Here is a 46,749-nt window from a genome sequence, read left to right on the forward strand (position 1 = left end):
GCTGGATGAGCATGAGCTTGATAATGACGACGACCTGGTGGAACATACGAGAGCGGTGATGGATGCCATGGATATCTGGGCGGGGATAAAGGATCTTCCCGGGATTGATAACGCTGCGCAGCTGTGGCATGTGCACCCGGTCTATTTTCTGCAGCACCTCAGGAAGATGGGGCTGTGGGAGATGAATCCGTATGCGGGGCATACCATATCCTGTTCCCCGCGGATCGAGGTGAATATTCGTGATAACCCCGGCTTTGCACCGAGGGTGAGGGAGAGGAGTCCATACACATGGGAGCGATCAGGGGGAGAGGAGTATTACGCGGGGATATCGACGCTGTTTAATGATCCGTATACCCCGACCTGGACCCATGATGGCGTGGACTTTGTGGCATCCAGGGAAACTCCGGTAATATCCTTTATCCACGGGAGGGTGGTTGAGAGGGGAGACCAGGGGAATGACCACTATGGGAAGTTTCTGATAATAAAAGATGAATTACAGCGGGAAGGAGAGAATCATATCTTTTATCTGCTGGGGCATCTGTCATCCTTTGAAGGAAGCACGATTGGCAGTGTTGTCGGACCGGGACAGGTTGTGGCGCTTGTGGGCAATACGGGCCACTGTATGACGGGAAATCCACCCCATGATCTGTCGGCCCGGGAGCGGAGAGATGGACGGGGGGCACACCTGCATGTGGGGTTTTTTAAGGCAGTAGAGCCTCAAGACATTTATCTCACCGAAATAAATGATTTTGATTATGAAAAATATCCAACCCTATGCTTTAATCCCTTCAACCATACCGAAGGGTATATCCCAAGGGATCAGCTATGAGAAAATACCTATTTATTCTTTTTCTGACGGCATCTGCCCTTAGCTCTTTATCCTCAAGAGACTGGGATATTCAGTATGAATGTATCCGGGAGACCTACGCTTATGATGATACCGTTGGGAACGACGTAGTGTTTTCATTGCCCAAGGGTTCGATCCTTAATTCAAATGGAAGATGGTCTGGATATCCTGCACGTTTCTGTTTTTTTCAAGAGGGAAAAGAGTATTGGGTCCCTGCAATTGACATTAAGCCGGTAGAATCAGATACGTTACCGGAAATATTTACCGAGGATTTGGGATCACATTGGATTACCAGTTATGTGTTATCAGCATTATATGTATCAAAACCACGGGAGTTTCTGTATCAATACGAACCCTATTGGCGAGACGATTATAATGCCCAGGGGCAATTTGATTGGTGGAATAGTTGGAACCCTAATATTTTAGACTCTTATAATTCGCTCCTTAAATTTTATTCTGTTACCTTTGGTTTTACTAAATTACTTGTGACCAGAATTACTAAAGCTGACAACTCAATGTATACTATCGATGCAATTGTTACTGATGTGGACGTACCATCAAGACAAAAATCTAATCCTATTTTCTCAGAGCTGGAAAACCAGGAAGTAAAGCTAATCCTCGAATTCGATGGTGATTACCTTGATATCTATTTAAACGATACATCAACTCATTTTGCTCAGTTGGTTCGAATTGACAAAGATCTTGAGGATGCAATCATTCAAAAGATGAAACTGGAGCCAGTGGATCTCTCCGGCCTCCACTGGCCCACCCGGGCAGACGGTTCCATGCATTATCCCAAAATACCGGCTGACCTCACTGATTTCTCACCGACCCATACCACCACAGCCAACCTTCGCCTCAGAATACAGCCCGATACCTCAGCTGGCTTTTTTACCACATTGCCTGAAGGAACAAAAGTGCAGGTAACAGAAGAAGGGGAAACTGAAACCATAGACGGTATCACCGCCCCCTGGCTCGAGGTGATAAGCGAATCAGGTTATAAGGGATGGTGCTTTGGCGGATATCTTGCAGAGATGGCAACCGAAAAGCCGGAGGATTCCCGGCAGGAACCGGTTACAAGTGAAGATGAGGCATCATCAAATTCGACAATGAACCAGCTGCAACCATCCTGGCTGCTCTCTGTAGTTGGTGCCGGTGTACTGCTGGTAATTGTCGCGGTTATCGTGGTCATTTTGAGAAAGAGAAAGTAATGCAGGAGGATGTAGTTCTTTCCCGCGGCAGGGATTGGAGCGGAAACCCTGGAGCCCCGCGGGGACGAGGAGGGCGATCGGGAGTGAGCCCGTGCCCGAGTCCCGGAAACGCGGGGCGAAGCGTTGGAGCGCAAAGCCCGGCCCCGCGCAGCGGGGAGCCGCCCCGAAAAAAAACGAAGCGGCTTATCTACTGTTTCGAATCCTGGTGGTCGAATGACCGCAACTCCTTTTTCAGAAGTCAATTGAGAACACTATTATGGAAGAAAGCAGGCACCGGCTTTAGGTTTCCCCCATAATGGCTGGAAGGTCGGACTGGACATCTGCAATCGGTTTTATGTCGAAGTTTTCCACCAGTATGTTTGCGACATTCGGGCTTAGAAAGGCGGGAAGCGTCGGCCCCAGGCGTATGCCTTTGAAACCGAGGTAAAGCAGTCCGAGTAAAACGGCTACGGCCTTCTGTTCGTACCAGGCAAGATCAAAGCTGATGGGAAGCTGGTTGAGGTCCTCCAGCCCGAAGACTTCTTTCAGCTTCAGTGCGATGATTGCAAGGCTGTAAGAGTCGTTGCACTGGCCTGCGTCCAGGACCCGGGGGATGCCGCCGATATCTCCAAGATTCAGTTTCAGGTAGCGGTATTTTGCACAGCCGGCCGTGAGGATAACGGCGTTGTCGGGAAGGGCCTCGGCCAGTTCGGTAAAGTATGATCTGCCCTTTTGCCGTCCGTCGCAGCCAGCCATGACCACAAAGCGGCCTATGGCCCCGCTTTTGACTGCGTCGACGATCTTATCGGCCAGCGCAAGGGTTTGGGCATGGGCAAAGCCGCCGGTGATGCTTCCTGTTTCCAGTTCTGTTGGAGGGGGACAGCTTCGGGCCTGTTCTATGATGGAGGAGAAGTCTTTCCTCCCTCCATTTTCTCTGTCGGGGATGTGGCGGACGCCCGGGTAGCCTGCCATCCCTGTTGTGTAGATGCGATCTTTATAGCTTTCTTTGACCGGGACGATGCAGTTTGTGGTCATCAGAATAGGGCCGTTGAAGGATTCGAATTCCTTATTTTGATGCCACCAGCTGCCGCCGTAGTTGCCTGCAAAGTGTGCGTATGCCCGAAAGGCTGGATAGTAGTGTGCGGGCAGCATTTCACTGTGGGTATAGATGTCGACGCCGCTGCCTTCGCTTTGCTGCAACAGCTCTTCCAGGTCTTTCAGGTCGTGGCCGGATATGAGGATACCGGGATTGTTCCGTACCCCGATATCGACCTGGGTGATCTCCGGATTTCCATAGGCCGAGGTATTTGCTTTGTCCAGAAGTTCCATCGCCTTGACCGCTGTTTTACCGGTTGCCATGACAAGGTCGATAAGCTTTTCCGGGTTCCGTTCTGCGGCGAGATCTGCAAGTAGGGAGATAATCGTGTGATAGTGTTCTGTATCTTCCACTCCGAGAACAGCCGCGTGGTCGGTATAGGCCGCGATTCCCTTGAGGCCGTAGATTGCCAGTTCCCGGAGGGACCGTACATCCTCATTCTCTTCTTCGAGGATACCGGATCCGGGATGGGGCATATCGGCAGCATAACGCGCACAAGCTGGGGCCTTTGTAAACGTGGCATCGTCAAGGCCTTTCTGTAATTTCTCCAGCCTTCCGCAGCTTTCTTCGAGCAGGACAGATATCCTGTTGTCGTCGAAATTGGCGTTGGTGATGGTGGCAAAAAGCGAGCGTACCGTAAAGAGTCCGAGATCGGGCTGAAGCTTTTCCCATTGGCCGAGTTTTTTCGCACACCATGCGCAGCCTTTTAGCGAATAGATGAGAAGGTCCTGAAGATCGGCCGTCGATCCCTGCTTTCCGCAAACGCCGCGAACCGTACATCCCTTGTTCCCTGCGGTTTCCTGGCATTGAAAACAAAACATACTACACCTCCGTTTGGGTTTTGGTATGGTATTAAGTCTTATGGATCCGAAAAAAAAGTGCAGTACCATATGGTACGGATCTCTGTGGTCGGCTATAGTGTTGTGATGGAAGCGTGGATGCGATCGACCCTTAAGCGGTGTCCGCTCTTTCGCGGACTTTCGGACGACCGCTTTGATCAAATCTCCGGATTGCTCTCTGTCGGTGTGCGCTCTTTCCATGCCGGTTCTCAGGTGGCCTTTCGAGGAGATGCCTATGAAGATCTATTGATTATTCTCTCGGGTTATCTCAACGGTGAGTTCCGTGACTATTCGGGAAAGGTCCTGAAGGTCGAAACGCTCCATGCGCCTGATACCGTAGCGTCGGCGGTGCTTTTTGCTCCCGAGAACGTCCTGCCGGTGGATCTTGTTGCGGTCAGCGATGTGGATCTTATATCGCTTTCCCGCAGAGTGGTCCTTACCCTGTTCCATGAGGAGGAACAGATCCTTCTGAATTATCTTTCCGACAACGGCCAGAAACTGACCCTTCTTGCCGAGAAGCTGCGATTCATTCAGTTTTCAACCATAAAGGAAAAGATTGCAAACTATCTTCTCGATCTGTCGAAGCGCCAGGATACGGAGACTCCCGAGCTTCGGATTACGAAAGAGAAGCTTGCCGAGGTGTTCGGTGTAACCAGGCCCTCTCTTTCCCGGGGATTCCAGCAGCTTTGTGATGCCGGTGTTATCTGCCAGGAAGGAAGCCATATCCGCCTTTTACAAAGGCGTGAGCTTGAATTTCTTGTACACAAAGAGGAAAAGCAACGATGAACAACAGTGAAAACAACCATCCCCTGCGAAGAACCCGGGCAGAAGTGGACCTCGATCTTCTTTCGAAAAATATTCGTACCCTCTGGAACCGTTCCGGTTGTGAGGGCTATCTTCTCCTTTTGAAAGCCAACGCCTATGGCCACGGCTCCATCGCCTGCGCGAAGATGGCGGAAGAACTTGGTGTCACCTTCGGCGGTGTGGCCGCCTATCAGGAGGTGCGTTTCCTGAGAAGTGCGGGGGTCCGGCTTCCTCTTTTATTGCTTGAAGATCTTTTCGATGATGAAATCGCTCCGGCCTTTGATGCAGGGGTGAGCTTTTCCGTTTCTTCCCTTGCATATGCCGAAAAGGTGGCGAGGGTTGCAGAAAAGGCGGGAAAGGTCGGAAAGATCCACCTCAATGTGGATACGGGCATGGGACGGCTCGGCTGTTTTCCCGATGAGTTGATGAAGGTTGCCGAGTACGTACATCATAGCCGGTGGCTCGCTCTGGAGGGGCTTTTTTCCCACTTTCCCTCCTCTGATGAGGGGGACCTTACCGTTCCGACGGCACAGATAGAGCTGTTTTCGCGTCTCGACAGAGAACTTGAGGGCGCAGGTATCAGGCCGAAATGGCGACACTTTGCCAACAGCGGTGCTGTTATCGATTTCCCCGCGGCATCCTCCTTTGATATGATCCGGCCCGGTGTCTCGTCCTTCGGCATCTATCCCAGCAAAGAAGTTGCCCACGATGTGGGGCTGTTTCGGGTCTTGTCGCTCAAAAGTGCGATCTTGTCCATACGGACCTTCCCGAAGGGAGCGAAGATCGGCTACGGTTCGACCTTTGTCACCGAACGGGAAAGCCGTATCGCCGTTGTTCCCATCGGTTATGGTGACGGCTACGTCAGGGCTTTTTCGAACAATAGCGATGTTCTTGTTCATGGGCGTCGGGTTCCCGTGGTCGGTCGAATTTCCATGGATATGATTACCGTTGATCTTACGGAGCTTCCTGAATCGGTCGGTACTGGGGATGAAGCAGTCTTGGTGGGAGCGCAGGCCTGGGAGGATAGAAGCGGTGAGATCGATGCCGAAGACCTTGCTGCGCGGATCGGGACAATCAGCTACGAGGTGACTTGTCTCCTCACCGCCAGGGTGCCTCGCGTCTTTTTCAGGGGAGGCAAGGCCGTGGCGGTGCAGGAGATGTCGGAACACTTTTACCGGGAGTACTAAGCCTCTATCCCGTTCAGCCTCTCGAATACTTTATACAGCCCCTGGGTTCCCAGTTCATCGTAACCGCATGCCGAGGCCGCAAGGTAGAATTGATGGGCGAGGCTCAGCCCCGGGAGGGAGAGCTTCATCCTTTTCGCCTCTTGAAGGGCAATTCCCAGATCTTTGATAAAGTGCTTGATGAAAAAACCGGGATCAAAATTACCCTTTGCGATGCGTCGGCCGAGGTTGTTGATCGACCATGATCCTGCGGCTCCCTTGCCGATAACGTCGATGACCTCGTTCATATCCATGCCCGCACGCCAGGCGTAGAGCAGGGACTCGACGGTACCGATCATCGTGGTGGCGATGAGTATCTGATTGCTCATTTTGGTATGCTGCCCTTTTCCAGGGCCGCCCATACGGGCGATGTTTTCTCCCAGCACCTCAAAGTAGGGGAGGAGCTTTTCAAAGGCTTCCTTTTCGCCCCCGACCATGATGGCGAGCTTACCGTCCCTGGCCCCGATATCGCCACCGGAAACGGGGGCATCCAGCACTGCTATCCCGCGTTTCTTCCCTTCGTCGGCAAGCCGCTCGGCGAGCGATGGCTCTGATGTGGTCATGTCCACTGCAATGCTGCCTTGCTTCGCGTCGGCAAAGATACCCTTTTCTCCAAGGTAGACCTCCTCAACATCGGCCGGATAACCGACGATGGAGAAGGTGATTTCCGATTCGGCGGCAACGGCGGCAGGGGTTTCGGCCCAATGTGCGCCTGCTTCCAGGAGTTCCCTGGCTCGCTCTTTTGTACGGTTATAAACGGTGAGGCTGTGCCCCGCCTCTATCAGGTTGGCACACATATTCTTACCCATTACTCCGGTGCCGATCCATCCAAGTTTTGCCATGTACTCCTCCTTCTTTTCCCTCTATCTACCATACGCCCCGCGGCCTCCATATTCAAGGGGGTATCGTACCAGGAGACATTGCGGGTGAGGAACATGATGAGGGCAAGGGCGATAAAGAGGCCTATGGAACCGAGGAGGAGAGCATAGTCCTCCGATGTCAGGACCACCATGAGATATACATAGGCGATGACGATAATCCCGCCAAGGGTGATCCCTGATTTTTTGCTGCCGAGCACCGCCGATGCATAGGCGGCAATAAGAAGAGAGCCACCCGAAGCCGCAAGCATATATGCCGTGAAAAAGGGGATATGTTCGGAGAGGCTCAAAAGGAGAAGATAAAAGACGATATCCGCACAACCGGTAAGAAGATACTGCACGGGATGAACGGCTTCCCCCTTTACTGCTTCAAACACGAAAAAGGCAGCGAAGGGCACAATGAGAAAGAGCCAGGCATATTTTACCGATCGTTCGTTCTTGGGATACGGATCATCCGGGTTGAGAAATTTGACGCCGAAGCCCTCAACGTCTATCTCTTCCGAGCGCAGATCGGAGATGAAGCCAAAGTGCGGCAGGTTTCTGCTTAGGTGGCTGATGCTCCACAAGGCGGAGAATCCCGGTTCAGCATCCCCTCCGTCGTGTCGGATCGGCAAGGCTGATCCGAAAAAACTGGGATTCTCCCAGTCCGAATGCATAGCCACCTCGGTTTGCCGGGCAACGGGGAGGATGCTGATGCTCTGGCCTCCTCCCATGCGAAGCCTGAAACGGTAGGGCATGGAACCCTTCAGAGCTTTGGCTGTGAGCCCTACCGGGGACGTAATCCTGTTTCCCCGGAGAACGATATCGGTACCCATCGGCTCCAATGTCAGTGTGGAATCTCCGAACATGGCTTCATCGATTGCCCTGATACCGCCAAGCTCTCCCAGGCTCAGGCCGATGCGGATTCCTTCCTCGTCGATGGTGTAACCGGAAAGTCGTTCGCTCAGCTCCTCCAGTCGAAAGCTTCCTTCCAGCACGATCGATGCATTGTATACCGGAACAGAGAAAATACCCCGGCTGCGTCTCTCTGTTTCCGCATCGATATCCACATTCAGGCTGTCAGGGAAAAAGAGGGCGGTGCGCTCGATCTTCTGCTGAATAGGTTTTCCTTCTACGCTCCGTATCTCTTCGAACCGGTAGACGGGGATCAGGAGATACGGCCCGCTTATGGTGCTCCTTCCTCCCCAGGAATCGATCACTTCCTCCGTTGCTTCCCGGCTGCGGGATTCACGTTCCCTGACGATTTGCCGGACCATTCTCAAGGGAATGGCAAAAAGTATGAGGAGAATAAGAATGACAATCAACTTTACTCCGTATTTTCCAGCTTTCATCTTTTCATACTCCTTTCGTATAGTGTTGTACTTGGAAGGATTTTCGGGGATGAGCGTGGCAAAAATAGGGCGTGAATGTGGCAATAGTGTGGCAAACTCCCTTTTCCTCGAAGCTTGAGTTGACCTTGAGGCGGCAATCTGCCTTAATAATCAGCGATGAACGAGGCAAAACGGATTGCCATTGTCGATGATGAAGAGGCTCTTACCGCCACGCTTGCCTTTGCTTTCCGCAGGGAAGGCTTTGAGATCGAGCTTTTTCACGACGGGGCGACGGCCTGGCAACATTTTTCACGGAGACTTCCCCATCTTATTGTCCTTGATATCATGATGCCGAAGATGGATGGCCTTGCATTGTGTAAGCTGCTGCGAGGTGAAGGAATGCAGGTGCCCATCATTTTCCTTTCTTCACGGGATGATGAAATCGACCGGCTTCTCGGCTTCGAGTCGGGGGGCGACGACTACCTGTCAAAGCCCTTTTCGGTCAGGGAATTACTTGCCAGGGTGCGGGCCGTGCTTCGCCGAAGTTCCGGAGTGCAGGAGGGAGGCGTTCCTTCCGTAGTCGATATGGGGGACCTGCAGATTGATACATCATCCGCCCGCTGTTTTTTCGGCGATCATAGTGTCCCCCTCACCCTGACGGAACTTCGAATACTGCTCTCGTTGCTGGAACTGCCCGGGGGGATCAAGAGTAGGGAACAGCTGATGGCTGCCGCCTTTCCCGAGGACCTCTATGCGAACGAGCGGGCCGTCGATAGTCATATCAAACGGATACGAAAAAAGATGACGGCCCTCGGCCTTCCCTACGATCCGCTGGAAACGGTCTACGGCATGGGCTACCGTTTTACCTCGACGGGGAGTCGCCGGTGAGGCGAATTTCCTTCCGCCTGCTGATATTCAACCTCCTTCTTTTATTTCTTCCCCTCGGAAGCATGCTTTACCTGAAGACCTACGAGAGGCAACTTCTTGAAAACCAGGAACGGGCGATGGTACAGGAGGGGCGGATACTTGCATCGGCACTGGCCGATAGAGCCATACAGGATGAGGGCCTGCGCATCCTCACCAATCTCGCAGGGAGAATGGAATCGAGGATCAGGATTGTGGACCAAGATGGCACACTGCTTGCCGACTCTGCTGTCGATTCCCCTGTTCTCCAGGATGAAAAGATGCAAGCGGCCGGTCGTGGCTACGAAAAACAGGAATCGGGAAGGCAGGCTTTCTTGTATCGCCTTGTGGTGCCTCCCGTCAACAGATTCCGGGAGTTGTGTGCGCGCCTTCTGTTTCCTCCGTCGCCACGCTTCGAATCTGCAGAGTATTACAGCGGGAAAGACGTACTCGACGGGCCTGAGGTGCGTTCGGCCCTTTCCGGCAGGTACGGAGCAAGTACCCGAATCTCCTCTGGCGGTCAACGTTCGGTTACCCTCTATTCAGCCATTCCCGTCTACGCTTCCTCCGGTAACGTGAGCGGTGCGGTCGTTGTCAGCCGTTCTACCTATCGAATTCTCGAGGATCTCTACCGCATCCGTCTCGACATCATCGTCATATCACTCTATTCCTTTGTCGCCGCGATCGCCATCAGCCTTATCCTCTCCTTTACCATTACCAGACCGCTCAGAAGGCTCAAGGATCGTGCGGAAGAGCTTCTTTCTGTACGAAACGATCTTGTCTCTGCGTTTCGGGATGGGTTTCCTGCCCTTAGGCGGCGTGATGAGATAGGCGACCTGGGGCGGGCCCTGGCCGAGCTGTGGGAACGTCTGGAAAAACGCATAGGGGACATCGACGAATTTACCTCCGATACCCTCCACGAATTGAAAAATCCCCTCTCTGCCATACGGAGTGCTGCGGAAGTGGCCTCCTCAGAGGCCGATCGGGAAGGTACGAGTGAACTTTCTGTTTTTTTCCGGACCATCCTTACCTCCGTGGCCAGAATCGACCGGCTTTTGGGAGAACTCAGGGAGATCGGCAGGATCGATGCGGGTATAGACGACCCTTCTGCCGAGGCGCTGGATGTGGAATCCCTGGTCAAGCGCCTGAAAGAGATGTATCGCTGTCATAAAAGGATTATTTCCGAAGAGATCGAGCTTCGTATCGACAATCGCCTTAGCGGTCGTTCCATTCTGATCAATCCCGAACGGATGCTTCAGCTGGTCGGGAATCTTCTTGATAATGCCCTTGACTTTGCCTCTTCCCGGGTTGATCTTTCGCTATTTCCCCTTGGCGAGAGGGATGTCGGCATCAGGGTTGAGGATGATGGTCCGGGGATCGATCCGGCCGATGCTCCCCATCTCTTTTCCCGCTTCTTCTCCGTCCGGGAACGTCGGGGCGAGCATTCCGGCCTCGGACTCTCCATTTGCCGTGCCATTGCCGAAAGATGTGGGGGAGGTGTTGTGCTGGAAGAAAATCCGGAGGAACATAAGAAGAAAGGAGCCTCTTTCCTTGTCGTGCTTCCCGCTTCCTTCTGAATTCTGAAAAAGCGCCCACTAAAGGCGCAATGGTGGTATAGAGGTGTATTTTCATCACCAGGATTCGGAACACTACCCCCTAATTACCACACCTCCGTGAATCACCGTTCGCCTGCTTTTCCCGCCGATGAGAGCCTCAACCGGATTGGGAGCATCTACGATTACCATATCGGCTCTACACCCCTGCTTTAGTCCATAATTCGTTATACCCATTGCCCAAGCCGGGGTTTCGGTGATCATTGCCAGCAGATCCTGGCTGCGGCTGTAGGGGTCAAGCTGGGCCACCTGAGCGGTGAGGAGCAACTCTTCAAGGGGATCTCCGTTGCCGAAGGGGCGAAAAGGGTCTCTGATGTTATCCGAGGCTACCGCCACCGGCACCCCCGCTTCAATGAGTTCTGTGATTCTGGTCGTACCCCGACGGCGATTCTTGGTATCGCTGCGTCCCATGAGAAAAAGATTGCAGGAGGGCAGTGTTACCACATTGACGCCGGAGCTGGCAACCTTTTCGATCACTCGTGCCGCTGCATCCGCATCCATTGCCGAAAGAGAGGTACAGTGGCCCGCCGTCACACGGCCGCCCATCCCGTATTCCATGGTTTTCTCGGCAAGATAGTCGAGGGCATCGGCATTTGCTTCCTCGCTTTCGTCCACATGCAGGTCGATAGGAAGGCCGCTTGTCTCCGCAAGACGAAAGAGTGTGTCGGTAAGCTCCCGATGATTGTTACTCAAGGTGGGACAGCCGCCGATCGCATCGGCTCCTGCTTCTATGGCTTTTTCCAATAGCTCATATACGGCATCTCCGGGAACAATCTTTTCTACGGCTCCGGGGAAGGCGACCAATTGAATCGTAATCTCATCCTTATAGTGTTCGCGTATCCTGCAGGCGCTTTCCCAGAGCTTCATGCCGGTGAAACGTTCAAGGGTAATATGGCTTCTCAGTATCGAGGTCCCGGCTTCGATCGCCATTTCAACCATGTTACAGCCGTTTTCATATAACTCCTCTTCATCGACGTTCCTGAAGTAGGCGTTCATACTTTTAATCGCTTCTAATAGGGTGCCTGAGTAATTATGGATGCGACCGGCGGTCATTGCTTTATCAAGATGGGTGTGCATGTCGACAAAGCCGGGGAAAACGGTTTTTCCTGAAGCATCAATAATCTTTCGGCCGGCTCCTGTGATGCGGGCAGCCTTTTCCGCAATGAATCCCTCCTTGATGCCAAGATCCATTGTTCCGTTTCCGTGAATATTACCCTGCTTGATTACTAAATCATACATATGAATCCTTAATCTTCTTGATGATTTCGAAAACATATAGTAATATACCTTTATGCAATCTACAAGGAGGAAAAAATGAAAAAAGGATTATTGTTGTTACTGGCTGTTTTACTTCTTCCCGTCGTATCTTTTGCGGAAGGACAAAAGGAGGAAGCGTCCGGTGATCAATTGAAGGTTGCGGCCCTTTTACCTGGTCCCATCAATGATGGCGGATGGAACACCAACATGTATGATTCTCTTAAGCTTATGGAAAAGGAGCTTGGTGCAAAAATTGCCTATACCGAGCGAACCCCGGCATCCGACTACGAGGAGATTTTCCGGGGCTATGCCGCAAGCGGATATAACATTGTATTCGGACATGGTTTTGAGTTCGGTGAACCGGCGGAAAAGGTGGCAAAAGAGTTCCCCGAGGTTACCTTTATCATCACCAGCACCAGCATAAGCCAGCCTCCCAATTTAGGTTCCTTTCTTGTCGACGATTTCCAGTGCGGATTTGTCCAGGGGGCTGTTGCGGCGATCCTCTCAAAGAGCAGAATCGTCGGTTATGTCGGTGGCATGGAGATTCCACCCATCGTGAATCAGAGCAAGGGCTTTGTCGCCGGTGCGAAGTATGTCGATAAGTCTATCGATGCCAAGGCGCTCTTGACCGGTAGTTTCGAAGACATCGCCAAGGCGAAAGAGATGTCAAAATCCCTTATTGCCGAAGGTGCCGATATCCTCGTGGCGGATGCCGACGAATCGAACCACGGTGTGATCGAGGCGGTTGAAGAGGCCGGAGCTCTCGTTATCGGAAGTTCAGGCGACATCTACGAAACAGTCCCCGATGCACGAGATGTTATCCTGACGAGCATGACCGAGAATATGCCGAAAGGTTTGACTGTTCTTGCCAAGTCGGTCGTCGACGGCACCTTTGAGGCAAAGAACTATATTATCGGTTTGCATGACGGGGCCGTTGCCCTTGCCCCGTTTCGGGATAACGCGAACCTTGTTTCCGCCGATCAAAAGGCACAGATCGATAAAATCATACAGGATCTGAGAGACGGCACCATCGATCTGAATCAGTATAAGTAGCCGTTTAATGCCTTCAGCCACGGAGGTGCCCAACCTCCGTGGCTCCCATATCGGGGAACACTATGAACAGACGATTGAACACTATTCTTATGCAGTGTGTCTCTATCACTGTGGCTTTTGTCCTTGGTGCCGTCGTGATCAAAATGATCGGGATATCACCGCTTTTTGCCTATGGTGCGCTCCTTAACGGCTCTTTCGGAAGCATCAATGCAATCGGAGAAACTCTCGTTAAGATGACGCCCCTTATCCTCACGGGCTTAAGTTACGCCTTTGCCGCCAGAGCCGGACTTATCAACATCGGAGCGGAAGGACAGCTCTATATCGGGGGAATTTTAGCCACCCTTGTCGGCTCCAACTTTGCCGGACTGCCTATGATTATTCATGTGCCTTTTGCCGTTGCCGCTGCTTTTGCAGGCGGAGCAGTATGGGGCGGGTTGGTTGGTCTTCTCAAAGTAAAGTTTGGCGCCAATGAAATCATCACGACGGTGATGCTCAACTATATCGCCATCTATCTGGTGAGCTTTCTCGTTACCGGTCCGATGAAGGCTCCCCCGGGGACCATGCCCGAGAGCCGACCGATTCTCGATTCGGCACACTTGGTGCGGATACTACCTGGGACAAGGCTTCATATCGGCATCTTCATTGCCATTCTTGCTCTGCTTTTTTACTATTTTTTCATATTTAAGATGCGGCAGGGTTATGAAATGCGGGTTGTAGGGAACAACATGGAGTCGGCCCGGGCCGCGGGTATGCGACCCCAGCGTACAATGGTTCTTGCTATGCTTCTTGCCGGAGGAATGGGGGGTCTTGCAGGTGGCGTTGAGATCCTTGGAATCCAGGGACGCCTGCTGCAATCCTTTAGTCCCGGCTACGGATTCGACGGTATTGCCGTTGCTCTGGTTGGGGTGAACAACCCTGTCGGCATCGTTCTTGGAGCCTTGCTTTTCGGCTTTCTTCGAGCCGGAGGCAACAGAATGCAGCTGGTTGCCCAGGTACCGGTTTCGGTTATCTACGTCGTTCAGGGATTGGTTATTACCTTTGTGATCATCGGTCAGAATCTGCATGTTTTTCAAAAGGTCGGGGTAAACCGCCCCTTTCGTCGGAAGACTGGGGACGGTCCTGCCCCGGAGGTGCTCTGATGGAACTTCTTAGTTATCTACTGGCGACCGATCTGCGAATGGCCGCTCCTATTCTCATTGCCGCTCTTGGCCTTCTTTTTATGGAAAAAAGCGGTGTAGTCAATATCGGTTGCGAGGGGATGATGCTCTTCGGGACCTTTTTCGGTGTTTTCTTTGCCCGGCTTTCAGGCTCACCCTGGATAGGCTTGCTTTTTGCCGGAATGACCGGGATGGTCATTGGCCTCTTTTTTGCATTCATTGTGGTTACCCTGCGGGCCAATCAGATTGTGACGGGGATAGCCCTAAACATCATTGCTCAGGGGGCCACCTCGACCCTGAATCGGCTTATCTTCGGCGTTTCAAGCCAGGCGGCCAATGCGCCGGGCTTTGAGGTCGTCCCTATCCCTCTGCTTTCGAAGATTCCCGTTATAGGAGATTCTCTCTTTAACCAGATGGGGCCCATCTATCTCGCTCTGCTTCTTGTTCCTTTGATCCGCTGGTTTATGATGAAGACAACCATAGGTCTGAAGATCCGTGCCGTGGGTGAACATCCCCATTCGGCCGATACCGCAGGAATAAATGTACGCTCTGTTCGCTATGGCAGCATTCTGGCAGGGTCCTTTCTCGTGGGGGCTGCCGGAGGATTCCTTTCTCTTGGGATTCTGAGCCTCTTTTCTGAAAATATGGTGAGCGGAAGAGGATATATCGCTCTGGCCGTCATCATTTTCGGGAAATGGAACTCCTGGGGAGTTCTTGCCGCCGCCCTGGTTTTTGGCCTCGGGGATGCGGTACAGATTAAGATGCAAACGGCCGGTAGTTCAATTCCCTATCAGTTTCTCATGATGCTTCCCTATATCCTGACGATTCTGGCACTTTCCGGTTTTGTCGGAAAAGCGGAATCTCCTGCAGCATCGGGGAAACCCTTTCGCAACGACGAGCTATAGGATTAAGGAGCTGCTATGGATACGCATGAAACAGTCCTGGAAATGAGAGGAATTACCAAGATTTTTCCCGGTGTCGTTGCCAATGATTCTATCAATTTTGATCTACGAAAGGGTGAAGTCCACGCCCTTCTCGGAGAAAATGGGGCGGGGAAAAGTACCCTGATGGGCATTCTTTCCGGGGTTTACCAGCCGACGGAGGGAACAATCGTGTTGGAGGGTTCCCCTGTCTGTTTCGATTCCGCCAGGGATGCCATCCTCAACGGCATCGGGATGGTCTATCAGCATTTTATGCTGGTGCCGAAACTGACGGTTGCGGAGAATATCATGCTTGGGATCAAACGGCCGAAGGAGCCGCTTCTGCAGATCGATAAGGCATCGGAACAGATCGTTGCTTTTGCCCGTACATATGACATGGATTTAGACCCGGAACAGAAGGTCGCTTCCCTGACCGTCGGACAGCAGCAGCGGGTTGAGATTGTAAAGGCTCTTTTTCGCGGGGCGAAGGTCCTTGTTCTTGATGAGCCTACGGCGGTCCTTACACCGAAAGAGACCCATGAGCTTTTCAGTATGATCAAGATGCTTACCGATCAGAACTTTTCCGTTATCTTTATAAGCCATAAGATCGACGAGGTTATTGAGATCAGCAATCGTATTTCCGTGCTTCGGCGGGGGAAACTTGAAGCAACCATCGATAACGAGGGAGTTTCCAAGAAAGAATTGGCCGGTCTCATGGTCGGCCGCGATGTTTCCTTCTGTGTTGAGAAAACTCCCTGCTGTCCGGGAAATTCCGTCCTTGCCCTTGAAGGGGTGGGGCTAAAGGACCGCGAAGGTCGAGCGCTCCTGAAGGATGTGAACTTTGAGGTACACGAAGGGGAAATTTTAGGGGTAGCCGGTGTCGATGGAAACGGGCAGGACGAATTACTCGAGGTGATAACGGGTCTTCGATCCGCCTCGGAAGGATCGGTCTGCATCGTCGGCCAGGAGGTCCTGGGCAAAAGTCCCCGCCAGATCCTGGAAATGGGCTTGGCTCATATCCCTGCGGACCGGCAAGCCCGCGGCCTTGTGCTGAACATGGATATCAAAGAGAATTTTATTATCAATGATTATTACCGCTCTCCGCATAGTAAACGGGATATCATTTCCTGGCCCTTTGTCAGAAAACATACGAAAGAAAACATCGAGCGCTTCGATGTTAGAACCTCTTCCATCGATACCCCGGTCTCGACCCTTTCGGGGGGAAATCAGCAAAAGCTGATTCTTGCCAGGGAGCTTCATGGCAAACCGGTCCTTTTGGCCGCAATGCATGCCACCCGGGGGCTCGATGTGGGGGCCATTGAATATGTACATCAACGGATACTCGAACAGCGTGCGGCGGGAACCGCGATCCTGTATATTTCGACAGAGTTGGAAGAGCTTATGAGCCTTTCAGATAGGATTGCCGTGATGTTCAGGGGGGAAATCATGGGGATTGTTCGGCCCGAAGAAGTGACAATTGATCAAATTGGGCTTATGATGGCAGGAAGCATAACGTAATATGAGGCCCGTAATGAAGGAGTATGGACCACAAGGAAAGAAGTTCCCAAAATATAAAGTTATCAAGCACTACCTGTTGCAGCGGATTAAGGAGATGAAGCCGGGAGATAACCGTTTGGAAACGGAAGAGGTCCTATCGGAAAAGATGGGAGTGAGCAAGGCGACGGTCCGGCAGGCAATGGATGAGCTGATTAACGAGGACTTAATAACACGGCAGCAGGGGAAAGGTGTATTCGGCCATCCCCGAGTCGGGGAATTGAAAATGCATCTTGGCCTCTGGGCCAATTTTCGGGATTACCTTTCCCGGGCGGGATATCGGGTGTCCGTAACTCAATCTCCGTTTCGGGTAGATATCGCCTCGAAGCATATGGTCGCACGAGCTCCATCTCTTGAGGGGGCTCATGTGTATGCCTTCGACTGGATTTATTATGCAAACGACAAACCCGTTATCGTTTGCAGGATCGAGGTTCCCATGGATCTTGTTATCAATCCCCTTCAATCCGAGGTTCCTCCGCTTACCCTTAAAGAGAGCTTGAAGAGGCTGAGCGGGAAAAATTTTTCCTATGCCATCAGCTGGCTTCGCAGTTCTCTTGACAGGGAGGCTGCCAGGCTCTTCGCTCTTGATGATATGACCGCTTTTTTGGTATGGGATGAAAATTTTTTCGATTTGTACGATAATCATCTTTGTTATAACGAGATTCTGTTTCATCCCGATTATCTCGATTTTTCGATTATCTGCCATTTTTAGGAGGTACCATGAGAACCATCGGATCAAGCGTTCCTGTCCATGATGCGCAGGCAAAGGTAACAGGTGCCTGCTTGTATACCGACGATTTGGAGCCTGCGGATATCCTTTATGCCAAGTTGCTTTATTCAAAAGAGGCGCATGCAAAGATTGTATCTGTCGACAGCACTGAGGCCGAGGCAATGGAAGGTGTGGTTGCCGTCCTCTCCTGCTTCAATACCACGCCGCGTTTCTACAACAGTGCCAAGCGCTTTGATGAGCAGGAGGTGCCCCAGGATGAGCAGATCTTTCCCCGAATCGTCCAGCATGTGGGCGACAGGGTTGCCGCGGTGGTTGCCGAACGTCCTGAACAGGCTTTGCGGGCCTTAAAGGCAATCAAGGTGGAATACGAGCCGCTTCCTGCTATTTTTGATCCGGAAGAGGCCCTTGCCCTGGAAGATAGTTCCGGATTATATGCGAAGATTTCGACCTCCGGCGGCGATCTCGAAGCCGGCTTCTCCCAGGCCGATGCCGTTTTCGAGGGAAGGAAAGAGACCGAGGCCATACACCATCTCGCCTTAGAGCCCCACTCGGTGATTGCCGAATGCCGGAACGGAAAGAAAGCCACCGTCTGGACCAGTACCCAGACGACCTTTGCGGTAAGGATGCTCCTTTCCGAACTCTTCGGATTTCCCAGAAGTCGAATCAGGGTTGTTAAACCGGTCATGGGCGGTGGATTCGGTGCAAAGATACCGATGATTCTCGAACCCGTGGCCCTTGCCGCGGCGATCAAAACCGGCAGGCCTGTTAAGCTCACCCTTTCGCGAAAAGAGGCCTTTTTTGCCACACGAATGCGGCATGCGTCCAAAACAAGGATCAAAACCGGGGTAAAGAAAGACGGTACCATTGTCGCACAGGATATCACCATACTCTTCAACGGGGGGGCTTACTGTACTCAAAGCATCAACGTCGGTGCAGCTACGGTCCACGATATCGTAAATTGCTTCAGGACCCCCAACATCAAGGTAACGGCGCTTCCCGTGCGGACAAATCTCCCGGTTGCCGGGGCCATGCGCGGTTACGGATCGCCTCAGATGCACTTTGCCCTCCAGACCCACCTCGCCCAGGTTGCGCGGCAGTTGGGGATCGACTTTTATGCCTTTCTCGAACGTAATCTCGTGCGCCCTGATGCGCTCTCTCCCGTGGGAGGGAGAAGTCTCGGAAACCCCAGACCCCTTGATTGTCTGCACAGGGGTGGGGAGCTATTCGGCTGGAAGGCCAAAAGCGCATTGCCCAGGGAGGTCGGAAAGAATCGCTTTCGCGGTGTCGGTATCGGGGTCGGAACCCATGGGAATGGGGTCTTCGGTGCTCATCTTGACTATACCGGTATCAGGGTCCGGATGAACGAGGACGATACGGTGCTTCTTTTTACCGGTAGTCACGATATGGGCAACGGATCGGTAACGGTCCAGAAGATGATCGTCAGCCAGGAACTCAACGTTCCTCTGGAGCGAATTGAGGCGGTGGAATCGGATACCGAAAACTGTCCCTACAACCTTGGCGACTATGCCAGCCGCGGCGTCTTTGTCTCTGCCGAGGCGGCAAGGAGGGCAGCCATTTCTCTGCGGGCTTTAATCCTCGAAAAGGGAGGGGGCCTGACCGGTCGCCCTTCGGCAGAGCTCTCCTTGGGGACCGAGGCCCTTTTGGGAGCTGATGGAAAGGCCCTTATGAGCCGGAAGGATCTGTTTCGGCGGATCAATCAGGAGTTGCAGCAGGATCTGGAGGTAACCGAAAGCTGGGCGAATGCGGCGGGACGTACCTCCTACGGCGTCCATTTTGCCGAGGTTGAGGTCGACGGTAACAGCGGGGAGGTTGATATCCTCTCCTACGTGGCGGTCCACGATGTGGGTAAGGTCTTGAACCGACAGGGTATTGAGGGGCAGCTCGAGGGTGGGATTCATATGTCCACGGGCTACGCTTTGAGTGAGGAACTCCGTTTCGATGAAAAGGGTGCCGTGGTAAATGGTTCTCTCGGACGTTACAATATCATTCGTGCGAGTCGGATGCCGAAAGAGCTGATTGTCGATTTCATCGAAGAAGGGGAAGAACCTGGCCCCTACGGAGCAAAAAGTATCGGCGAATGCGCTGCTGTTCCCGGGGCTGCGGCGATTGCCAATGCTGTTGCGGACGCCCTTGGGGTCGAGGTCGACCACATCCCCCTTACACCGAAGCGGGTACTTGCCCTCCTTTCCTTAAAGAACGGCGATGATATATGTCCGGCTTGATTGGTGAAACGATTCACTTCCGGGTCAACGGCATTGAGCGGGAGGTGAATCCGAAACAGGGAATGAGCCTGATGCGTTATCTCCGTGAAGAGCTGGGGCTGACGGGTACAAAGTGCGGATGTCAGAGTGGTGACTGCGGCACATGCAAGGTGCTCGTGGATGGTCGGGCGGTCAATTCGTGCACCCTTGCTCTGCGGAAACTCGAAGGCCGGGAAGTCGTTACCATCGAGGGGCTTGCCCCCGATGCCACCCGTCCGGGAAGTACCCTTCATCCCGTCCAGCAGGCCTTTATCGATGCGGGGGCCATACAATGCGGTTTCTGTACGCCGGGGATGATTATCACCACGGTGGCCCTTCTGTCCCGTAACCCCGACCCTTCTTCTGGTGAAATACGCAAAGCCCTCGATGGAAACCTGTGTCGCTGCACCGGATATCGAAAGATTGTCGATGCTGTTTTACTGGCCGCGCGGTATATGCGTGGCGGAGCACAAAACACTGAAGAAGGAGGAAGGCCGGCAGGTTCTAACACCATTGCCCTCGGAACTCCTTCTCCGGTTCGGGACGCTCGGAAAAAGGTAACCGGTCGTCTTTTGTATACCGGTGATCTCAATTTCCCCGGCATGCTGATCGGAAAAATCCTCTATGCACCGGCCGCCCACGGCCTGATTACCTCTATCGATACCAGCCGGGCAGAGGCCCTTCCCGGCGTCCGGGCTGTGGCGAGCTTTGCGAACAGTCCTGATAAGCCCTATAACAGCCATACCACCCTGCCGTTTCAGAAGGTTCCCAAAAATGAGCGCATATTCAACCGTCACTTTCGCTTTCATGGCGACAGGATCGCGGCAGTTGCCGCCGAAGATGAGGCAACTGCTCGTAAGGCCCTCGGCCTTATCGAGATTGAATGGGAACCATATCCCGCAAGTCTCACGATAGAGGATGCTCTTGCTCCTGGTGCCGAACCCATCCATGAGGGCGGAAACCTCGCCGATACCATACGTGAGGAAGGGGGAACTCCATCCCCAAAGCGGGGAGAACGGTACGAAGGTGTCTTTCGGCTGCCGAGGGTGACCCATGCCGCACTGGAACGGCACATCTCCATCTCCGATTTCGACGGCGAACGGCTTACCGTCTATTCTTCCTGCCAGAACGTCTTTTGTTACCGGGCCATGCTCGGCGAACTCTTCGAGCTGCCTCTCAATCGGGTCAGGGTTATCAAACCTGCGGTCGGAGGCGCCTTCGGGGGAAAGTCCGAGATGGTGAGTGAGCCGGTTTCCTCCCTCCTTGCTCTTATGACCGGAAGACCGGTAAAAGTGGAGCTCTCACGGAAAGAGGTTATGTGTTCAACCAGGACCAGGACCTCCGGACGAATCGAGCTTTCCATGGAAGTGGACGAGGACAACCGTTTTATATCCCACAATTATCATGCCTATCTGGATCGCGGCGCCTATTTCGGCAGTGCCTACGACCTCGGCTATGCCCTGATGGATAAGGCCTTTCGGCTCTATCGCGTACCCAGGATCGATACCTCCGCCGCTCTCGTTTATACCAACAATCAGGCTGCCGGGGCCGTAAGAGGATATGGTAATCCCCAGATAAGCTTTGCCCGGGAGGTGCTGATCGACCGCATCTGCCGGCAAAGGGGGATCGATCCCATCGAATTCCGGATAAAAAACCTGGTCCATCCCTGGGACCGAAACCCGGCAAACGGATACTCTCTGGGCAACTGCCGGATCATCGAGTGTCTTGAACTGGGGGCCAGACTCTGCGGCTGGGAAGAAAAGCGAAAGAGATCGGATTCAGGAACCATTCGCCGGGGAATCGGCCTGGCATGCGGGGTTCACGGCTCGGGGATACACCCGGGATCGGTGGATTACTCGACGGCAGGGCTGAAGATGAATGGCGACGGAACAGCCTGCCTCTCCATTTCTGCCCATGAAAACGGTCAGGGCAGTAGCGTGGTCATGGCAAAGATCGCCGCCGAGGTCCTCGGCATTCCCGAGACCTCCATCAGTCTGGTAGAGACCGATACCGAGACCACCTGGTACGACAACGGAAGCTATGCAAGCCGGGAGACCTGGGTCTGCGGCGGTGCGGTGAAGCGGGCCGCGGAATCGGTGAAGCGGCAGCTGACCGAAGAGGCTGCTGTTATGCTTGGCTGCACGGTGGGGGAGGTTGTCGCTCAGGCGGGATGCTGCAGAAAGCGGACAGGGGGACCCGATGCTCTACTTAGCTATGGAGATATCATTACCTATGCCCGTTCTCACTACCCCTATCATGATATCAATGCGGTGGAAAGTTACGCCTCGCCCATGGACCCCGGCTCCTATTTTGTCAACTTCGCCGAGGTCGAGGTCGATATGGAAAAGCGGACGATCAAGGTTCTCAAGGTAACCGTTGTTCACGACTGCGGCACCATCATCAACCCAATGCTTATCGAAGGACAGGTAGACGGCGGTATGCATATGGGACTCGGTTATGCCCTCTGCGAAGAGCTTCTGAGCGACCGGCAGTCGGGAAAACAGCTGACGACAAGTTTCAAGCAGTATAAGATGATTCCTCCGGAGGCTATGCCGGAGGTTGAACTTCGGTTTCTCGGAGGAAAGGAGCCGCTTGGGCCTTTCGGCGCCAAGGGAATCGGAGAAGCCACCACTGTTGCTATTGCACCTGCGGTGGCTAATGCTGTTACTTCCGCCACCGGGTTTGAAATATCATCGTTACCGATTCGTTTTCCGGCTCTGATAAAATGAAAACATGGTTATTCCAATAGAAATGGTAACCATGTTTTGAAGCATACTCATGCGAAGATGACTGAGAAGGAAAACGGGCATTCCCCCTGAAACGTACAAAAGCCAGTTATGCCATCGGCAGCACTAAGGATCCCACGATGACAATGCATAGAGTCAAAACAGATACTAATGCGCTACCGAGTGTGTAGGTTTTTAGCCCCCCGGTCACCGTTAGTCCTGCCAAGTTTGTCGTCACCCAGAAGCCACTGTCATTTACATGACCGATACTGATTCCTCCTGCCAAGGAGGCCAATGCGATCCATACAGGATGAATGGCAATGCTCGGCGCAACCGAAGCCATTAAGGTCATGGTTGTGATTGAAGCTACGGTACCGGACCCTTGTGCAATACGGAATATCATGGCAATACAATAACTTAACAGGATTACGATCAATCCGGCGTTGGCAGTGTGGCTAATATGTTCCACCAGGAGTGATCCTATTTGTGTTGCCTTGATGACATTACCAAAACTACCGCCGGCACCGGTAATCAACAAAACAATTCCGGCTGCTTTGGTTGCCTCTGCTGCAGATTTGTTCATCTCATCCTTCGCCATCGATTTTGATGCTACAATGTAGGCAAAAATCACGCCAAGGAGTAGAGCGACAATCTTATTACTTATAAATGCCAAGAAACTGGGGAGTTCTCCTGTTATCGCTTTTGTTACCGTACCGCTAAGGATTAATACAATAGGTAATATGATTGGGATGATTGAAAGACTAAATGAGGGTGCGTTTTCCCGTTCTGCTTTTCCCTTGTCGAGGTTAAATAGTTCGCTCTCGTCATTATTACTCTTCCAAAGTCCTTTATCCAGAAGCTTAAAATAGATTTTCATGGCGATAAAAACTACTATCAAGCCTATGGTTCCACCAAAAAGTACCATGATTCCCAGATCGAAGTTGAATATGCTGGCGGCTGCCAGTGGGTTAGGGGTGGGGGGAACCAAGGTATGTGCAGTTGCTGCTCCGATTACCATGGCTCCGATGATGTACGGAAAGGGCTTTTTTGTTTCTTGCACCAAGGCAAGGCCAAGTGGAATAAGAATAACAAAGGTCACATCGTAGAATACCGGTATGGAGAGCAGAAAAGCGGTGAAGCCTATTGCATAAACAGCATTTTTTTCTGATGTTGCTTTTACCAAAGTAGTAGCAATTACCTTGGCTCCGCCCGAGTCTGAAAGTAATTGGCCTAAAATCACTCCAAAACCAATCGATAAACCGATTCCTGCCATGAGACCCCCAAAACCGGAGCCAATTTGGTTGACTGTTTCGGCTAATCCGAGTCCGGAAGCTATGCCCATATACAAGGCTCCGACAATTAAACTAATAGCAGGGTTCAGTTTTAACTTCAGGATCAATAGTAAGATTACAGCTATTGCAATAGCTAAATTTATCACCAACATAGTGGAAGATACCATTGAATTTCTCCTTAAATTCGTCTTTACAGATCGAGATCGGAGGCTATGCCCATTACATGCGTGACTATTCGTGCCTCAAGGGTATCGACTATCTTTCGGTGTGGCCGTGGATAGTCGATACAGCCATGTTTTCTATTCTAATCTTTCTTTTACTCGCTCCTCGGCCTTACTCATTTCATTGTTGAACGCGGCATTACGTAGCTCTTCGAATTTCACAAGTCCGCTTTTTTGCTCTTTTTCCCATTCCGTTGCAAACATGCCTGAGGTTATTTTTTCATACTGAGAAACAATAAATTTTTGTATGAACGACTTGTCGGTTTTTGCAAATCCGGTTAATTGTCCGAACTGGCTGGTATGAGAATGAAACGGAAGTTGCTTGAAAAGCCCGATGTCCGCCGCTTTCTCCATCATAACCGCGGGCTCTTTTGAGAGGTACATTTCCATCAGGACAGCTTCTTCTGGATGCCCCATTTCCACCTGGTACTTATACACTTCAGTAAAAACAGCATAGATCAGCGGCCATGTGGCTTGTTCCGCCATAAGATCAAGATAGGTTTCGTCGTTAAAGGTGACTTGGATCGCTCCCTTTTTGGTTGAGCCGATTGCTTTGGCCAGAGCCAAAGTAATATCCCAGGCCGAACCTGAAGAATCTTGTTGCACGGCGACAAAAGTGGGAAACCCTTCTCCGCTTTGATAGAGCTCTCTTACTCCACGTCCGATCATCCTCGGTGCCACCATGATAACATCGACTTCATCCGAAGGCTGAATATGCTTGAATGTAATATTGTAGCCGGAAGAAAAGTTGATAACGTCACCCTTTTTTAGATGAGGTGCTATCTTTTCTTCGTAAATTTGCGGTGCAACTTCATCGGGAATCAACAGGAACAGAATGTCCGCTTTAGCAGCTGCCTCATCAATGGAAAAAACAGGAAAACCATCTTTGTTTGCAGTGTTCCAGGATTCATCATTTCTACTGCCTACAATAACGTTTTTGATACCGGAATCACGTAAATTCAGCGCTTGCGATCTCCCCTGATTACCATATCCGATAATTGCTATCACTTTCTTTTGTACTAAATCTACGTTTGCATCTTTGTCGTAAAAAATTTTGGTCATGAAACGCTCTCCTCCTATTCGTTGTTTCGTGTTTTGTTGATCAGATATCATAAAATCAGACATCTGATGTAATACTAACAGGGGTTTTATTATAACGCAAGTTTTTTTTACTGTTCCGAATCCTGGTGGTATACATGGCGTTATTTTATGCCAATGCTTGCGTTTTCATGGTACGCCTTTCGATAGTGGTATCGTGGTTAACTTTTACACCGACATATAGGCAGCTATGACTTTACCTATATGCTGCAAACAATTAATATGACGTTAATAATAGGACAAAAGGGGGAAATCTTTTGCGCTTAGCTGATAGTGTGTTGCAAAATGTACCGCGCATGATGAGCCAGATGAGTGCCGGTGGCCTCTTTCTTACCACGAAAACGAAGAAATTAAATACGATGGTCATCGGATGGGGAGGAGTTAATGTTTACTTTCGTATCCCAATATTTATCGTGCCTGTTCGATACTCTCGATATACGCATGAGCAGATGGAAGAGTCGCAATACTTTACCGTCAGTGTACCACGTGCCGGTTCATTAAAACATGCATTAGCATTTTGCGGATCGAAGTCGGGAAGGGACTTTGACAAGTTTACAGAGTGCAATTTAACTCCTCTTCCCGGAAGGCTCGTGGATGTTCCGATCGTCGGAGAGTGTCCTTTGCACTATGAATGCGAAATTATGTATAAGCAGCACATGGTTCCTGAAAATTTGAACGGAACACTCGATGCAGAGGTCTATCCGGATTCCGATTACCATACATTTTATTTTGGAAAGATTCTTTCATGCTATGTGAATGACTGATAGTCTTTTTCGAAAGGTAGTATGCCTGAGTAGCGTAATCCAAAGGTATCATATACAATAAGCGTTGCAATGATTGATTATTTTCTATAGTAATGGGGCTTTATGGATAGTAATAGTTGGTTATCAAATCCAGTTGAGAAGGGTTCGGTTTCCAGGATTGTTTTAGAGAGAATTAAAGAAGCATTAATAAATAAACAGTTGCGGCCGGGAGATTTCCTACCGACGGAGAACGAGCTTGCGAAGGGTTTTGGAGTAGGAAAGTCCAGTATAAGAGAAGCGATTAAAATGCTGGAAGCCATGGGAGTGGTAGAGATCAGGCGGGGCCAGGGAACTGTCATACGCGAACATCCGGATCAACATAATGTTAATTCATTGGTTTTTCAGTTGCTTCTTCAGGAAGGTGATGTTCAGGAGTTGATAGATCTCCGGGCAATGTTTGAGGTTTCATATACCACAGTGGCCATGCATAGGGCCACTGTGGAAGATTTGCAAGCAATTAAGCTGACAATCAACGATTTTGAAGCTAAAATAAAAAAGGGAGAGCATGAACTGGAAGATGACCTTGCTTTCCATCGTGCAATTTTAGCGAGTACTCATAACGTTTATATCATCAAGATTGGCGAAACGATTTTGCAACTTTTTCGCTCATCAATTCGTAAATCGGTAGCTCAAACGCCAGAAATCGCTTTAGATGATCATAAAAGGATATTCAAGGCTTTTTGCGAAAAAGATGAAACAGCAATCAAGACGATTATTTATGATACATTAGAGCGATGGCGCGAAAATCTTAGTTAGAAGCCATTACAAAAGAATGGCTTTTATCATGGAAACGGTAGAGGATAGAGAGTATGGAGACCGTCACTCTGAAGTATGATACACTCTAAAAGTGAAATCCCTCTCCGATCTTCAGGCAACCCGCCGTCCCTTCTTTCGGGCGGCAGTGGCTATTTTGATTCTTCTCCTCTATCTCATTGCCTTTCTTTTATTTATATCCAGGAAGCCTCTGCCTGAAGATTACCAGCTCATACGTCGATATGGATGGCATTTTCGCTTACTTTTAGTGGCGGCCGCCGCCAACTCGATGCTCCTTTTCTTTTCCACCGGTCGGGACCTCTTGACAATGTTCCGTATCGCTCTTTTTTTTCTCATTGCTTATCCTCTTGGACTCGGCGACGAGATAAGCGTGCTCATGCTTTTTTCGCTTCTTACCGAGATAGCGTTGTATCACCCTTTTCGTAACGCGGTAATCTACATGCTGCTCTCTCTTCTTGTCGCCCTTGGTTTGGGGCGTGCCGGTTCGGCCTTTTATCTTACCCGGGCTGCCACTCCAATGCAGAGCAGGCTGTTTATCGGTATCATTGCCTTCCTTTATGCCTCAGCCCTGCTTACGGCCCGCTGGGCAATAAGCACGGAAAGCTCCCTGGTCGGCAAGGTTCGGCACCTCAACAGCGTCATAGACAGGCTGTCGGAGGCAAATCTCGATTTCCAGCGCTATGTCCACAGCGTGGAATATTCGGCCGTTAATTCGGAACGGCGACGGCTGAGTCGGGAGATCCATGACAGCGTCGGCTACTCTCTTACCAATATCCTGATGACCCTGGAGGCGGCCAAGGACCTCATGGAGAGCAATGGCGTTAAGGCACGGGATGCCCTGGACCGTTCCATTTCCGAGGCCCGAAGCTGTCTCGAAGAGACCCGCCGGACCATGCGGCGCATACGCTCGGAGGAACTTCGGGAAACGGTAGGATTGCAGGCCATTGCCCACCTTACCCGTTCCTTCAGCGAAGGTACGGGCATGCACATTTCAGTGGAATACGGCAATGCTCCGGAAAGTTTGGGGGCGAAGCTGGACCTGGTACTTTTCCGCATCGTGCAAGAGGGGCTTACCAATGCCTTTCGACACGGCATGGCCTCACAGGTCCGTATCACCCTGTGGGTGGAGGAGGGGGTGCTTCTTGTGACGGTGAGTGATAATGGAAAGGGGTCGGAGGAGGTTGTCGACGGCCTGGGTCTCAGCGGCATGCGGGAACGGGTCAAAGGGGTGGGGGGCAGTGTCGATTTTCGCTCGGGGCCGGATGGATTTCGTGTTCAGTCGATGCTTCCCCTGGATCAGAAGGAGTAGACTATGGCGATGATACGAGTTGTTCTGGTGGATGATCAGCTTCTTTTTGTGGAGAGCCTGAAAACAGTTCTCGATTTTCGTGCCGACGACATTGAGGTGGTGGGAACCGCTCACAACGGGGAGGAGGGGCTTCAGGTCGTCCGTGACACCCATCCCGATATCGTTCTTATGGATGTAAGGATGCCGGGGATGGACGGGGTTGAGACCGCCCGCCGCCTTTCCGCGGAGTTCCCGGGTATCAAGGTTGTAATGCTCACCACCTTCGACGATGACACCTATGTCAGGGAGGCGATGCAGTACAATGCCGTGGGTTACCTGCTGAAAAATATCCCTCCTGAGGATTTGATCGGTTCCATCAGGGCCGTGGGCAGCGGAAATATCCTCCTTTCCCCCGATGTTGTGGGAAAAATTCTCGGCAGGGAGGAACATGCACCGGAGCCTTCCCCTGATGCGGGAGACTTCACCGTTGGGGACTTTAGCCGCAGAGAGCGTGAGGTCCTCTATTTTATTTCCCGGGGCATGGACAATACCGCCATTGCCAATAGACTCTTTATCGCGGAGCAGACAGTAAAAAATCATATATCGAAAATCTACGCAAAGCTGGAAACACGTGATCGTTTCAGGGTCGCCGAGATCGGTCGCGGCCTTCACCTTGAGCACTACTGTTCCTACCTCGACTGACCCTTTCTTCCTGTTCGGCTGCCGGCCGCTTTCTCTTTGCTGGTGAATTCCCCTCTCCTCCTACCGGAGGATGGTACCAAACCGGTACTTCGGTACTATTGCCTCCTGACCATACCGGCCCTACCATGGAAAACGGAAAAAAAGAATTGTTTAAGGAGGAAAGAACGTAATGAAAAAGCTAGTCACACTTTTAGTCGTATCGCTTTTTGGCCTTACGGCACTGTGGGCCGGTGGACAAGGAGAATCCGCGGGAGCTTCTTCTGCCCAGTCCGCCCAAACCACAGCACCTGTCACCATCGATTTCTGGACCACTCAGACCCAATCCGACCGGATGGCTACCATCCAGGTGCTTATCGACACCTTCGAAGCCCTCAATCCCGAGGTGACCATAAAGCTGGTAGCCGTTGATGAAAACGACATGGCCACCCAGCTCAATACCGCTGCGGCATCAAATACCCTTCCCGGAATGATCGAGTGCGCCGCCGAGAATGCCGTTGCCTTCGGCAGCGAGGGGCTTCTCGACAGCGAATCGATTACGCATCTTATCAATTCCATTGGTAAGGATAAGTTCTACGCGGGACCCTTGGCCTTAAATGAAAGCAGCACAAAGGGCAGTTACTACGCTGTTCCCTACCATGGTTGGGTTCAGGGAATCTGGTACCGGGCCGACTGGTTCGAGGAAGCGGGTCTTAATGCTCCTTCCACCTGGGATGATATTCTTACTGCGGCAAGGTACTTCGACAAGCCGGATCAAAACCAATACGGCATCCTCGTCGGCACCAAGGCAGATGCCTATACCGAACAATGTTTCACCCAAATCGCTATGGCAAATGGTGCTCAGCTTTTCGACGGAAACGGTAATCTCATCTTCAATTCGCCGGAAATGAAAGAGGCTGTGGCGTACTATGCCGAACTTGCCAAGAATACCCCGCCGGGACCCCAGGGGTGGCGTGCCAGGGACTACTACCTTCAGGGGAAAATGGCGATGTTCTTCTATTCCAGCTATATCATGGATGATTTGGCCATCGAAGAGAACGCCAAGGATTCCCTGACCGGCGACAATTTTGCCGATCTCGAAGGCAAGAATTTCGATCCCGAGCTGGTAACCAATACCCGTCTCGCTTCGACCATCACCAATACCCAGGGCGCAGGCTACGGAACCATCGTCAGTCTGGCCATTCCCAAACACGGTGATGCGGCAAAGGCCGCGGCAGCCGAAAAGTTCATCCGCTATCTTTTTACCCCCAATGCCTACATCACCTGGCTTCACATGGCCCCCGGGGGTATGAATCCCGTCCTGAAATCGATCGCCGCGAACGAGCGCTTCCAGAACGATCCCAAGGGCATCTTCAAACACTACGGCAAGGAGAAGATGGAAGAGATCATCAGCGGGCTGGATAAACCTTCAGCATCGTCGACGGCAAACGGATGGCTGCCGCAAGCTCCATCTACTCCAAGCAGATCATTCCCCAAATGATCTACAAGATTACCCAGGAAGGAATGGCGGTGGATGCGGCCATGACCTGGGCCGAAGGCGAAATGAAGAAACTCATGGAATAGTCTGATGGAGAGGGCTGCAACTTAGCCTTCCCCTGTTCAGACAGAAAAAGAGTACGACTTCGCCGAAGATGCGATATATAGATTCGGCGGAGTCGTCTTTACCCCGGAATACAGGATGCAAAGCATGAACGGAGCAAATCTACTATCGTCCAGTGCCCTTGATCTCAAAAAGCGGGAGATATTGCTCGGATGGGCCCTTGTGCTGCCTGCGGTAGCCGTTATCCTCTCCCTCATTCTCTATCCGATCGTTTATAACATCTATCTCAGTTTTTTCGACGTACGGCCCATGGCCGCAAACACCTACGTCGGGCTGGAAAACCATCGGAACGTGGTCACCGATCCTACATTCTGGCATTCGGTGCTTACCACCCTTCTCTATGTATTTTTCACCACCATAGGAACCACCCTCATGGGGCTTATCGTGGCCCTCGCCATGAACCGCCCATTTCCTCTCCGGGGACTTGTGCGGTCGCTTATCCTCTTTCCCTATGTGGCTCCGGTCATCTCGGTGGTCTTTGCCTGGCAGTTTATCTTCGACCCCGTCAACGGCATTTTCATGGATATCACCTACGAAAAGCTGGGCCTTTTTTCATCACGATTCAACCTGATCGGATCGCCGTCAACCGCAGTGTGGGTGGCCATCATCTTCAGCATCTGGAAGAACTTCCCTTTTTCCTACCTCATGATCCTCTCCCGGCTTCAGGCCGTCGACGCGAACCTCTACGAGGCATCGGAGATCGACGGGGCCTCGGGCTGGCAGAAGTTCCGCTATATCACCTTTCCCGAACTCTACTTCGTCATGGGGGCCATCGTTCTTCTGCGTGTTATCTGGAATTTCAATAAATTCGAAGAGGTATTTTTGCTTACCGAAAACGTGAAGGTTCTATCGGTCTATACCTATTTCAAGGCCTTTGTCGGTACCATGGAGCTCGGACAGGGCGCCTCACTGGCGGTCATACAATTCCTACTGCTTTTGGTCTTCATTCTCTTCTACGTCAAGAGGGTACTCAAATGGTAAAACGAACAAGTCCGATCAGAAAAATCCTCTTTTTCCTTTTGGTGCTGGGCATTGTGTTTTTTAGCCTTTTCCCTTTTTTTCAGATGCTTTCGACGTCTCTGAAGTTCCCTGCCGAATGGGGGGATCCCTCGCTTATTCCCAAACATATCAATCTCGACGCATATAAGGAGCTCTTGAATATTGGCCAGGGAACCAAGAATGTCCCTGAATCGGTACGTACCCTTTTGGAAGAGACCCCAAATCTCACCACGTCCCAACGCAAGGCAATTTTAGACAAATACAAGAGTACCGGCGATGTTTTTCCTTTTATTACCTATTTTCTCAACTCGCTGATACTCTCATTTTCCGCCGCCTTTGTGACCGTGCTGCTGGCCATACTCGGGGCATACTCCTTTAGCCGGCTTCGCTATCCAGGACGGTCCCTTATTCAGCGGGGAGTGCTCTTCGTCTATATGTTCGGAGGCATCCTTCTGCTTATTCCCCTCTATCGGATGTTCGTAAACCTCGGGTGGGTCAGTATCCCATCGGGAGCTTTCCTGAGCTTGCTCATCATCTATATCGTCCAGACCCTTCCCGTTTCCCTTTACATGCTGGGAAACTACTTCAGGACCATCCCCTTTTCTATCGAAGAGGCGGCCATGATCGAAGGATCAACCCGTTTCGGTACCATCTGGCGTATCATCATTCCCCTCTCCATTTCCGCAATCGTGACGGTCTTTATTTACTGTTTCATGATAGCCTGGAATGAGTACCTCTTTGCCTCGGTCTTCCTGAAGAATTTTCGAGACCTCTACACCCTTCCCATGGGGCTTAAGGCCCTGATCCATAGCAAAAACGCCATCTGGGACAGGATCATGGCCGCATCGGTGCTCACTGCCACGCCGGTCATCGTTCTCTTCATGACCGTTCAGAAAAACCTTGCCGGAGGCATGACCGAAGGAGGGGTCAAGGAATAGCTCTTTCCTTTGATTGCGAGTATCCCCCGGCTTCGGTTTCGAAACCGGGGGCGCTTTTAGTATTTGCTCGATTCCGCCCAGAGGTTGATGCCTCCCTCCTGGGCCCATCTGTCGATCTCGGCAAGCTCGTCGCTGGAAAAGGTAAGCTTACCCACAATTTCGGCATTTTCTTCGATCTGCTTCGGGCTGCTTGCCCCGATCAGAACCGAGGTCACCTGGCTGTTTCGCAGGTTCCAGCTCAGCGCCATCTGGGCCAGGGTCTGGCCGCGGGCGGCGGCAAGCTCGTTGAGTTTTGCGATGTGGCTAAGGTTTTCCCTGGTCAGGAGCGAGGCATCCAGGGCCGTATTGCTCTTTGCTGCCCGGGAGCCTGCCGGAATTGCCTTGAGATATTTATCGGTAAGCATTCCCTGAGCCAGAGGACTAAACGTGATGCAGCCCACACCCTCTTCTTCCAGGGCGGCAAGCAGCTCTTTCTCAATCCAGCGATTGAGCATGGAGTAGCTGGGCTGATGGATCAAAAGGGGCACGCCCATGCCACGGAGAATCGATGCCGCCTCTTTCGTTTTTTCCGCACTGTAACTGGAAATTCCCGCATAAAGGGCCTTCCCCTGTTTCACTGCCGAAGCCATGGCTCCCATGGTTTCTTCAAGCGGTGTCTCCGGGTCGAAACGATGGCTGTAGAAGATGTCGACATAATCGAGACCCATCCGGGAAAGACTTTGGTCCAGGCTTGCGAGAAGATACTTTCTGCTACCCCAGTTCCCGTAAGGGCCCGGCCACATATCGTAGCCTGCCTTGGTTGAAATGACCAACTCGTCTCGATAGGGGAGGAAATCCTGCTTGAAGATCTTCCCGAAGTTTTCCTCCGCCGATCCGTAAGGCGGTCCGTAATTGTTTGCCAGATCAAAGTGGGTGATTCCGAGATCAAAGGCACGGTGCAGCATGGCCCGCCCATTCTCAAGGGTATCAACCCCGCCGAAGTTATGCCAGAGGCCCAGACTTATGATCGGCAGCTTCAAACCGCTTCTACCGCAACGGCGGTACTCCATCCGTTCGTATCGTTTTTCGTCTGCTTGGTAATTCATTCTTTCAATATATAAAAAAGCGGGAAAGCGGACAAATTTGCATGTAGTGTCCGGAATCGTGGTGGTGATATATCCTTTTTACCGAGATTACTCCAAATCGGTTGACGGATTGTCTTCAAACATTGGAGAATAGCCACCCGCAGGAGGATAGTACATGAAACGAGAAACATGGGGTAGCAGGGCAGGATTTATCCTTGCTGCTGTCGGTTCCGCAATCGGTCTGGGAAATATCTGGCGATTTCCCTATATGGCCTTTGAAAACGGAGGGGGTGCTTTTCTTATCCCCTATTTCTTCGCCTTGGTTACAGCAGGAATTCCTATTTTGATTCTGGAGTTTTCCCTCGGGCATAAAATGAAGGGGAGCGCTCCCTTTACCTTTGCAAAACTTAACAGAAAATGGGAATGGCTTGGTTGGTGGCAGGTGTTTATCAGTTTTGTCATCGCCGTCTATTATGTGGTTATTGTAGGCTGGGCCATCAGCTATGTGGGCTACTCCTTTACTCTGGCGTGGGGTGATAAGACGGTTGCCTTTTTTACAGGAGATTTTTTAGGTCTCACCGATAGTCCCTTTCACTTAGGGGGCTTCCGATGGGGAATCGTTGCAGCAACCCTTTTCGCATGGCTTGTAAGTTTTGTTGTGCTCTACGCAGGTGTAAAGTCGGGAATTGAAAAGGCTAACAAGATCTTCATGCCACTTTTAATTGTTATTCTGCTGATCGTTATGGTTCGCGGCGTTACCCTTCCCGGGGCCGCAGACGGCCTTGAACGGCTCTTTCGTCCTGATTTCAGCAAGATGCTCAGCGGCAGGGTCTGGATTGCCGCCTATGGTCAGATCTTTTTCAGCCTGAGTATTGCCTTTGCCATCATGCTCACCTATGCAAGCTATCTCCCGGAGAAGTCGGATATCGTCAATAATGCCTTTATGACGGGATTGCTGAATTGTGGTTTCAGCATTCTTTCGGGGATCACCGTGTTTAGCATTATCGGCTTTATGACACAGCAGGCGGGGGGACAACTTCCTGAAAAACTGAGCGGGGTCTTTCTTGCTTTCGCCACCATTCCCCAGGCAATCAACCAACTCCCGACAATGAGTGTCCTCGTGGGAATCCTCTTTTTTCTCTCTTTGACCTTTGCCGGGCTTTCGTCGTTTATATCGATTAATGAGGTCCTTGTCTCTTCTTTTGCCGACAAGCTTAATCTTCCCCGGAAAAAAGTGGTTGTCGGCTATACCCTCATTGCAGGCCTGGTAAGCCTTGTATTTACCACCGGCGCCGGGCTGTATATTCTCGACATCGTCGATCACTGGGTCAACAACTTTGGCGTCGTATTGTCTGGCTTGACGGAGCTTATCTTTATCGGTTGGATCTGTAAGCTCATTACGTTACGTGATCATTTCGAGCCCGTTTCCGACTTTAAAGTAGGCATGTGGTGGGAGTTGACCGTTAAGTTCGTCACCCCTTTTGTTTTAGCCGTTACCGCGGTTCAGGGCTTTATTCAGGAGTTTACCAGCCCCTATGGTGGTTACCAGCTTGGACCGCTTATCGCATACGGTTGGGCCGTTGTATTGCTCATCGTCATCTTGGGTGTCGTCTTCGGTAAAACAAAGTGGGCCGATCCCGGAGCCTTCGCACCATCGAAAGCAAAGAGCTAAGGAGGATATATGTCTATTGGAGCCATTATTTTTATGATTTTCGGGCTTCTGCTCACCTGGGGTGGGGCCGCAGTTTGTATTTCCATTGCATTGCGCAAGAGGAATTTGTAGATTCTGGGAATACATGAACCAGTGGGGACGGACACGTTCCGTCCCTATTTTTTTACCATGGAGCGTACTGAAAATGAAATCGTACGACATTGCCGCATACCCTGCATCAAGGCTTGCCACCTTTGATGTTGGGACCATTGCCCGCAGACGACATGATATTGCGGGGCTTATCGAGGTTGATGTCACCCTTGCCCGGCAGAGGATTCGGAAACGTATCCGATCAGGGGAAGATATCAGCTTTATGGCATGGTTTCTCAAGGTTTTAGCCAAAACCTTAGAAGAGTATCCGCACATGCATGCGATCAATGCCAGGCGATGCCGACAGGTGCTGTTCCACGATGTCGATATCTCGCTGCCGATTGAGCGGGAGCTTGAGGGAAAGCGGGTGCCTCTTGTTACCCTTGTCAGGCACGTCAACAAGAAGACAATAGAAGAGATCGGCAGGGAGATCCGCTGTGCAGCCAGCAAAAGCATCGACAGTGAAAAGGACTACATTCTTTCAGACGCAGCGAGAAAACGGGGGGCGTGGAAGAGCACGCTCTTTTATCGGTTTCCCCAGTGGCTTCGAATGATCGTCTGGAAAGGTATCATGAGGAATCCCTTCGTCATACAAAAACATATGGGTACGGTCATTGTGACGAATGTCGGAGGAAGCGGGCGTTTCCCCGGATGGATTATTCCCAAGACCATACACAATCTTTGTGTGGGCCTTGGATCGATTACAAAAAAACCGTGGGTTGTGGGCAATGAGATTGTTGTCAGAGAGATCCTCCACATGACTTTATTGTTTAATCATGATGTGGTCGACGGAGTCCCTGCAGCGCGTTTTTCAGGAAAACTGACGGCCCGCCTCGAGCAGGCTGACGAGTTGTAGAAGTGTAGAAGATTCCCTGCACGAAAATAATGAAGCTCAAACCGCATTGGACGATTTTTTATGGTATACTTTTTTCTGAACACAAAATGTATGGAGGAAGGTACGTGCCATGTCCCGTTCTCTGCGATTTCCCCAGATCGAGCAGCTGCTGCTTGACCACCCGGAAGGCCTGCATCGGGCAGAGATCGCCCGACGCCTTGGCGTGCATAAATCCACCATCGGCCGGGATATCACCCTGCTTACCAGCCAGCTGCCCCTGATCGAAGAATCCGACGGCCGTATCCGCCTGGATCGCCACGGCTATCTCCACACCATTCACCTTACCATGCATGAGCTTGAGGCGCTTCATCTTTCTGCCAGACTCTTTTCCAAGGTAATGCGATTTCCCTTTCCCCATGCCTCGGCTGCCCTACGTAAACTGGCCGATGCCCAGGGGCGGGTAAGCCCGGCCCTGGCAGCTCGAATACGGGATACCGCAGAGGAGCTGGATGAATTTATCTCAGAATCTTCGGGAGATTACGATGCCTACCGGCAGGTGATCGAAGAGCTCGGCATTGCAATATCCGAAATGCGACCGGTGAAGATCAGCCATTTTTCCCGGGAGAAACAAAGTACGAGACAATTTCACCTCTTTCCCGTTACCCTCGAACCCCATCCCGAAGGCAAGGCCGTCCATCTCATTGGTTGGGACCTGAATGCCTGTCCGCCTTTTTTCCGCACCATCAAAACCGAACGGATCGAATCGGTAATGCTGGGGCCCCCTGATCCTGAGCTTTTTGCCGGCATCCCCACCGAACGCATGATGGCAGGACTCCGCAACGCCTGGAGCATCTGGAGTACCGATGCTCCTCCCATTCCGGTACGGCTCTGCTTCTCTTCGGTGGTGGCGGACCGGGTTGCCGAGACCCAGTGGCACAGCAGCCAAAAGCTCGACTACCTGCCCGACGGACGTCTCATCTGGTCCGCGCTCATCGCCGAACCCAAAGAAATGTACCCCTGGATCCGCGGCTGGGGTCCCGATGTCGAAATCCTCGAGCCCGAAGACTTACGCCTGCGACACAGAAGAGATTTTGAACGCGGGGTCGCGCTTTATGCCGAAAAGGGGACAACGGATGTGTAGGAGCTTTCCTTTCCGCAAGAAAAAAATTGCAGAAAACTATTTTGGGTTGCGGTAGATGCAACGGGGGTGGGGGAGAATGTTATCAGAAATTTTTGAGACTTCTGGAATTGAGGGGGGAGTGTATGCATGATGATAGAGCTATAGCACATGAAGGGCAGACACTAAGGGATCACCTCAAAAGCGTTGGTGCATTAAGTAGAAGGAATGCAGCAAAGATAGGATACTATGTAAAACTAAAAAGGAGCGCTTATGAATAAATACGAAATATCAATGGAAATAGCTGGACCTTTTGCAATGTGGTCAAGACCAGATACAGGGGCCACTCCCACAAGCTATCCTGTCCCAACATGGTCTGCAGCTAAAGGGATTTTTGAATCTGTGGCCTTTTATAATGATGGAAAAGCTTGGATACGGCCAGCAAAGGTAGAAATATGCAAAAAGAAAAATACCCATTGTGGTGAATTAAGATTTCAACGATATACAACAAACTATAGAGGACCATTAAAAATAAAAGCTAAGCCCAATTTCCAGTTTAACGCTTTAATCCTTTCTGATGTTTGCTATCGCCTGTATGCTGTTATTGAGAATGGAAGTGGGCAGCATTTAGAAAAAAGAAATAATCCCTGCCATGCTTTGCAGGCAATGTTTAAAAGACGGCTTGCAAATGGACAATGTTATAAAACACCTTCATTAGGATGGAATGAATTTGTGCCCAGCTATTGGGGTCCTTTACGCAATACAGATCAAGATTCGGAACAAACAGAAATCGATACCGATATCAGTCTAAATATGGTATCCGTTTTAAATCAGGTTTTTGATAGAGCGATTAGTGGATTTTATAACCCCCAATTTATACAGAATGATAAATCCGTTATTCAAAATGGAGAATTTTATTATGATTAATGAACTTTATTCTGTCTATCAGGGATTAAATGATGTTGGAGAAGAACCAGAGATCAAACATAATGATATTGTCTCTCCTGGAAAAGGAACAACATTTAGAATCAGCCTCTCAAAGGAGGGGAATATTGACAATATTGAATTATTAACAAAAGAAAAAATAAAAGATATATGGTCTATACGAGATGGGCAACAGAATCAATTTCCAGCTGCGAAATTTGAATATCCTTTTATTCCAGATGGGAATAAAGACTATGCTGAATGGAGGAAAAATAGCAAAAATTCTGATGCTACCGCATATCGAGATATGATTAATAATTTGCTCAATCAGTATAGTGTTACTATTCCCAAGATTAAAAGTTGGCCAAGCTACCGCAAGAGAATTCTAGAACGTAAAGAGCAACTCAAAGAGCCACTACTAAGAAATCAGGAAGGTTCTTACATATATGATCTTTTTGAACGCTATAGTAAAGCTGGGAACAATGGGTTATCAATACTTTATCAATTTGCAGAAAAATTGAAGTCTTTGGTGAATATTATTGACAATAAGGAGAAATTGAAAATTATTGCAAACACATTTTTTGGTGATTCAATAAATGCTAAAGGTAAGATAAAAGATGGCAACAGGGTAACTCTTCTGATTGATTGTATGCCTCAGAAGGATATTGATGTTTATGCGTCATCAAAAAGACGAATCTCTATTTTATCAAAAGCATTATATGAAGCAGAACATGGCAAACAAATTAAGCGAGCTATTTGTGCATTGACGAATAGTGAGGGAGAAGTAATTTCTGGTAGTTTTCCTTCTGAGAATTTGAATGTAGTCGGTCAGACTTTTCTTCTTGCAAAAAGTGATACAACAAGCGGTCCTACTGTAAGACGATATGGCAAAGCCGGAACTGATTCATTCTCGTTAAATAGATTAATAGGAGAAAAGTTAGCAGCCTCTATTACTTTTCTAACCAAGGATAGTCTGGAAGGAAAAACCTGGAAGAAAATACCTTCATCTACCGGATCATCAGCAAGTCTTCTTATTGGTTATTGTAAAAGTAATTTTGACTTAACAATTACCCCGATAATTACCGGAGGTGATATTGATGATTTTGACGATTATCAGAATGCTACTAAAACCGTTCTTGATCTTTTTAACAAAAGTAACTGTACTCCAGATGATGTTGTAGAAATTGCAGAAATCAAAGTTCTTGATAAAGCAAATAGAAAAATAAATTATGCCACATCTGCGACAATAGAAACTCTCAGAAAAGCTGCAAATGAATGGATCAAAGCATGCAATAACTGTCCTGATTTTAAACTTTTTGCTAAAATAAAGGCAACTAGTAAACTACTGAGTCCATGGGCAATAGCTCCTATCGAAGCAACCTATCTGACCCAAAACAAGTACATACGTGATGGTTTATCATCTACATCAGTAATCCCGATGAGTTTCACAGATACAATGACACTTTTTATATCTCAATCTGACAGTGTTAAACCAGCAGCATTAAGAAATCTTCAGAAACTTGCAAACCAGATTGAGCCTTTGTTTCGATACTGTGCATTGAGTAAGAATCAGTGGCCTTTATCAAAAAATAATCAACAGGTTGTGACAAAATCAGATAAAAATAGCCTTGCTTTGAGGGTAGCAACATTATTTGCAGTTCTTTTGTACAAAGCCGGAAGAAAAAAGGAGGAATATATGGATAGTTTTGCTTATCAATTAGGTCAGCTATGTTCTGCAATGGATGAATTACATATAGGCTATTGTCAGGACATGAGAAAGGGGGATATTCCCAACACACTTATTGGAAATGCTACTTATAATATTGCTTTACAAAGTCCAATAAAAGCATTGGCATTCTTAGCTTCTCGAATCAAACCTTATAAGGTATGGGCTAAGAAAAAGCGGGCAGAGAATAAAGAAATTACTGATAAGGCAATTATTGCCGGTTTATCTGCCTCTGTTTGGCTGGAAAGCCATTCATCGAATATAGAAAAGCATCTATCAGATAATTCTCAGTTAGTGAACGATACATATAAGACGGAGCTTATGCTGGGATATTTAGCTGGAAGGCCTTTTGGAAAAATGGAAAAAGAAAACAATGCAGAAGGAGTAGAGAAATGAAAGCAGAATTTAACAGACATGTAGGATTACTTGTATTAGATGTTACCATGTCCAACCCCAACGGAGATCCGGATATGGAATCGGAACCTAGAACCAGAGAACTGGATGGCTTGGGAATGATCAGCCCTGTTTCCTTGAAAAGAAAATTCCGGGATTTGGTAGGAGAAGAATCTGAGGTTTTTAATGCAGCAAAAGAAAAATTGAATTTAGGATCATCAACCAAGAATTCTTTTAGAATTTTAGAAGAACGTGGTCGTGACCGCGATGAAATAAAAAGTATGAATAAAGAGTTATTTCAGAAAATGTTCTGGGATGCTCGATTGTTTGGTAATACTTTTTTGGAATCGCTAAAAGACTCAGAACTTGATGCAGAACAAAAAGAAAAAAAGAAAGCAGGTGGATATAATCATTTGATTAATACTGGCGCAATGCAAATAGGTGTAGGTCTTTCAGTAGCCCCTATTGATGTCGTTCGAATGACCAATACAAATAAATCTGGAGTTGAGGCAGATAAAGATCGAGGAATGGCTCCTTTAGCTTTTCGGGTTGTTCAGCATGGTATTTATACAATTCCTATTTTCGTGAATCCAAGCATTGCTCAAAAGACGGGAGCAACGGCAGAAGATTTGGAATTATTTAAGTTTATATTACCCTATGTGTATCAGCATACTGCTTCTGCAATTAGACCTCAAATTTCCATTCTGCATGCATGGTTTGCGGAACACAAAAACGCATTGGGATCTTGCCCTGAGCATTTATTTATAAAGGCATTGACTCCTAAAGTTAAAGAAGAAATTAAGGAAAAGGTTAAAAACGGGGTTTCCAAACCATCCTCTATGGAAGATTATTATATTCCGTCAAAAAGTGATTTAGGTGATCTAATGAATCGTTTCAACAAAGTTGAAGATCTGATGGAGAATATTTAGATGAATTATATCGCTCATACTCCACCTTCAGAGAAACCAGAATTACAGCCTCATTTGTACTCTTCTCATATCAAAGAGATGGTGGAGTATGGTTGTCCTTTATTAAAGTATCTTCTGTCTTTTTCAGAAATAGATGGAGAACAAAAAAAGATACTGTTACAAACGTTTAAGGCTGCCTTAATGTTACACGATATGGGTAAGCTTGATGAAGAAAATCAATCTGTGTTAAGGGGTGAACGAAAAGGTAGATTACCTGTAGACCATCTCGATGCCGGAGTCGCTATTGCAGATTCTATGCAGAATGAATTGGCAGCATGGATTATCAGAGGTCATCATTCTCCTGGATTATCTAGTAAAAAATCTGAAAAGTATTTTATACGACAACTGACAGCTGAAACAGGAATGAAGCTCTCTACAACCAGTTTGCGTGGGTTGCGGCATAAAAGATTAGCAAATGGCAATTCTCTAGTGAAGGAAGATTTCTTAAGACATTTTGATGCTATAAAAAAAACAGATTCAAATATTAACAACTATATTGCCAGACAAAAAGAATGCTGTGGAGTTTGGCCGGATGTCTCAATGCGACTGCCTGAGAGTGGTCTAACAACTAGGCTGATACTTTCATGTCTGGTTGATGCCGATCATGGCAGCGCAGGAGCATATTCTTTAGGTACCTCGTTGCAGCCTTTTGTACCACTTAATACTTTATGGAATAAACGTTTGTCTGCACTTGATAAATATATCAGATCATTAAGAAAGGACGTTACAGGCTTAGAGAAAGAACGAAATGAATTGCGTGAGTTATTTTATCAACATTGTTACACCGATGAATTACTCAAATCGAAATTAGCTATGTGTTCAGCCCCTGTCGGGTTGGGAAAAACAACATCTGTGATGGCTTATCTGTTAAGAAAATCCATAGAGAATAATGCAAGCAGGATAATTGTTATAGCTCCATTTTCAAACATTATTGATCAAACTGTTAAAGTCCTTCGTAAAGCTATTGTTTTAGAAGGAGAAGAACCTGAACAAATTGTTGTGGCACATCATCATAAAGCAGATTTCAGCGACAAGGATATGCGGCAATATACTGTGCTTTGGCGTGCTCCTATAGTAGTGACCACTGCTGTTCAGTTTTTTGAAACCCTTGCAAGTGCTAATCCTACAAAGTTGAGGAAGTTACAGGCTGTTGTGGGGGCCTCAATCTTTATTGATGAATCACATGCCTGTCTTCCTGCCTGGCTGCTAAAAATAAGCTGGCATTGGCTGCGTGAATTATCGAATAGTTGGGGCTGCAATATTGTTTTTTCTTCCGGATCAATGGTGGAATTCTGGAACGATAGATATCTAATCGGAGAGGAAGAAGTACAGCAGTTGCCTGACCTTTTTTCCAAGAATCTACAAAAGAAGGCAATGGTAGCGGAAACTAAAAGGGTCGAATTTAGAGAATTTGAAGATGCGTTATCGCTAAATGACATTATTGATAAAATTCAGGATATACAGTTATGGAATGGGCTTCATAAGCAGATAAGACCATCATGTTTGATAATTATGAATACGGTACAATCAGCCGCTGTAGTTGCCTATAGTTTAGCGTCTGTTTTAAACGATATGGGCAATTCTTTACAAAATAAGCAAGTTCTTCATCTTAGTACAGCCCTTGCTCCTAAAGACAGAGATATTATCTTAAAAGAAATCCAGAGAAGACAGGAAGATAGCGAATGGAATCAAAGTCGTTGGTATCTGATCGCAACAAGTTGTGTGGAAGCAGGAGTTGATCTGGATTTTTCAATTGGATTTCGTGAAAGATGTTCTGTAACAAGTTTTCTGCAAGTGGCAGGAAGGATAAACCGGCATGGATTACGTTCAAGTGGATTACTTTATGACTTTAGTATTGTACCTGAGAATGGTTTAAATAAACATCCTGGTTTTGAAGACGCAAGTATTGTGTTCTTGGAATTATGGAGTGATATAATTCGACCAGAAATATCATTAGCAGAATTATCGACAACGGCTATTCGAAAGGAATATTCTAGAATTAATGAAAAAGATAAAGAAGGATCTGATAATATTTTTTTTGAAGAGAAAAAGCTTGATTTTCAGGAAGTAGAAAGGGAATATCATATTATTAAAACGGATACCGCAACTGTAATTATAGATGCAGATGTAGTTCAAAAACTGGAATTAGGAATACCAGTTAGTTGGCAAAACATACAGGAAAGCTCTGTTCAATTATGGTCGAATAAAATTCAAAAGTGGCATTTACATCCGGTAGCACGTTGTAAAAATGATGATATATTTTCATGGACGGATACATATGAATATGATTCATCCTTTCTTGGGATTATGGGTGGAATTCTTAAAATAGATAAATTTTTTAAGAATGAAGGTGGCATCATCTGAATGAAAATGGTTCTTCCCGAGGTCTCCGGGGCTTTGCCCCGGAGAGGGGGGAGCGGAAGACTCCCCGTCGGGGCCGGGCGGCGCGAGAGCAAGCCCGGTGAGCCCCGGCGATAAGGGAGGCTGGAGCGAGGGGGAGACTTCCCCCTTCAAAAACTCTTTTTCTGATTGATGCCAACTGTAGTGGCGAATATTATAATAATCGCTAACACTATTGGCGATTATAAGAAAATATGGGAACCTAAATGAGTACATACCACAAACCACTAGATAACCTTTCTCCTGTATCCGCTGGAGGGAAGAGCTCAAAGTCGGGATGGACGCCCTTTTGCTATCATATGATAGCCGAAAGGGATTCCTTTCTCAAACAGCTCTGCTTCGATGGTGTTATTGAGGGTATGGAAGATGGTTGATGAAGACGAGCTTATTCCCATTTCTGCTTTACAGCATGTTCTGTTCTGCGAACGACAGTATGCGCTGATCCACCTTGAACGGGTTTGGGAAGAGAACCGTTTTACCGCCGAAGGGAATATCCTGCATGAGCGGGTGGATATTGAGCACCATGAGAGTCGAAGGAACTACAAGGCGGAATATGGCTTGGCCATACGATCACTTTCTTTCGGTCTCATAGGGAAGGCCGATGTGGTCGAATTCGAAAAGGATGATGCGGGTCGGATTGTTTCGATTGTGCCTGTGGAATTTAAGCGGGGTAAAAACAAGGAAGAGGACCCCGACCGTGTGCAGCTCTGCGCTCAGGCCCTGTGCCTGGAGGAGATGTTTGACTGCGAGATAAGCGAGGGACAGTTGTATTATCTGGGGGAACACCGCAGGCGGTCGGTTGAAATTTCGGAGCAACTTCGCGAAAAGACCTCAGGCTTAATCGAGCGAATCCGGATCATTGCTGCTTCTGGGGCCACGCCTGAAGCGGTATACGAAAGGCGAAAGTGTGACCGTTGTTCCCTTTTTGATCTTTGTATGCCGAAGACCGTGGACGGTGGCGGCAAGAATGTTGCCCGTTATGTACAGAATCAGATACGAAAGAGTTTGCATGATGAAGATACATGTAAGGAAGATGTGTAATGCGAAAATTGCTGAATACCCTCTATGTCGCCACGCAAGGTAGTTATCTGCGCAAGGAAGGGGAGACCGTCGTTATCGAGCAGGGCGGTGAAAAGGCCTTGCAGTTGCCGATCCATACTCTGGGAGGGATCGTTGCCTTCGGCAACGTGCTCTGTTCCCCTTTTTTATTAGGCTTCTGTGCCGAACGGGATATCACCGTCTCCTTTTTAAGCGAACACGGCCGTTTCCTTGCCGCGGTCCGGGGACCGGTTAGCGGGAACGTTCTGTTACGCCGGACCCAATACCGGCAGGCTGATGACCCACGGGTAACCCGGGATGTTGCAAAAAACATCATCGAGGCAAAACTCGCCAACTCCAGGCTCGTGGTCAACCGTGCCATCCGTGACCATAAGGAGCGGGTCGATGACTCGGCACTCTCCGATGCTGCGGCTCAGATTGCCAGATATCTTCAGCAACTTGAACGGGCCAAGAACGCCGATGAGGTCCGCGGTATTGAGGGGATCGGGGCGGCACTCTATTTTGGGGTCTTCAACCATTTGATTGTGGATCAGAAGCACGATTTTACCTTTTCGGAGCGAAACCGCCGGCCTCCCCTGGATGAGGTCAATGCCCTGCTTTCGTTTACCTATACCCTCCTTGCCCATGACGTGCGATCGGCCCTGGAAACCGTCGGCCTGGACCCGGCTGTCGGCTTCCTGCACCGGGACCGACCGGGGCGTCCCGGTCTTGCCCTTGATCTGATGGAGGAGTTTCGCTCCGTCATTGCCGACCGCCTGGTCCTCTCGTTGATCAACCGCCGACAGGTTGCCAAGTCGGGTTTCAAACGGGCTGAGAATGGTGCCGTGATCATGGATGATAAAACCAGAAAGACCCTATTGGTGGAATATCAAAATAGGAAACAAACCGAGGTCTTTCATCCCTATATTGAGGAAAAGATTCCCATCGGCCTGCTCTTTTTTGTACAGGCGAATCTAATGGCCCGTTTTTTGCGCGGGGATCTCGATGGCTATCCGTCCTTTTTCTGGAGGTAAAAAGTATGATGGTATTGGTCAGCTATGATGTTGCCGTCACCACCCCAGGTGGTACCAGACGCCTTCGTAAGGTCGCTAAGGCATGCCTCAATTATGGGCAGAGGGTACAGCACTCGGTATTTGAATGCGTGATTGATCCTGCCCAATGGGTTAAACTCAAGCACCAACTCGAGACGATCGTTGACCCTCAGGAGGACAGCCTTCGCTACTATTTTCTCGGATCAAATTACAAGCGTCGGGTTGAGCATTTCGGTGCGAAACCCTCCCTTGATGTCGATGGACCGGTTATCGTTTGATGCTGCGAACCAAAATGATACATAAAAACCCCGACCTTTCGCATCGTTGATAATTCTTTATATGGTAATGATCTTTGAAAATATAGAGAAGGAAGTGTTCCTTTTTTTGCGATTATGCATACTGTTCGCAGATATGGCCTCTTAACTTTTTCCCCTGAAAAAAGATATACTGCAGCCTGTCGCACCCCTCGCGGGTGCGTGGATTGAAACGAGGTTGAGGGAGTCGCCGACGGAGAGTCCGTCGGGTCGCACCCCTCGCGGGTGCGTGGATTGAAACTTGCTCTCTCATCTGTTTTCGCTGCCTCATTCCCTGTCGCACCCCTCGCGGGTGCGTGGATTGAAACGAGGTTGAGGGAGTCGCCGACGGAGAGTCCGTCGGGTCGCACCCCTCGCGGGTGCGTGGATTGAAACTTGCTCTCTCATCTGTTTTCGCTGCCTCATTCCCTGTCGCACCCCTCGCGGGTGCGTGGATTGAAACATGTCGGGGCCGACGGCATCAAGGACTTCTTCGGGTCGCACCCCTCGCGGGTGCGTGGATTGAAACTGGCCCTAAGAGTTATTAGCCTCCTCTCTTGGGGGTCGCACCCCTCGCGGGTGCGTGGATTGAAACTATAATTATAGTAACGACGTATCCTACTCAGTACAGTCGCACCCCTCGCGGGTGCGTGGATTGAAACTATAGTATAGGCCCATTGGGCCTATGTGTCAACTGTCGCACCCCTCGCGGGTGCGTGGATTGAAACATTGGAAGTCCTTATAAATATGTCCGCCGACGGAGTCGCACCCCTCGCGGGTGCGTGGATTGAAACGTAGGCTGCTGCGTTGGCTGCGTGGGCTGCGTAGGGTCGCACCCCTCGCGGGTGCGTGGATTGAAACAGCGCACACGATGTATACCTCAACAATTACGCCATGTCGCACCCCTCGCGGGTGCGTGGATTGAAACTCAGGCTTATTACTCGACCGCGGAACAGCAAACCGTCGCACCCCTCGCGGGTGCGTGGATTGAAACAAGAATTGGTATAATGGCAATAAGGAAACCGACGCGTCGCACCCCTCGCGGGTGCGTGGATTGAAACGTAA

Annotated in this window: 40 protein-coding genes and 1 CRISPR repeat array; of the genes, 33 read left to right on the forward strand and 7 right to left on the reverse strand. The window is 49.7% G+C overall.

Going from position 1 to position 46,749, the window contains the following annotated elements:
- The 3 genes from F459_RS22230 to F459_RS24540 form a co-directional block, all read left to right on the forward strand.
- A partial coding sequence (locus F459_RS22230) for a M23 family metallopeptidase (protein ID WP_033301621.1) occupies nt 1-829 on the forward strand: 829 nt, incomplete at its 5' end.
- Entirely contained in the window at nt 826-2,058 is a 1,233-nt protein-coding gene (locus F459_RS0111300) for an SH3 domain-containing protein (RefSeq protein WP_020612829.1), read from the forward strand. The genes F459_RS22230 and F459_RS0111300, both read left to right, overlap by 4 nt.
- A gap of 91 nt (nt 2,059-2,149) precedes the next feature.
- On the forward strand, nt 2,150-2,275 hold the full coding sequence (locus F459_RS24540) for a hypothetical protein (RefSeq protein ID WP_281167840.1): 126 nt from the start codon (nt 2,150-2,152) through the stop codon (nt 2,273-2,275).
- Nucleotides 2,276-2,337: 62 nt separating this feature from the next.
- Here the strand turns inward: F459_RS24540 and hcp are convergent, their stop codons facing one another.
- Entirely contained in the window at nt 2,338-3,954 is a 1,617-nt protein-coding gene (gene hcp, locus F459_RS0111310) for a hydroxylamine reductase (RefSeq protein ID WP_020612831.1), read from the reverse strand.
- Nucleotides 3,955-4,023: 69 nt separating this feature from the next.
- On the opposite strand from hcp, the gene F459_RS0111315 reads away from it, so the two are divergent.
- Nucleotides 4,024-4,758: a Crp/Fnr family transcriptional regulator gene (locus F459_RS0111315; protein WP_245540159.1), complete on the forward strand. Its 735-nt coding sequence runs from the start codon at nt 4,024-4,026 to the stop codon at nt 4,756-4,758.
- On the forward strand, nt 4,755-5,963 hold the full coding sequence (alr, locus tag F459_RS0111320) for an alanine racemase (protein WP_020612833.1): 1,209 nt from the start codon (nt 4,755-4,757) through the stop codon (nt 5,961-5,963). The genes F459_RS0111315 and alr overlap by 4 nt, the downstream gene beginning before the upstream one ends.
- On the opposite strand, the gene F459_RS0111325 is transcribed toward alr, so the two are convergent.
- Both F459_RS0111325 and creD read right to left on the reverse strand, forming a co-directional pair.
- Complete coding sequence (locus F459_RS0111325; RefSeq protein WP_020612834.1) at nt 5,960-6,841, reverse strand: NAD(P)-dependent oxidoreductase; 882 nt, start codon at nt 6,839-6,841, stop codon at nt 5,960-5,962. The two genes, alr and F459_RS0111325, sit on opposite strands and share 4 nt — an antisense overlap.
- Nucleotides 6,808-8,208, reverse strand: a complete 1,401-nt coding sequence (gene creD / locus F459_RS0111330) for a cell envelope integrity protein CreD (protein WP_020612835.1) — start codon at nt 8,206-8,208, stop codon at nt 6,808-6,810. The genes F459_RS0111325 and creD overlap by 34 nt, the downstream gene beginning before the upstream one ends.
- Before the next feature lie 156 nt (nt 8,209-8,364).
- Between creD and F459_RS0111335 the strand changes: the two genes are divergently transcribed.
- Nucleotides 8,365-9,075 carry a response regulator transcription factor gene (locus F459_RS0111335; RefSeq protein ID WP_020612836.1) on the forward strand — a complete coding sequence of 237 codons (711 nt, stop codon included), beginning with the start codon at nt 8,365-8,367 and terminating at the stop codon, nt 9,073-9,075.
- On the forward strand, nt 9,072-10,667 hold the full coding sequence (locus F459_RS0111340; RefSeq protein WP_020612837.1) for a sensor histidine kinase: 1,596 nt from the start codon (nt 9,072-9,074) through the stop codon (nt 10,665-10,667). Before F459_RS0111335 ends, F459_RS0111340 begins: the two co-directional genes overlap by 4 nt.
- A 72-nt stretch (nt 10,668-10,739) precedes the next feature.
- Here F459_RS0111340 and F459_RS0111345 read toward each other — a convergent pair whose 3' ends face one another.
- Nucleotides 10,740-11,942 carry an amidohydrolase family protein gene (locus tag F459_RS0111345; RefSeq protein ID WP_020612838.1) on the reverse strand — a complete coding sequence of 401 codons (1,203 nt, stop codon included), beginning with the start codon at nt 11,940-11,942 and terminating at the stop codon, nt 10,740-10,742.
- Nucleotides 11,943-12,017: 75 nt separating this feature from the next.
- Here F459_RS0111345 and F459_RS0111350 point away from each other — a divergent pair, with 75 nt between their 5' ends.
- The 7 genes from F459_RS0111350 (at nt 12,018) to F459_RS22235 (ending at nt 22,364) form a co-directional block, all read left to right on the forward strand.
- Complete coding sequence (locus F459_RS0111350; RefSeq protein WP_020612839.1) at nt 12,018-13,013, forward strand: BMP family protein; 996 nt, start codon at nt 12,018-12,020, stop codon at nt 13,011-13,013.
- A 62-nt stretch (nt 13,014-13,075) separates the two neighbouring features.
- Entirely contained in the window at nt 13,076-14,152 is a 1,077-nt protein-coding gene (locus F459_RS0111355; protein ID WP_026294997.1) for an ABC transporter permease, read from the forward strand.
- Nucleotides 14,152-15,075 carry an ABC transporter permease gene (locus F459_RS0111360; protein WP_020612841.1) on the forward strand — a complete coding sequence of 308 codons (924 nt, stop codon included), beginning with the start codon at nt 14,152-14,154 and terminating at the stop codon, nt 15,073-15,075. Before F459_RS0111355 ends, F459_RS0111360 begins: the two co-directional genes overlap by 1 nt.
- Nucleotides 15,076-15,090: 15 nt before the next feature.
- Nucleotides 15,091-16,608, forward strand: a complete 1,518-nt coding sequence (locus tag F459_RS0111365) for an ABC transporter ATP-binding protein (RefSeq protein WP_020612842.1) — start codon at nt 15,091-15,093, stop codon at nt 16,606-16,608.
- Between the two features lie 13 nt (nt 16,609-16,621).
- A complete protein-coding gene (locus F459_RS0111370; RefSeq protein ID WP_033301642.1) occupies nt 16,622-17,356 on the forward strand; it encodes a GntR family transcriptional regulator in 735 nt (244 codons plus the stop codon).
- Nucleotides 17,357-17,364: 8 nt separating this feature from the next.
- A complete protein-coding gene (locus F459_RS0111375; RefSeq protein WP_020612844.1) occupies nt 17,365-19,617 on the forward strand; it encodes a xanthine dehydrogenase family protein molybdopterin-binding subunit in 2,253 nt (750 codons plus the stop codon).
- Nucleotides 19,605-22,364: a molybdopterin-dependent oxidoreductase gene (locus F459_RS22235; protein ID WP_020612845.1), complete on the forward strand. Its 2,760-nt coding sequence runs from the start codon at nt 19,605-19,607 to the stop codon at nt 22,362-22,364. Before F459_RS0111375 ends, F459_RS22235 begins: the two co-directional genes overlap by 13 nt.
- A 106-nt stretch (nt 22,365-22,470) precedes the next feature.
- Here the strand turns inward: F459_RS22235 and F459_RS0111385 are convergent, their stop codons facing one another.
- Nucleotides 22,471-23,820 carry a GntP family permease gene (locus F459_RS0111385; RefSeq protein WP_020612846.1) on the reverse strand — a complete coding sequence of 450 codons (1,350 nt, stop codon included), beginning with the start codon at nt 23,818-23,820 and terminating at the stop codon, nt 22,471-22,473.
- A gap of 132 nt (nt 23,821-23,952) precedes the next feature.
- A complete protein-coding gene (ilvC, locus tag F459_RS0111390) occupies nt 23,953-24,999 on the reverse strand; it encodes a ketol-acid reductoisomerase (protein ID WP_081623725.1) in 1,047 nt (348 codons plus the stop codon).
- Nucleotides 25,000-25,229: 230 nt separating this feature from the next.
- Between ilvC and F459_RS0111395 the strand changes: the two genes are divergently transcribed.
- The 7 genes from F459_RS0111395 (at nt 25,230) to F459_RS0111425 (ending at nt 32,073) form a co-directional block, all read left to right on the forward strand.
- Entirely contained in the window at nt 25,230-25,736 is a 507-nt protein-coding gene (locus F459_RS0111395) for a flavin reductase family protein (protein ID WP_211214006.1), read from the forward strand.
- Between the two features lie 102 nt (nt 25,737-25,838).
- Nucleotides 25,839-26,531, forward strand: a complete 693-nt coding sequence (locus F459_RS0111400) for a FadR/GntR family transcriptional regulator (protein WP_020612849.1) — start codon at nt 25,839-25,841, stop codon at nt 26,529-26,531.
- Nucleotides 26,532-26,622: 91 nt separating this feature from the next.
- Complete coding sequence (locus F459_RS0111405; protein WP_020612850.1) at nt 26,623-27,858, forward strand: sensor histidine kinase; 1,236 nt, start codon at nt 26,623-26,625, stop codon at nt 27,856-27,858.
- A gap of 3 nt (nt 27,859-27,861) precedes the next feature.
- Complete coding sequence (locus F459_RS0111410; RefSeq protein WP_020612851.1) at nt 27,862-28,539, forward strand: response regulator transcription factor; 678 nt, start codon at nt 27,862-27,864, stop codon at nt 28,537-28,539.
- A gap of 169 nt (nt 28,540-28,708) precedes the next feature.
- Nucleotides 28,709-30,016 (forward strand): ABC transporter substrate-binding protein, encoded by a 1,308-nt coding sequence (locus F459_RS22995; RefSeq protein WP_245540160.1) that lies wholly within the window; start codon nt 28,709-28,711, stop codon nt 30,014-30,016.
- Between the two features lie 207 nt (nt 30,017-30,223).
- Nucleotides 30,224-31,117 (forward strand): carbohydrate ABC transporter permease, encoded by an 894-nt coding sequence (locus F459_RS0111420; RefSeq protein ID WP_013253660.1) that lies wholly within the window; start codon nt 30,224-30,226, stop codon nt 31,115-31,117.
- A complete protein-coding gene (locus tag F459_RS0111425; RefSeq protein ID WP_020612852.1) occupies nt 31,111-32,073 on the forward strand; it encodes a carbohydrate ABC transporter permease in 963 nt (320 codons plus the stop codon). Before F459_RS0111420 ends, F459_RS0111425 begins: the two co-directional genes overlap by 7 nt.
- A 56-nt stretch (nt 32,074-32,129) precedes the next feature.
- Here F459_RS0111425 and mgrA read toward each other — a convergent pair whose 3' ends face one another.
- Nucleotides 32,130-33,158, reverse strand: a complete 1,029-nt coding sequence (gene mgrA / locus F459_RS0111430; protein WP_026295000.1) for an L-glyceraldehyde 3-phosphate reductase — start codon at nt 33,156-33,158, stop codon at nt 32,130-32,132.
- Between the two features lie 154 nt (nt 33,159-33,312).
- On the opposite strand from mgrA, the gene F459_RS0111435 reads away from it, so the two are divergent.
- The 12 genes from F459_RS0111435 (at nt 33,313) to cas2 (ending at nt 45,669) form a co-directional block, all read left to right on the forward strand.
- Nucleotides 33,313-34,809, forward strand: coding sequence for a sodium-dependent transporter (locus tag F459_RS0111435; protein WP_020612854.1), 1,497 nt, complete (start codon nt 33,313-33,315; stop codon nt 34,807-34,809).
- 9 nt (nt 34,810-34,818) lie between these two features.
- Nucleotides 34,819-34,920 carry a MetS family NSS transporter small subunit gene (locus F459_RS23935; RefSeq protein WP_020612855.1) on the forward strand — a complete coding sequence of 34 codons (102 nt, stop codon included), beginning with the start codon at nt 34,819-34,821 and terminating at the stop codon, nt 34,918-34,920.
- 73 nt (nt 34,921-34,993) lie between these two features.
- On the forward strand, nt 34,994-35,794 hold the full coding sequence (locus tag F459_RS0111445) for a 2-oxo acid dehydrogenase subunit E2 (protein WP_020612856.1): 801 nt from the start codon (nt 34,994-34,996) through the stop codon (nt 35,792-35,794).
- Nucleotides 35,795-35,903: 109 nt separating this feature from the next.
- Nucleotides 35,904-36,914 carry a helix-turn-helix transcriptional regulator gene (locus F459_RS0111450; protein WP_020612857.1) on the forward strand — a complete coding sequence of 337 codons (1,011 nt, stop codon included), beginning with the start codon at nt 35,904-35,906 and terminating at the stop codon, nt 36,912-36,914.
- 122 nt (nt 36,915-37,036) lie between these two features.
- The gene (locus F459_RS24545) at nt 37,037-37,171 is read left to right on the forward strand and encodes a hypothetical protein (RefSeq protein ID WP_020612858.1); all 135 of its coding nucleotides are present in this window, start codon (nt 37,037-37,039) and stop codon (nt 37,169-37,171) included.
- Nucleotides 37,164-37,817 (forward strand): CRISPR-associated protein Cas5, encoded by a 654-nt coding sequence (cas5, locus tag F459_RS0111455; RefSeq protein ID WP_020612859.1) that lies wholly within the window; start codon nt 37,164-37,166, stop codon nt 37,815-37,817. The genes F459_RS24545 and cas5 overlap by 8 nt, the downstream gene beginning before the upstream one ends.
- Nucleotides 37,810-39,936, forward strand: coding sequence for a hypothetical protein (locus tag F459_RS0111460; protein ID WP_020612860.1), 2,127 nt, complete (start codon nt 37,810-37,812; stop codon nt 39,934-39,936). Before cas5 ends, F459_RS0111460 begins: the two co-directional genes overlap by 8 nt.
- Complete coding sequence (locus tag F459_RS0111465) at nt 39,933-40,862, forward strand: type I CRISPR-associated protein Cas7 (RefSeq protein WP_020612861.1); 930 nt, start codon at nt 39,933-39,935, stop codon at nt 40,860-40,862. Before F459_RS0111460 ends, F459_RS0111465 begins: the two co-directional genes overlap by 4 nt.
- Nucleotides 40,863-43,265 carry a CRISPR-associated helicase/endonuclease Cas3 gene (locus F459_RS0111470; RefSeq protein WP_020612862.1) on the forward strand — a complete coding sequence of 801 codons (2,403 nt, stop codon included), beginning with the start codon at nt 40,863-40,865 and terminating at the stop codon, nt 43,263-43,265.
- 402 nt (nt 43,266-43,667) lie between these two features.
- Complete coding sequence (cas4, locus tag F459_RS22245; RefSeq protein WP_020612865.1) at nt 43,668-44,342, forward strand: CRISPR-associated protein Cas4; 675 nt, start codon at nt 43,668-43,670, stop codon at nt 44,340-44,342.
- Entirely contained in the window at nt 44,342-45,373 is a 1,032-nt protein-coding gene (gene cas1c, locus F459_RS0111490; RefSeq protein WP_020612866.1) for a type I-C CRISPR-associated endonuclease Cas1c, read from the forward strand. The genes cas4 and cas1c overlap by 1 nt, the downstream gene beginning before the upstream one ends.
- A 5-nt stretch (nt 45,374-45,378) precedes the next feature.
- Nucleotides 45,379-45,669, forward strand: coding sequence for a CRISPR-associated endonuclease Cas2 (cas2, locus tag F459_RS0111495; protein WP_020612867.1), 291 nt, complete (start codon nt 45,379-45,381; stop codon nt 45,667-45,669).
- Between the two features lie 178 nt (nt 45,670-45,847).
- Nucleotides 45,848-46,745: direct repeats of the CRISPR family, unit length 32 nt; unit sequence GTCGCACCCCTCGCGGGTGCGTGGATTGAAAC.
- Nucleotides 46,746-46,749 lie beyond the last annotated feature (4 nt).

The sequence above is a fragment of the Sediminispirochaeta bajacaliforniensis DSM 16054 genome (assembly GCF_000378205.1).
In the GTDB taxonomy this organism is placed as follows: Bacteria; Spirochaetota; Spirochaetia; order DSM-16054; family Sediminispirochaetaceae; genus Sediminispirochaeta; species Sediminispirochaeta bajacaliforniensis.

What these genes read in the sequence shown, in the direction of transcription:
- F459_RS0111300 (WP_020612829.1), top strand. Translation starts at nt 826, where the DNA reads ATGAGAAAATACCTATTTATTCTTTTTCTGACGGCATCTGCCCTTAGC.
- hcp (WP_020612831.1), bottom strand. Translation starts at nt 3,954, where the DNA reads ATGTTTTGTTTTCAATGCCAGGAAACCGCAGGGAACAAGGGATGTACG.
- F459_RS0111315 (WP_245540159.1), top strand. Translation starts at nt 4,024, where the DNA reads ATGGTACGGATCTCTGTGGTCGGCTATAGTGTTGTGATGGAAGCGTGG.
- alr (WP_020612833.1), top strand. Translation starts at nt 4,755, where the DNA reads ATGAACAACAGTGAAAACAACCATCCCCTGCGAAGAACCCGGGCAGAA.
- F459_RS0111325 (WP_020612834.1), bottom strand. Translation starts at nt 6,841, where the DNA reads ATGGCAAAACTTGGATGGATCGGCACCGGAGTAATGGGTAAGAATATG.
- creD (WP_020612835.1), bottom strand. Translation starts at nt 8,208, where the DNA reads ATGAAAGCTGGAAAATACGGAGTAAAGTTGATTGTCATTCTTATTCTC.
- F459_RS0111335 (WP_020612836.1), top strand. Translation starts at nt 8,365, where the DNA reads ATGAACGAGGCAAAACGGATTGCCATTGTCGATGATGAAGAGGCTCTT.
- F459_RS0111345 (WP_020612838.1), bottom strand. Translation starts at nt 11,942, where the DNA reads ATGTATGATTTAGTAATCAAGCAGGGTAATATTCACGGAAACGGAACA.
- F459_RS0111350 (WP_020612839.1), top strand. Translation starts at nt 12,018, where the DNA reads ATGAAAAAAGGATTATTGTTGTTACTGGCTGTTTTACTTCTTCCCGTC.
- F459_RS0111355 (WP_026294997.1), top strand. Translation starts at nt 13,076, where the DNA reads ATGAACAGACGATTGAACACTATTCTTATGCAGTGTGTCTCTATCACT.
- F459_RS0111360 (WP_020612841.1), top strand. Translation starts at nt 14,152, where the DNA reads ATGGAACTTCTTAGTTATCTACTGGCGACCGATCTGCGAATGGCCGCT.
- F459_RS0111365 (WP_020612842.1), top strand. Translation starts at nt 15,091, where the DNA reads ATGGATACGCATGAAACAGTCCTGGAAATGAGAGGAATTACCAAGATT.
- F459_RS0111370 (WP_033301642.1), top strand. Translation starts at nt 16,622, where the DNA reads ATGAAGGAGTATGGACCACAAGGAAAGAAGTTCCCAAAATATAAAGTT.
- F459_RS0111375 (WP_020612844.1), top strand. Translation starts at nt 17,365, where the DNA reads ATGAGAACCATCGGATCAAGCGTTCCTGTCCATGATGCGCAGGCAAAG.
- F459_RS22235 (WP_020612845.1), top strand. Translation starts at nt 19,605, where the DNA reads ATGTCCGGCTTGATTGGTGAAACGATTCACTTCCGGGTCAACGGCATT.
- F459_RS0111385 (WP_020612846.1), bottom strand. Translation starts at nt 23,820, where the DNA reads ATGGTATCTTCCACTATGTTGGTGATAAATTTAGCTATTGCAATAGCT.
- ilvC (WP_081623725.1), bottom strand. Translation starts at nt 24,999, where the DNA reads ATGTCTGATTTTATGATATCTGATCAACAAAACACGAAACAACGAATA.
- F459_RS0111400 (WP_020612849.1), top strand. Translation starts at nt 25,839, where the DNA reads ATGGATAGTAATAGTTGGTTATCAAATCCAGTTGAGAAGGGTTCGGTT.
- F459_RS0111410 (WP_020612851.1), top strand. Translation starts at nt 27,862, where the DNA reads ATGGCGATGATACGAGTTGTTCTGGTGGATGATCAGCTTCTTTTTGTG.
- F459_RS22995 (WP_245540160.1), top strand. Translation starts at nt 28,709, where the DNA reads ATGAAAAAGCTAGTCACACTTTTAGTCGTATCGCTTTTTGGCCTTACG.
- F459_RS0111420 (WP_013253660.1), top strand. Translation starts at nt 30,224, where the DNA reads ATGAACGGAGCAAATCTACTATCGTCCAGTGCCCTTGATCTCAAAAAG.
- F459_RS0111425 (WP_020612852.1), top strand. Translation starts at nt 31,111, where the DNA reads ATGGTAAAACGAACAAGTCCGATCAGAAAAATCCTCTTTTTCCTTTTG.
- mgrA (WP_026295000.1), bottom strand. Translation starts at nt 33,158, where the DNA reads ATGAATTACCAAGCAGACGAAAAACGATACGAACGGATGGAGTACCGC.
- F459_RS0111435 (WP_020612854.1), top strand. Translation starts at nt 33,313, where the DNA reads ATGAAACGAGAAACATGGGGTAGCAGGGCAGGATTTATCCTTGCTGCT.
- F459_RS23935 (WP_020612855.1), top strand. Translation starts at nt 34,819, where the DNA reads ATGTCTATTGGAGCCATTATTTTTATGATTTTCGGGCTTCTGCTCACC.
- F459_RS0111445 (WP_020612856.1), top strand. Translation starts at nt 34,994, where the DNA reads ATGAAATCGTACGACATTGCCGCATACCCTGCATCAAGGCTTGCCACC.
- F459_RS0111450 (WP_020612857.1), top strand. Translation starts at nt 35,904, where the DNA reads ATGTCCCGTTCTCTGCGATTTCCCCAGATCGAGCAGCTGCTGCTTGAC.
- F459_RS24545 (WP_020612858.1), top strand. Translation starts at nt 37,037, where the DNA reads ATGCATGATGATAGAGCTATAGCACATGAAGGGCAGACACTAAGGGAT.
- cas5 (WP_020612859.1), top strand. Translation starts at nt 37,164, where the DNA reads ATGAATAAATACGAAATATCAATGGAAATAGCTGGACCTTTTGCAATG.
- F459_RS0111460 (WP_020612860.1), top strand. Translation starts at nt 37,810, where the DNA reads ATGATTAATGAACTTTATTCTGTCTATCAGGGATTAAATGATGTTGGA.
- F459_RS0111465 (WP_020612861.1), top strand. Translation starts at nt 39,933, where the DNA reads ATGAAAGCAGAATTTAACAGACATGTAGGATTACTTGTATTAGATGTT.
- F459_RS0111470 (WP_020612862.1), top strand. Translation starts at nt 40,863, where the DNA reads ATGAATTATATCGCTCATACTCCACCTTCAGAGAAACCAGAATTACAG.
- cas4 (WP_020612865.1), top strand. Translation starts at nt 43,668, where the DNA reads ATGGTTGATGAAGACGAGCTTATTCCCATTTCTGCTTTACAGCATGTT.
- cas1c (WP_020612866.1), top strand. Translation starts at nt 44,342, where the DNA reads ATGCGAAAATTGCTGAATACCCTCTATGTCGCCACGCAAGGTAGTTAT.
- cas2 (WP_020612867.1), top strand. Translation starts at nt 45,379, where the DNA reads ATGATGGTATTGGTCAGCTATGATGTTGCCGTCACCACCCCAGGTGGT.